Below are 57,671 nucleotides of genomic sequence, written 5' to 3'. Positions count from 1 at the left end.
CGATGGCCACGATGCGGTCGCCCGGCTTGAGCAGGCCATCGGCCACCGAGCCCTTGACCACTTCGGCAATCACCGGCGGCTGCAACATGAACTGCCAGCCGATGCCGGCCAGCGCGGCCACGCGGCGTTCGTCGAAACCGGCCGGCAGCTGCGACAGGCGCAAGGTGTGTTCGCTGCTGCCGGCAGTGTCGGAAGCGGTGAGGACGCGGATGTCGCGCTTGTCCATTGCCGCGGTGGTGAGCTGCATGCTGGCATCGCTCCAGCTGCTCACGCTGCGGCCGTCGATGCGCACGATGCGCTCGCCCGGGGTCAGCCCGGCTTCGGCGGCCAGGCCATCGGCGCGGCCGACAGTGGCCGAATAATCCTGCTTGCCCACCACAAACATGGCCCACAGCATTGCCATGCACAGCAACAGGTTGGCGATGGGGCCGGCAGCGACGATTGCGATGCGCTGCCACACGGTCTTGCGATTGAAGGCCTGATCCTGGTCGGCCGGATGCACGTCGCCTTCGCGTTCGTCGAGCATCTTGACGTAGCCGCCCAGCGGAATCGCGGCCACTACAAATTCGGTGCCGTGGCGGTCGCGACGCATCCACAACGGCTTGCCGAAGCCCACCGAAAAGCGCAACACCTTGACCCCGCAACGGCGTGCGACCCAGAAGTGTCCGAATTCGTGGAAGGTCACCAATACGCCCAGGCTGACGATCATCCACCAGACCGAACCGATGAAATCACCCATGGGTGCAACTCGCGTGCGTGGATCGATCAGGCATGAAGGGCGTGGTGGGCGAGGGCGCGTTCAGTGATTTGCCGGGCTTGCGCGTCAGCAAAAAGCAGGGTGTCGAGGGTGTCGGCATTGTGCCGCGGAAGCGTTGTCAGCGTGTGTTCGACCAACGCAGGGATCGCTAGGAAACCCACCTGGCCCTGAAGAAACGCTGAAACAGCCACTTCGTTCGCCGCGTTCAGGATCGCCGGGGCGGTGCCGCCAGCGCGCAATGCGTCCCAGGCCAGGCGCAGACACGGGAATGCAGCGGTGTCCGGGGCCTCGAAATCCAGCCGGCCCTGGCTGAGCAGATCCAGCCCGCCGACCCCGGATTCGATCCGCTCCGGCCAGGCAAGACCCACTGCCAGGGTGGTGCGCATGTCCGGCAGACCAAGCTGGGCCAGCGTGGAGCCGTCGACGAATTCCACCAGCGAGTGCACCAGGCTTTGCGGGTGCACCAGCACATCGATCTGCTCGCCCGGCAGCCCGAACAGATGATGCGCCTCGATGACTTCCAGGCCCTTGTTCATCAGGGTGGCCGAATCCACCGAAATCTTCGGCCCCATCGACCACTTGGGGTGCGCGACGGCTCGCGCAGGCGTGACGGTGCCCAGCGCGGCGCGGTCCCAGCCACGGAACGGGCCGCCGGAGGCGGTCAGGATCACCCGACGCACGCCACGGCCGGCGTCACACGAGCGCAGGCACTGGAAGATGGCGCTGTGTTCGCTGTCGATCGGGATGATCTCCGCACCCGCCGCTGCAGCGGTGTGGGTCAGCAGCTCGCCGGCCAGCACCAGCGATTCCTTGTTGGCCAGCAACAAACGCTTGCCGGCGCGGGCGGCGGCAAGCGTGGATGGCAAGCCAGCCGCTCCGACAATCGCGGCCACCACGGTATCGCAGGCATCGCTGCCGGCCAGCGCATCCAGTGCCGCCGTGCCGGCATGCGCCTGGGTCGCCAGGCCGGCCGCACGCAGGCCGTCGCGCAGGGCCGGGTACAGCGCCTCGTCGGCAATCACCGCGTGTGCGGGCCGATGGATGGCACACAGCGCCAGCAGGTCATCGACCTTGCTGCCGGCCGACAGCACGCTGGCGCGCAGCCGCTCGGGGTGGCGGGCGATCACGTCCAGTGCCGACGTGCCGATCGAACCGGTCGCGCCGAACACGGCGACCTGACGGAGAGAAGTGCCAGCCATGCCTAGAATCCGAGAATTTCCTTGCCGAGTGCGAACACCGGCAGGGCGGCGAGCACGCCATCGACACGGTCCAGTACGCCGCCGTGGCCCGGAATCAGCGTGCCCGAGTCCTTGGCACCGGCGTGGCGCTTGAGCAGGCTCTCGAACAGGTCGCCGAGTACCGAGGCCAGCACCGTGACCGCCGCGACCAGGACCAGCTGCGGCACGTGCGCCAGGGTCAGCCCGGCCAGCCAGCCGAAGGCGCAGGCCACCGCAATGCCGGCAATCATCCCGCCGAGCAGGCCTTCGATGGTCTTGTTCGGGCTGATGCGCGGCGCCAGCTTGTGCTTGCCGAACGCGCGCCCGGCGAAATACGCGCCAGAGTCGGCCGCCCAGACCATGGTCAGCGCGGTCAACAGCCACAGATTGCCCTTGTCCGGGCTGGCATGCAGCAGCACCAGCGCAGCCCACGCCGGCAGCACCGCCAGGGTGCCGGCCGCCAGCTTGAGCGCACGCGCCTGGCCATTGCCATGGTCGGCGCCGAAGGTGAAAAAACGTAGCCACAGCAGCGCCAGCAGCCACCAGGCAACGCCCACCAGCGCCGCAATCTGGAACAGCACCATGGAGCCGGCCGAGGCCCACACCATCAGCACCATCAGCAGCAGGTTGAGCGTCAACAGCACGGTGCGCGGCAGGCTGTCGTCGATGCCGGAGAGCTTGAGCCACTCCCACAGGCCGGTCAGGAACAGGACCGCCGCCACCGCTGCCAGCCATTGGGTAGGCAGCAGCACGATCGCGCAAATCGCGAGCGGCGCCATGATCAGCGCGGCAATCACGCGGGTCTTGGTCATGCGGAGGACGTCTCCGTCGCCTTGTCGGCGATCTGTGCGCTGGTCAGGCCGAAGCGGCGTTCGCGCCCGGCGTAATCGTCCAGCGCCTGCTGCAGCACGCCGGCATCGAACTCCGGCCACAAGGTTTCGGTGAACCACAGCTCGGTGTAGGCCAGCTGCCACAGCAGGAAATTGCTGATGCGGGTATCGCCACCGGTGCGGATGAACAGATCCGGCGCCGGCAGGTCGGCCAGGGCGACCCGGCTGGACAGCAGCGCTTCGTCGATCTGCTGAGGTTGCAGACGGCCGGCGGCGACATCTTCGGCCAATGCGCGGGCAGCCGCAGCGATGTCCTGGCGGCCGCCGTAGCTGGCCGCAATGCTCAGCACCAACCGTGAATTGGCGGCAGTGCTGCGCTCGGCGCCGGCCATGCGGTCGCGCAACGGTGCGGCGAAGCGGCTGCGATCGCCGATGAAGCGCACCTGCACGCCACGCCGCTGCAGCTCTTCGACCTCGCGGTCGAGCGCATGCAGGAACAGCTTCATGAGCGCGTCGACCTCATCCTGCGGACGGCCCCAGTTTTCACTGGAAAAGGCGAACAGGGTGAGCGCCGACACGCCTTTTTCCAGGCAGAAATCGATGGTGCGATTGACCGCGCGCGCACCGGCGCGGTGGCCGATGACGCGTGGACGACGCCGACGCTGCGCCCAACGCCCGTTGCCATCCATGATGATGGCAATGTGGCGCGGCACGGCAACGGCAGAAGGGACGGGATGCATGGCAGGAAATGCCACGATCAGACCGTCATCAAGTCCTGTTCCTTGGCCTTGACGACCTCATCCACATCCTTGATGGCCTTGTCGGTGAGCTTCTGGATGTCGTCCTCGGCGCTACGGGCTTCGTCTTCGGTGACGGCCTTGTCCTTGAGCAGATCCTTGACCTGCTGATTGGCATCGCGGCGGATGTTGCGGATGGCCACCTTGCTGTCTTCGCCTTCGCCATGCACCGACTTGCTGAGCTCCTTGCGGCGCTCCTCGGTCAGCGGCGGCAGGTTCAGGCGGATCACGGTGCCGACCACGGTCGGTGTCAGGCCCAGGTCCGAGGCGTAAATGGCCTTTTCCACGTCCTTGATCATGCCCTTGTCGAACAGGCTGATGACCAGCGAGCGGCCTTCTGAGACGCTGATGCTGGCAACCTGGTTCAGGGGGGTGTCGGTGCCGTAGGCCTTGACCTTGATGCCGTCCAGCAGCGCCGGCGAGGCGCGGCCGGTGCGAACGGTGGTCAGGGAATGGCGCAGAGCATCGATGCTCTTGGTCATGCGCGTCTGCGCGTCTTGTTTGATCTGGGTGAGCATCGCCGGAATCCGTGTGGAGCTGAATCCGGGGATTATAGCCGGGACTGAGGTTCCCGACTCGCAGGCCGTCAGGAACTGCGTAGCTGGCTCACCTGCAGCGCCGTTTCACTGCGGGCATCGGTCTCGATCAGCCAGCAGCGCAATGCGTTGCACCACGCTGCACCGATTCCCGATTCCCGACCTCAGCTACGGCCCTGCACCAGCGTGCCGATCTGCTCGCCATGCAAGATGCGCAGCAGCACGCCCGGCTCGCTCATGCCGAAGATGCGTAGCGGCAGGTCGCTGTCGCGCGCCAGTGCGAAGGCGGCGGTGTCCATCACTTCCAGGCCCTGCATGATCACCTGATCGTAGGTCAGGCTGTCGTAGCGCACCGCGTCGGTGTGCTTCTTCGGGTCCTTGTCGTAGACGCCGTCGACCTTGGTTGCCTTGAGCAGCAGGTCGGCGCCGATTTCGATCGCACGCAGCGCCGCACCGGAGTCGGTGGTGAAGAACGGATTGCCGGTGCCGGCAGCAAAAATCGCGATGCGGCCCTTTTCCAGATGCCGGATCGCACGGCGGCGGATGAAGTCTTCGCAGACGTCGTTGATCTTGATCGCGCTCATCACGCGCACCTTGGCGCCGAGCTTTTCCAGCGCATCCTGCATCGCCAGCGCATTGATCACCGTGGCCAGCATGCCCATGTGGTCGCCGGTGACACGGTCCATGCCGCTGGCAGCCAGGCCGGCGCCGCGGAAGATGTTGCCGCCGCCGATCACCAGTGCCACCTGCGCACCAGCCTGCTGGGCTTCGATCACTTCATGCGCAAGGCGATTGATGACCTTGGGGTCGATGCCGTAATCCCCGTCTCCCATCAGCGCCTCCCCGGAAAGTTTGAGAAGGATGCGGCGATAGGGAAGTTCGGACATGGGGAGGCCTCGGGGGTGGGGGACGGCAAACGCCGGCAATTCTAGCGGAAGCCCGTCACCTGGCGTGGTAAAAATTCCTTTGTCGTCGATCGAGGTGACGGGTCGCTCAGTGTGCCCGCGGGTTCGGCGGCGTCGGCACATCGGTCGCATCGTAAGCAGTGACACGGTTGCGGCCGCGATGCTTGGAGCGGTACAGCGTGCTGTCTGCGGCCTGCAGCAAATGTTCGATGCTTTCGAACTGGCGTTCGATGCCGCCATGCGTGGCCAGGCCCGCGGAGAACGTGATATGTAGCGGGCCGTCCTGCAATTGCGCCATCGGCGTGCGCGCGGTCTCGGCAAGGATGCGCTCGATCACCATCAACGCCGCATCGGCAGGCGTGTTGGGCAGGATCACCAGAAATTCTTCGCCGCCATAGCGCGCCACCAGATCGCTGGTGCGCACCATGCGTTGCAGCGTTTGCGCGAAGTTGCGCAGCACCTCGTCGCCGGCCAGATGCCCATGCGCATCGTTGACGCGCTTGAAGTCGTCCAGGTCGATGAAAGCGATCGACAGCGGCCAGCCCTGACGCGAGGCCAGTTCGAATTCGTGTGCCAAGGCAGTGCCGAGCTGATGCCGGTTGAACACGCCGGTCAGCGCATCGCGGCTGGCCTGTTCGGCCAGATGCCGCATGCGGTTTTCCGATTCGTCGGCATGCCGGCGTGCTTCGGCCACGTCCTGCAATTCGCGCAGGCTGCGCAGCATCGCCAACTCGCGCGCCTGCTCGAAGATCATCTGGATATGTTCGGGTTGCGGCACGCGGATGTCGAACAGCGCTTCCAGTTCGGGCAGCGATTCGGCGATGCGTTCGATCACTTTTTCGAAGCGTTCGGCGTCCAGCTCCAGCACATCCTGGGCCTGCCGCTGCGCATGTTCGGTCGCCGTCACGGCACTGGCCGAAAGCCAGATATCGGCCAGGCGTCCTGACAGCGCCACGCAGGCCATGAACGGTTCCAGGCCAGCGGGCTCTTCTTCGCTCTGTGCGATCGCATTCTGCAGGTACGGCGGCAGCTGCCACTGATGTGCCAGCCACGCACCGACTTCGGCATGGGTTGCGCCCAGGTGCTCGCGTTCGGCTTCCAGCAGCGAGGCATTGTCGGGCGCCTGTTCCAGCAGTGGCCCGTACAGCTCGGGCGCGCCCTGCAGCAGGGCCAGCTTGCCGATGTCCTGCAGCAGGCCGGCCAGCATCAGTTCTTCGGGTTTGCGAATGCCATAGGCCTGGCCAAGGATGCGGCTGGCCAGCGCGCACAGGCCGGCGCGGCGCCAGATGCGCTCATGCAGCGGGTGGGCGATGAAGGTGCTGCGCACGCCGTGCACCATCGAAAACCCCAGCGCCAGGCTCAAGGTCGCATTGAGGCCGAGCATGGTCAGTGCCTGACCGAGGTTGTCGATGCGGCGGCGGCTGGCGTACAGCGGCGAATTGGCCACCCGCAGCATGCGCGCGCTCAATGCCATGTCCATGCCGATGACGTTGGCGGTGGTGGTCATGTCCACATCCGGGTCCTGCGCAAGCTCGATGATGCGCAGCGCAACGCCCGGCGGCGATGGCAGGTTACGGCAGTAGTGCAGGGCGGCCTGGAGATCTGGTTGCATAGTCATCGCCGACAGTGATCGCAAGCATACAGCTGCGTTCGTTGAGTGGGGCACGCCATGCTCCGCCATCGCCGCGCGGCAACGCGTGCGTGATGGGCGTCAAAGCCTGGTCGGCATCTTGAGGTAGCGGCAACGCCGATCACATCTGTAGAGTTGAGGTCGCTTGAGGGGAGTGCGGATGCGTTCGCTTCAGCTTCGCGCCGCGCCGTGAAGGTGCAACTGTCAGGCAAAAAAAAGCCGCGGCATGCCGCGGCTTTTTAAAGTGGCGAAGATCAGGCCAGACCGGCCTGCTTCATCACTTCGGCAGCGTAGTCTTCCACCACCTTCTCGATGCCTTCGCCAACGGCCAGGCGCTGGAAGCCGACGACGTCTGCGCCGGCAGCCTTGACTGCCTGCTCGACTGTCTGATCGGTGTTCAGCACATACGGCTGGCCGTACAGCGTCACTTCGTTGACGATCTTGCTGATCTTGCCGCTGATGATCTTTTCCAGGATCTCGGCCGGCTTGGACTTGTCCTTCTCGGACATCTTGGCCAGTTCGATTTCCTTTTCCTTGGCAACGAATTCGGCCGGAACGTCGGATGCCTTGACGTGCGGCGGGTTCATGGCAGCGATGTGCATCGCAATGCCGCGCGCCAGCTCGATGTCGCCACCCTTCAGCTCGACCAGCACGCCGATACGGCCGCCGTGCACGTAGGCAGCAACGTTGTTGGCGCTGTCGATACGGACCAGGCGGCGCACCTGCAGGTTCTCGCCGACCTTGGCGATGACCGCAGCGCGACGTTCTTCGATGGTCTCGCCGCTGTCGAGCTTGACGCTCTTGAGCGCTTCGGCATCGGCAACACCGGAGGTCAGTGCGGCGTTGGCGACGACCTCGGTAAATGCCAGGAAGTTCTCGTCCTTGGCAACGAAGTCGGTTTCGGAGTTGACTTCGACCAGTACGGCCTTGCCGCCGGCCTGTGCAGTGGCGATGCGGCCTTCGGCGGCAACGCGGTCGGCCTTCTTGTCGGCCTTGGCCAGGCCCGACTTGCGCAGCCACTCGGCCGCGGCGTCGATGTCGCCCGCGTTTTCGACGAGTGCCTTCTTGCACTCCATCATGCCGGCGCCGGTGCGCTCGCGCAGTTCCTTGACCAGGGAAGCAGTGATTTCCATGGAATTACCTCATATGGACGAATGCGTGCGGCGGAAGTATTTCCGCCAGTAGGAGACGGTGCAGCGTGCCGCCGCCTCCGTAGATGTGTTCAGTGGCCACAACGACGGGCCGCGAGGGCACCGTCGGGGCGACGGCCGCACAGCATGGTGCGGCCGCATTGCATGCCGATTACTCGGCAGCGGGGGCAGCCGGTGCTTCCGCGGCAGCGGCCGGAGCGTCAGCCTTCTTTTCGCCCTTCTTGGCCGGAGCGCGACGGCCCTTGCCTTCGTCGCCGGATTCGGCCGAGAACTCTTCTTCGCGCACCGACGCCGAGTTCGGCGCAGCAGCCTTGCCTTCCAGCACGGCATCGGCAGCGGCACGTGCGTACAGCTGCACGGCGCGGATGGCGTCGTCGTTACCCGGAATGGCGTAGTCGACCAGGGCCGGATCGTAGTTGGTGTCGACCACGGCGATCACCGGGATGCCGAGCTTCTTGGCTTCCTTGATGGCGATGTCTTCATGGCCGATGTCGATCACGAAGATCGCGTCGGGCAGGCGGTTCATTTCCTTGATGCCGCCGAGCGAGGCGTCCAGCTTCTCGCGCTCGCGACGCAGGCCCAGCACTTCGTGCTTGACCAGCTTTTCGAAGGTGCCGTCGGTCTCGGCTGCTTCCAGTTCCTTCAGGCGGGCAACCGACTGCTTCACGGTACGGAAGTTGGTCAGCGTGCCGCCCAGCCAGCGCTGGGTCATGAACGGCATGTTGCAACGCTCGGCTTCTTCCTTGATGGACTCGCGCGCGCTGCGCTTGGTGCCCAGAAACAGCACGGTGCCGCGCTTCTGCGCGATCGAGGAGAGGAAGTTCATCGCATCGTTGAAGAGCGGAACGGTCTTCTCGAGGTTGATGATGTGGATCCTGCCGCGCGCGCCGAAGATGTACGGCGCCATCTTGGGGTTCCAGTAGCGGGTCTGGTGGCCGAAATGGACGCCGGCTTCCAGCATCTGGCGCATGGTGACTTGGGGCATTGAAGTAACTCCGTAAGAGCGGAATCGCCGTGCGCGGCCTTGACTTTTAGAGTCCGCACATGGGTATGCGGACTGTTGCGAGGGACTCGCATCAAACGCACAAGATTCCGGGGTTGGGCTTCCCTGTTGCCTCCGCGACGAACCCCTTGTGAGGGCACCCCGGCGCGGATGGCGGCAGCAGGTGTGAATTCGTCGGTGACGTCCGACGTGAACGACGCAATGCGCGAGAGACGCAAAACAGCCGGCGGAGTATAGCTGGCTGGGTGCTGTGACGCAATTGGTATGGTTCTGAGGCAGCTGACAGTGATCGCTGGGGGATTCGGGATTAGAGATTGGTTTGGAGCGGATCGCGAATGACCGATCGTGTCGCACATACCCAAGGGCGGCGAGGCCAGCAACGCTTTTGCGAATCCCCAATCCCGAAGTCCCAATCCCGGCCCTCAGGGCTCCAGGGCCAACGTACTCTCGATATCGCTATTGACGCGCGCCACAAACCGGCCGCTGCCGGCGGGCAGGCCGGCGGGTAGGGGCCATTGGCGGGTCTGGCCGGGCAGAACGTAGCCGGCCAGGTCGTCGCGGATGCTGCGGCGGATGCCGCCAGCGTCGATATAGGCCAGATCGGCCAGCCGTGCGTGGCTGAGCCCGGGGTTATAGATGCGCAGCGTGCGGTCGCTGCCGTGCCCGGCCAGGCTTGCCTGCAGTGCCGGATGGGCGGCACTGGGTTGGCTGGGGAGCGCAAAGACCGGGGTGGAGTAGCGCAGCAGCTCGGTCTCCTCGCCGATGGCGTGCTGGGTCACGACGAGCCGGTAGCTGTCTTCGGCGTGCGCGGGGCTGGGGCCCAGGCGGATCACCCGCAACAGCTGCCGGCCTTGCGAAGGAATTTCGAAATGCGACGGGCTGACGGTCGCACCGGTGGCCGGCTCCAGCAGTTCGCGCTCGCCGTCCTGACGCCAGCGGTAGAGCTTGGCATCGGCACGCCACGGCTGTGCGGCCTGGTTGTAGAGCCAGATGGTTGTCTGGTCGCTGTCGGCCGGGATATGCGCGGTGGTCGGTGCGATGGCGATCTCGGCAGCGCCAGCGGCGCCGATGCCGGCGCAAGCCAGGCTCATGACCCAGGCCAGCAGACCGCGAACAGGGCAAGGCGCGGCCATGCTCAGAACGCGATGGTGGTGAAGCGCGCGCTGCCGGCGGGCGCAGGCCCCGCAAGTGCGCTGGCGTCCTGGCCGGTGCTGGTGACGGCGGGTTCGGTGCTGCGTGCCGGCTGGGCGATCGCCATCGGCGTGCCCCTGGAGCAACTGGCGCGCGGCGGCGTGGTGCGCAGCTCGCAACCGCTCAGCAGCCGCAGTCCGATGTGCAGGGTGAAGTTCTCCGGGCCGCGGGCGGTGGCCGGGCTGGCCGCGGTCGAGGTCGCGGTGCAGACGAGGGCGGCCAGCGTCAGGCGCTTGAGCGAGGTGACCAGCGTCATGAAGGCAATCGTTTGCATTGGAGACGTAATAAATAGCGACGTCCCCGATGCGAACTTTATTAACTGTCAGTAAGTAATGGAGACGGTCACCGTGTCGTTGTAGGCGCCTGCAATGGGCTGCTGCGGTGCCGGCGCGCGGCCATGGACGGTCACCGTCTGCGCCAGTCCGTTGCCGGTGCCGCTGAGCGTGTCGACGCCGATGCCGGTGCCCCAGCGGTTGCTGCGGCCGGCATCCCGGTAGAGCTCGTAGGCGATGTAATTGGCGCTTGTGGCATGGCGCATGCGCCGGGTGCTGCCGCTGGCATTGATGCCGTCGCCCAGCCCGATGTTCCAGGCGGTGCGGTTGGTACACGACAGGCTGATGGTGGAGGTACGGTCGATGGCGGTATCGATGGTGCCGGCGATGCTGCCGAAATCCAGGTCGGTGGTGACATAGGTATTGCAACGGGCCGGCACGGTGGCCGAGGCGGTGAACGGAAACGCGTTGCTGGCGGTCTTGGCACCGCTGCCGCCGGCCGTGCAGCTGCTCGGCGCCGGCGGGATGCCGATGATGCTCTCGTTGTAGGAGTAGCGCAGCACGGTGTCGGCCCCGCCGAAACTGCTGGTGTGGTTGCCCGCCGACAGGATCTGGCTGGCCGGGATCCGCCCGTAGATGGTGATGGTGGTCGTTTGCGAGCCGCCGGTGATCACCGGCACGCCGTAGGACAGGGTCAGCAGGCGCGGCGAGGGTGCCGCCGACCCGGTGGCCCCCCAGATCTGGGTGCGCGTGGCCTCGCTGTAGATCTGGAAGTCCAGGCTGTCGCTGGTGGGGTTGAGCATGCGGCGTGGTGCATACACGCCGCCGCTGGCACTGCCCGGCCCAAGGTCCAGGCACAGGCTCACCTGCGCATAGCCCAGCACGCTGAGCGCGGCGGTCGCGCAGGAAACGTTGAGCGTTGCCACCGCATCGGTGGTGCCGTTGGCCGCCACACTGCCGAAGGCCAGCGGGGTGCCAAGCGTCACGGTGCAGGTGGTGTCCGCATGCGCGCGCTCATTGGGCGCGAGCCATAACGTGGCGATCGTCAGCGCAAGCGCCAGCCGCCAGAGCGGGGTCATGGTCATGGTCATGGCGTTGTTTGCTCAGCCACGCACGGCAGCGGGCCGACCCGCGGAATGCCGCCCGGGTCGGCCGGGTAGGAGAACTGCGCCACGCAATGGCCATCGGGCAGGTCCACCAGGATGCGGTTGTCGCGTTGCAGGTTGTCCAGATAGGTTTCGCCGTCGTAGCCGACCACCACGCGCTCGGCCCCGCCCTCGCGCTGCACCACACTGCCGACCGGCAGCGGCGCGCCATGCGCATCGTGCAGCACGATGATGGCAGCGCGGACGCGGGTGATGCCGAAACGCACCGCCACCCCGGACTGCTGGCGCGGCGTCACCGCAGTATCGACGCGGTCCACGCGCAGGTCCGCCGGCAGGGTCAGGGTGTCGATGGACAACTGGTTGCGCTGCCACGATTGCAATGGCGTCACCAGCAGGGTGCCGCGCGCGTCGGTGACCCCGATCAAGCGGTTTTCCAGCCGCACCGGAATGCCGGGCTGGCCGTCGGTGGACACCACCGCGAACGCGTCCTGGATGTCGCGCGCGGCAAAGCCGCGGCCGTTCATCCACACCAGGCTGCCGCTGGCGCTGGCATAGCCGAAATTGTCGCCATCCTGGTTGGCGGCGCCGATGTTGTAGCGGCCGACCCGATTCAACCAACCCAGCTCGGCCAGCCCGCCGCTGGCGTCGTCGCCGGCACGTCCCTGCAGGCGCCAGCCGATGCCACCCAGATCGCCATCGCCGGGCAATGGCTGGCTGATGTCGGCCACAAATCCGGTGCGGTTGCCGTTGCGCTGCATCGATGCGCTGGCCTGGCGCAATTCCCCGAAGGTGGTCGACAGCGACAGGTACAGGCTGCGATCGCTGGAGACATCCAGATTCTGGTTGCCCGATAGATTGGCCGCCCAGTTGCGCCCGAAATTGCGCGACCAGAACACGCTGGCATAGCGCGAGGTGTCGCCTTGCGGATAGCTCAGCCGCACGTAGCTGGTGCCGAGCGAACCGATCGGGTCGATGTTGACGCCGAACGCTGCGCGGTCGCTGATGCGCGCGGGCAGCGCGCCTTGCAATGCGCCCAGGTCGCGGTAATCGCCATGGGTGCGCTGGGTGCCCAGGTTGAGGTTGAAGCGCCGGTTGTTCCAGCCGTAGCCCAGCACGTACTGGCCGCCACGTAGCGCGTCCATCCGGCTGTGCGCGTAGGCCGCGTTGAGCACGCCGCCCACCCCAAGCAGCCACACGCCGCCGGCACCGGCATTGATCACGCTGCCGCCGGTTTCGGCATGCGCCTCGATGGTGAAATCGTCGCGCAGGCCTTTGCGAAATGTGGCGCTGGCCACGCGGCGTCGATCGTAGGAAAACGAGCGCACGCCGTAGTCGCGGCGCAAATGGCCGATACCGGCCGACCACTCGGAAATGCCGCGCGCCAACAATTGCGGTGTGCCGTAGAACGCGAAGTCCAGCCGACGCACGCGGCCGAACGCGTCGGTCACCACGATCTGCGCCTGGCCGGTGCCGCTGATGCCCGGTTGCGCGGCCAACTGAAACGGCCCGGCCGGCACCTGGCCGCTGTATTGGCGTAGCCCGTCCACGTACAGCTCCACCGTGGAAGGCAGCGCAGCTTCGCCCAGAAAGCTGGGCGTCGGCGTCAGCACACGGTACGGCTGCAAGGCGTAGTTGCGGCCGATCTGCACGCCGCCCAGACGGATCGAGCGGCTCCAGTCGACAAAGCCGCTGTAGAAGTCGCCCACCGTCAGGCTGGTGGCACTGTCCGGGAAATCCATCTGCCAGGCGCTGTCCAGGCGCACCGCTTCGCTGCGCCAGCGCTGGTCCTGCGGGCGGTCGTAGGCCAGAAACACCGCGGTGGTATCGACCATGCCGCGGCCGATGCCAAAGGCGCGCAATTCGGTGGCCAGCGAGACGTTGCTGGCGCCGGTATTGCGCGTGGCATACAGGTCGTAATTGAGCAGCAGGCCCGGCGATGCGGTGGCGCTGGGCGGAGCCACTTCTTCGGTTTTCAGCACCGTGGTGGATAACGACAGCTGCGCAAGCGGCACCTGTAGCGCGAGCCGCTGCAGTGCGGCGTCGTAGCGCACCTCCACATCGGGCAGGCGGTCCAGATCGACCAGCTCGCCAGGGGCGCGGTCGGCCAGGATGAAGCCGAGTCTGCGCAGGGTTTCCACCGAGCCGCGCAGCTGGCCGTCGACCAGCTCGAACGCTGCCAGGCCACGGTCGGCCTGGTTCAAGGTCACGTCCAGATACAGCGTTTGCGGTTGTGGCGTGGCGCTGGGCGGCGGCTGATCGGGAAGCGACGCCACATCGGCCAGATCGCCGGCTGCGGCGCTGCCCAGGCAGGTGGCGGTCGCAATCAGCGTCATCGCCAGCCGCGCCGCATCACGGCGCCGCCGGTGCAGCCAACAAAGTGCGTTCGTCAGCCTCACCGTTGATCCTTGCGATGATGGTGCCGCGGCTGAACTGCGCCAGTGGCGCACCCAGCGACCAGCGCATGGTCTGGCCGGGCAGCACATAACCGACCAAGCCATTCAACGCCGTCTTGGTTGCGCCATCGACCTGGTGCCGCAGGTCGGCGACCTGGGCATGGCCGTTGCCGGTATTGCTGATCTGGATCTGCGCGGTGCCGTCGCTGCCGGCAACCACTTGCGCGCTCAAGGTCGGCGTAGGTTCGCTCTTGCCGGGTGGCAGCAGGAAGATCGGCACCGAGTAGCGCAGCACGAACTGCATGCCCTTGCGGTCGGTATCGGCGCTGGGCAGTTCGTCGACGATGATGCGGTAACACAACTCCTGCCCGGTCGGCGCAGCTCCGGCGCGGATCACCCGGATCAACTGCCGTTCGCCGGCAGCCAGGGTGCGCATCGGTGGGCTGACCAACAGGTCCTGGGTGGGATCGAGCTGATCCTGCCCATCGCGCTGGGTCCAGCGATAGGCGCGGGTCTGCACCTGTACCGGCACGCTGCCGCTGTTGCTCAGCCACAGGCCGTCGGCGCTTTGCTGCGCGCTCAGGCTCAACGAGGTCGGCGCCAACTGCAGGCTGGCTGCCTGTGCCGGCGATGACACGACGCTGCTGGCCGCTGCCAGCGTCAGCGTCAGCGCCACTGCGGCCGACATCAGCCATGCGGGCAAACGGGGCGGCAAGCGGTGATGCAGGGGCATGCGCGTGCTCAATAGACGATCGTGGCAGTGATCGTGTCCTGGTAACTACCGGTCGCGGGATTGTTGGCCGACGGGTTGGTCACACGACCGTAGACCGGGTAGACCTGGTTGATGCCGGTTGCCGTACGGCTGAGCGTGTTGGTGCCGGTGGTGCTGCCCCACACCGTGCTGCGGCCCAGATCCTGGTACAGCTGGTAGGCAATGAAATTGTTGGTGGTCACCAGCGGGTCTGCATTCTTCATGCGGCGGGTGGTGACGTCGTTGGCGGTGCCGGCATTGCTGCCTGCGCTCAACGCGATGTTGTACGGGGTCAGTGCGGTGCACTGCGCGGTCACACTGCCGTTGGCGTCCGCATTGGCGGTCGAGGTCGAGAGCACCGAGCCGAAGTCGACGTCCGTCGCGGAGGCGGCGGTGATCGTGCAGGCCTTGGTGACGGCGATCTTGACGTTGAAGGTGGTGGTATCTGCTGCAGTGGCAACGCCAATGGTCGAGAGCAGGCCAAGGGACAGCAGGACAGGGCGAACAGTACGCATGGACATTTCCTTGACCGTTCCGGTCGTTGATGACGCGACAACGTGTCGCCCTCCCTGCAATGCATCTGCTGTGCCAAACATACCGCCGAATTCAGGTGCTATCTAGCTGTCTCGGCTGGCGTTTTTTGTGAAATTGTGATGTCTTATGGATGACTCCGTTAACGGAGGTTTTTGACGCCTGCGGTACTGCGTCACACATGAATAGGCGCTGGCGACGGATCTCCGCCGCACCGCTCGCTTGCACCTGGCTGCTGCGCTCCGCAAAAAACGCGGGTGCGGGTCGTTCAGATTCAGCCCGAATCGGCGATAATCGTGGTCATGAGCGTCAATCTAAAAACCAGAGAAGAAATCGAACTGATGCGCGTCGCCGGCCGTCTGGCCGCCGAAGTGCTCGACGTCGTGGCCCCGTACGTCCAGCCGGGCGTCACCACCGCCGAGCTGGACCGCATCTGCCACGACCACATCGTCAACGTGCAGGGCACCATTCCTGCAAACGTGGGCTACCGCGGCTTTCCCAAAAGCGTGTGTACCTCCGTCAACAACGTGATCTGCCACGGCATCCCGAGCGCAGCCAAGGTGTTGAAGGACGGCGACATCGTCAATATCGACGTCACCGTCATCAAGGATGGCTGGCATGGCGATACCAGCCGCATGTATTACGTCGGCACCCCGTCGGTGATGGCCAAGCGCCTGGTCGACACCACGTATGAAGCGATGTGGCGCGGCATCCGTGCGGTCAAGCCGGGCGCCACGCTGGGCGATGTGGGCCACGCCATCCAGAAGTTCGCCGAATCCGAGCGTTTCAGCGTGGTGCGCGATTACTGCGGCCATGGCATCGGCAAGGTCTATCACGACGAGCCGCAGGTGATGCATTACGGCCGTCCGGGCGAAGGGCTGGTGCTCAAGCCGGGCATGACCTTCACCATCGAGCCGATGATCAACGAAGGCACCTATCACCATAAGACGCTGCCCGACGGCTGGACCGTGGTCACCAAGGACCGCAAGTTGTCGGCGCAGTGGGAACACATGGTGGCAGTCACCGAAGACGGCGTGGATGTGTTGACGCTGTCGGCCAATTCGCCCGCGCCGGTATGACCGACACGCCGGCGGATCGACCCGACCCGGGCGTCGCCGGCGACGCGGAATGGGCTGCCCAGGCCCGTCCGCTGCTGGTGCATGCGGACATGCGGCTGTGCAAGCGCTTCGATCAGGGCGAACCGATCGAGCGCCTGGTCGCGCTGCGCGCACGCGCGGTCGACCAATTGATGCGCAACGCCTGGACGCGCTGCATTCCGGCCGATAGCGGCTTGTCGCTGCATGCGGTGGGTGGTTACGGGCGTGGCGAGCTGTTTCCGCGCTCGGATGTGGATGTGCTGGTGCTGGGCGAAAACGTCGCGCAGCAGCAGCACGAGCAGTCATTGGCGCGCCTGTTTGCGCTGCTGTGGGATGTCGGCCTGTCGATCAGCCACGCGGTACGCTCGCCGGCGCAGTGCACGGCTGCGGCCGCCGACCAGACCGTGCTCACCGCCTTGATCGAATCGCGCGCGCTGGTGGCCGATGCCGCGGCGCGCGCGGCACTGGCAGCGGCGATCGCGCCGCAACGGGTGTGGCCGCCGCGCGATTTCTTCCAGGCCAAGCGCGAAGAGTTGCTGGCGCGCCACCAACGCTTTGGCGACACCGCCGACAACCTCGAACCCGACATCAAGGACGGCCCCGGCGGTCTGCGCGATCTGCAGACATTGGGTTGGATGGCCTTGCGCGCATTCGGGGTCAAGGACCTGGAAGCCCTGGTCGGGCTCGGCCATGTCGGCTTCGACGAAGCCGCCGCGTTGCGCCGCGAACGCGAGGAGCTTGCCCGTCTGCGTTTCGGTCTGCACATCGTGGCCAACCGGCCGGAAGAGCGCCTGCGTTTCGATTACCAAAAAACCTTGGCCGAGCGGCTCGGGTTTGCCGACGACCCGGAAAGCCTGGGCGTGGAAAAGATGATGCAGCGCTTCTATCGCAGCGCTGCGTTGATCCGCCGCATCAGCGACCGCTTGTTGCAGCGCTTCGAAGAACAGTTCGATGGCGAAGCGACGCCGGAGCCGCTGGGCGGCGGCTTCAGTCTGCGTCGCGGCTATCTGGCCGCCGATGCCGAAAGCTGGCCGGACGGCGATGTGTTGCAGGTGTTTGCGCTGTTCGCGCAATGGGCAGCGCACCGCGAGGTGCGCGGGCTGCACTCGCTCACTGCGCGCGCGTTGGCCGAGGTGCTGCGTGAGTTGCCGGCTTACGAGGTTGCCGATGCCACCGCTCGCGAGCGCTTCATGGCACTGCTGCGTGGCCCGCGTGCGGTGGAAACGCTCAATCGCATGGCGCGGCTGGGCGTGCTGGGCCAATGGATTCCTGCGTTCGCCAGCGTCTCCGGGCGCATGCAGTTCGACCTGTTCCATGTCTACACGGTGGACCAGCACACCTTGATGGTGTTGCGGAACATCGCGCTGTTTGCGGCCGGCCGCGCCGATGAGCGTTTTTCGATCACCCATGAAGTCTGGCCGCGCCTGCGCAAGCCGGAATTGCTGCTGCTGGCCGGGCTGTTTCACGACATCGCCAAGGGCCGCGGCGGCGATCACTCCGAACTCGGCGCGGTGGATGCGCGCGCCTTCTGCCTGGCGCATCGCCTGAGCGAGGGCGATACCGAGCTGGTGAGCTGGCTGGTGGAGCAGCACTTGCGCATGTCGGTCACCGCGCAGAAGCAGGACATCTCCGACTCGGAGGTGATCCACCGTTTCGCCACGTTGGTGGGCACGCGCGAGCGTCTGGATTATCTGTATCTGCTGACCTGCGCCGACATCGCCGGCACCAGCCCCAAGTTGTGGAATGCGTGGAAAGACCGGCTGCTGGCGGATCTGTATTTCGCTGCGCGTCGCGCCTTGCGCGAAGGGCTGGAACATCCGCCGCCGCGCGAGGAACGCTTGCGCGAAGCGCGCGAATCCGCACGCGCACTGATGCAGGCGCAAGGGCACGACGATGCCACCATCGACCGCCAGTTCGCCGGCATGCCGGACGAAAACTTCCTGCGCTTCCGTCCCGAGCAGCTCGCCTGGCAGGCGGTCTCGTTGATCGAAGTGCAGATCGGCCAGACCCTGGTCAAGGCGCGTCGCGCGGTACCCGACAACGATGCCTTGGAACTGTTCGTGTATTCGCCGGACCGCGATGGGCTGTTTGCGGCGATCGTGGCCACGCTGGATCGCAAGGGCTACGGCATTCACCGCGCGCGTGTGCTGGACGCACCGCACGATGCGATCTTCGACGTGTTCGAAGTGCTGCCGCAGGAAGGCTATGCCGATGGCGATCCGCAGCGTCTTGCCGCAGCGCTGCGGCAGGTGCTGGCCGGCGACCTGCAAAAAGTGCGGCCATCGCGGCGTGCGGTGCCGCGCCAGCTGCGGCATTTCCGCTTCGCGCCGCGGGTGGAATTCAGCGAGAGCGCCGGCGGCCGCCGCACCCGCATCAGCCTGGTCGCACCCGACCGCCCCGGCCTGCTGGCTGACGTCGCGCACGTGTTGCGCATCCAGCACCTGCGCGTGCACGACGCGCGGATCGCCACCTTCGGCGAGCGTGCCGAAGACCAGTTCCAGATCACCGACGAGCACGACCGCCCGTTGTCCGAATCCGCCCGGCAGGCCCTGCGCGATGCGCTGTGCGCCTGTCTTGACCCTGTCTAGCAACTCTCCGGAGACCCCCATGGCTATCAGCAAGAAGACCGCGCGCAAGCCGAGCGCGACCACCACCAACCCAGCGCCCACGCGCGCCGGCGCAACGCGCGGCAAGGCCGCCAAGGCGCCGGTTGCTGCCGCTTCCAAGCCGGTTGCCGGCGTCGGCAAGAACAACGCTGCTGCTGGCGCTGCCGGCAAGAAGGCTGCTGCGCCCAAGGCACCAGGCCAGAAGGCTGCCGCACGCAAGCCAGTCGGCAAGACGGCGAGCGCCGCTGCACCGCGCGTGGCCAAGCAGCCGACCAAGGTGGTCTCTGCACCGGCCGCCAAGAAGGCCGCTGCGGCCAAGAAGCTGCCGATCGCCGAGCAGGCCGTGCACACTGCCGCAGCGCCGGTGGGTCACGACGAACTCAAGGTGGGCATCGAAAGCGCATTCGAACGTCGTGCGACGTTGACCATGGACGAGATCGACGGCTCCACGCGCGCCATTGTCACGCGCGTGATCGACGGCCTGGAGAGCGGCGAGTTCCGCGTCGCCGAGCCGGACGGGCAGGGCGGCTGGACCGTCAACGAGTGGCTGAAGAAGGCCGTGCTGCTGTATTTCCGCGTCAACGAGATGGCGGTGATCGACGCGCAGCCGGCGCCGTTTTGGGACAAGGTGGAATCGCGCTTCGCCGGCTTCGGTGAGGCCGAATTCCGCAAGGCCGGCGTGCGCGTGGTGCCCGGTGCGGTGGCACGTCGCGGCAGTTACTTCGGCAAGGACGTGGTGCTGATGCCGAGCTTCACCAACATCGGCGCGTACGTGGGCGAAGGCAGCATGGTCGACACCTGGGCCACGGTGGGCTCGTGCGCGCAGATCGGCAAGCACTGCCATCTGTCCGGCGGCGCCGGCATCGGCGGCGTGCTCGAGCCGTTGCAGGCCAGCCCCACCATCATCGAAGATCACTGCTTCATCGGCGCACGCTCGGAAGTGGTGGAAGGCGTGGTGGTCGGCCACCACAGCGTGATCGGCATGGGCGTGTTCATCGGCCAGAGCACGCGCATCTACAACCGCGCCACCGGCGAGATTTCCTACGGCTACGTGCCGCCGTACAGCGTGGTGGTGTCCGGCCAGCTGCCATCCAAGGACGGCTCGCACTCGCTGTACTGTGCGGTGATCGTCAAGCAGGTGGATGCCAAGACGCGCAGCAAGACCAGCGTGAATGAATTGCTGCGCGGGCTGGCGGATTGATCCATCGTGCATCGGGAGGAGGTTTGCGAGTTGCTCGGGCGCCGGACGCATGCTTCCCTTCTCCCACCGGGAGAAGGTGGCGCAAAGCGCCGGATGAGGGTCCGGGCGAAGCCTGACGCGCGTTCTGTAGAAGGCTTCACCCGTACCCTTACCCCAACCCCTCTCCCGGTGGGAGAGGGGCGTTATAGGCCGATTTTACGGGATACAGATGACCACGCTCTACGGATTGAAGAACTGCGACACCTGCAAGAAGGCCACCAAGTGGATGGAGCGCTTCGGTGTGGCCTATACGTTTGTGGATTACCGGGACAACAAGCCGTCGCCGGAGACACTGCTGGAGTGGGCCGGCCAGGCGGGTGGATTCGACGCCTTGATCAACAAGTCCTCCACCACCTGGCGGCAGTTGCCCGACAACAAGAAGGCGCCCGGTTCGGATGCCGAGTGGAAGCTGCTGCTGCGCGAGTCCCCGCAGCTGATTCGCCGCCCGCTGGTGGTCACCGACGATGGCGTGCTGAGTCAGGGCTTTTCCGATAACGGCTTCAAGAAGCGGTTCGGCATCGCGTGAGCGAGCGCGGTTTCGCCAGCGATGCCGGAGCTTGCTGCCGCTGGCATCGTTGCTGCGATTGGTTCGTCGATCGCCGGTTCGTTAGTTCGTGTATCAGCCCGGCAAGCCGGTCGACGCAGCGTTGGCAACGACTCCATGACTGTCTGCAAGCTAGCCCGATACAGCGCCTGCAACCGCGATCGAATTAAACAAATCAATGCAGACCCGATCCACTCCCTCAACGCCGCTGATGCGGCTCTACTGCGGTGACGTTTCATGAGCGATGTGCTGGATCTGACCTGTGACCTCATTGCACGTGCCTCGGTAACGCCGGTGGATGCCGGATGTCAGGCGGTGATCGCGCAGCGCCTGAGCGCGGCCGGCTTCGCCTGCGAGCACTTGCGCCTGGGCGAGGTCGACAACCTGTGGGCCACGCACGGCAGCGGTGCGCCGGTGCTGTTGCTGCTCGGGCATACCGATGTGGTGCCGCCGGGGCCGCGCCAGGCATGGAGCAGCGATCCGTTCGATCCGCAGGTTCGCGATGGCGTGCTGTACGGGCGTGGCGCTGCGGACATGAAAGGCAGCGTCGCTGCGTTCGTCATTGCCGCAGAGCAGTTCGTCGCCGCGCACCCAACGCATACCGGCACGCTGGCGGTGCTGCTGACCTCGGACGAAGAGGGCGATGCCATCGATGGCGTGCGCCGGGTTGCCGACGTGTTTCGCGAACGTGGGCAACCAATCGATTGGTGCATTACCGGCGAGCCTTCGTCCACCGAGCGGCTGGGCGATTTGTTGCGCGTGGGCCGTCGCGGCAGCCTGTCCGGCACGCTCACCGTCAAGGGCGTGCAGGGGCATGTGGCGTATCCGCACAAGGCGCGCAACCCGATCCATCTGGCAGCGCCTGCGCTGGCCGAACTGGTGGCGCGGCAATGGGACGAGGGCTTCGAAAGCTTCCCGCCGACCAGCCTGCAACTTTCCAACATCCATGCCGGCACCGGCGCCAACAACGTGATTCCCGGCGAGCTGCAGGTGGCCTTCAATCTGCGCTACACCCCGCACTGGGACGCGCCGCGCCTGGAGGCCGAAATCACCGCGTTGCTCGATCGGCATGCGCTGGACTATGCGTTGCGCTGGCATCGCAGCGGCGAGCCGTTCTACACCCCGGAAGGGCGTTTGCGCAGTGTCGCGCGTGAAGTGCTGGGCGCGTTCGCCGGTGCGCCGCCGGAAGAGAGCACCGGTGGCGGCACCTCCGACGCGCGCTTCATCGCACCGCTGGGCGCGCAATGCATCGAAGTCGGCCCGGTCAATGCCAGCATCCACCAGGTCGACGAGCATGTGCGCGTGGCCGATCTGGAGGCACTGCCGGCGCTGTATCGCACCCTGATCGAGCGTTTGCTGACCTGACGTGTGGAGTGATCCAGTCGGGCGCCGCCCGGTGTATTGCGAAGGCCGGCGCTACCGAGTGCATCGACCAGCGGCGTAGCGATTTTGCTCCGAGACGCATGCAGCGCCGAGTCGCGCCGACGCTTCGCCGATTGCATCGCCGTGTCGTCGGAACCGCGTTGCTACATGGCGCGACCGCACAGGTACCGCCGGCTAATCGAACGTCCAGAAGGGTGGTTCGATTGCCTCGCGCCAATATGCTTCGTCGGCCATGCAAAACGTTTGTGCGGAGGCTTTGGCAAACCAGACTGCCGCCGCATCCACATCGCGCGTCACCCCGCTATTGCCGCGCCCGAGCAACAGGCCGGTGAAATACTGACCATACACATTGCCCTGGTCCGCCGCACGCCGGTACCAACGCAGTGCTTGCGCTCCATCGCTGGCCACACCCAATCCCTTTTCATAGAGCGCGTCAAGATCGACCTGCGCCTCGGCATCGCCACTGTGTGCGCGCCGCTGGATGTCGCGCACCAGTGGATGCGCCTCGCCGATACACGGCGCCACCGCATCGGGAAGACCGGAAGAGCCGGACCAGTATCGCTGGTAGACGGTGTCGCGCAGATCCCAGCGCAATGCAGCGGCGGCGTTTCCGCGGTCACGGTGGAACTTGGCGAGTTCGGCGATGGCATGGGGGTCGGCGTGCATGGCGGCCGCCAGGTACCAGCGCTCGGCTTTGGGCGGCGATGCGCGCAATGCCGCGCGCTGGTCGATATGCGGGCTGTCGGAGTGGGACAGCGTCCCGCTCGCCCAGATCCGTCCCAGCGCCAGTTCGGCGCGGGTGTTGCGGAACGTCCACGGGGTGATCGCGGCGGCGCGCTCGTACCAGTGGATGGCGCGCGGCTCGTTGCGTGCCTCCAGGCGTTCGGCCGCATTTCACGCGCTGTCGAAACTTCCATCAGACGCCTGTTGTTCCAGCTGTTGCAGATAGGCGGGATCGGTGCGCGGTGGGTTGCTGCTGCAGGCCTGCTGCAACAAGGCAAGCAACAGGGCCAGGGGCGGCATGCGTCCGATGCGTGGGGTCATTCCAGTATTGCCGACTGCGGGGCGATCATTATCCTCGCACTGCGCTCGTGCGACCGCGCGGCGTGCTGCGCCGCTGGCTTGGTTGCCATCGCAACAGTTGCGCCACCGGCGAAAGCGGGATACGGTCGGGCCATGACATCGCCCCTGTCCAACGTCAATAACGCCAACCGCAACACGCTGCGCGCGAATAATCGTGCGCGGCCGATGCGGGTCTGCGACTAGGCGAAGTACACCAAACGCCCAGGAATCAGAAAACCCGCATCGGCCGATGCGGGTTTTTTTTATGGGTGTCAATTCATGCAGCACGCTTTCCCACCGGCCGCCAACCCCCGCAGTTTTCAGGAGTGTTTCCATGTGTTCCATCTTCGGTATTTTCGGCCTGCAACCCGGTGACGACCTGCAGGCCTTGCGCCGGCAGGCACTGGAATGTTCGCAGCGGCAGCGGCATCGCGGGCCTGACTGGAGCGGCGTCTACGTCGATACCGGTGCCATCCTGGTGCATGAGCGCCTGGCCATCGTCGACCCGGCCGGCGGCTCGCAGCCGTTGCTGTCCGAAGATGGGCAACTTGCCCTGGCGGTCAATGGCGAAATCTACAACCATCGCGAGCTCAAGCAGGAACTGCTGCAGCCGTACGCGTTCCAGACCGGCTCCGATTGCGAGGTGATCAATGCGCTGTATCGCGAAGATGTGCCGGCCTCGTATCTCAACCGCCTCAACGGCATCTTTGCATTCGCGCTGTGGGACAAGGCGGCCGGGCGGGTGATCATCGCGCGCGACCCGATCGGCGTGGTGCCGCTGTACTGGGGGCACGATCGCGAGGGCCGCCTGCGTGTGGCCTCGGAACTGAAATCGCTGGTGGATGAGTGCGCCGATGCCGCGCAGTTTCCGCCCGGTCACTGGTACGACAGCGCCACCGGTGCACTGAGCCGCTACTACGAACGCGCCTGGCGCGAGTACGGCGAGGTGGAAGGCGTGCAGGTGCCGCTGCAGGAATTGCGCGAAGCCTTCGAGCGTGCGGTGCATCGCCAACTGATGACCGACGTACCGTACGGCGTCCTGTTGTCCGGCGGGCTGGATTCTTCGTTGGTCGCGGCGGTTGCCGCGCGCTACGCTCGCCACCGCATCGAAGAAAACGACACCACCGAAGCCTGGTGGCCGCGCCTGCATTCGTTCGCGATCGGCTTGAAAGGCTCGCCCGATCTGGCCGCGGCGGAAGTTGCCGCTGCTGCACTTGGCACCGTGCACCATGGTTTCGAATACACCTTCGAAGAAGGCCTGGACGCGTTGCCGGAAGTCATTCGCCACATCGAGACCTACGACGTCACCACCATTCGCGCCTCCACGCCGATGTTCCTGCTGGCACGGCGCATCAAGGCGATGGGCGTCAAGATGGTGCTCTCCGGCGAGGGCAGCGACGAGATCTTCGGCGGCTACCTGTATTTCCACAAGGCGCCGAACGCGCGCGAATTCCATGAGGAGCTGGTACGCAAGCTCGACGCGCTCAACAACTACGATTGCCTGCGCGCGAACAAGTCGATGATGGCCTGGGGCGTGGAGCCGCGGGTGCCGTTCCTGGACCGCGAATTCCTGGATGTGGCGATGCGCATGGACGCCAGCTTCAAGATGATCGACAAGACCAGCAGCGGCGCCACGCGCATGGAAAAGGGTGTACTGCGTGAGGCGTTCGCCGGCTATCTGCCCGAGTCGATCCTGTGGCGTCAGAAAGAGCAGTTCAGCGACGGCGTGGGCTATGGCTGGATCGACGGGCTGAAGGCGCATGCCGCAGCGCATGTGAGCGACCGTGAACTCGCCGCTGCCGACCGCCGCTACCCGGTCAACCCGCCGCAGACCAAGGAAGCGTATTTCTATCGCACCTTGTTCGAGCAGTTTTTCCCCAGCCAGGCGGCGGCCGAAACGGTGCCGGGCGGCAAGTCGATTGCCTGTTCGTCGCCAACGGCGATTGCCTGGGACGCCAGTTTTGCCGCAATGGCCGATCCATCCGGCCGTGCGATCGCCGGAGTACACGAACAGGCGCTGGCCTCGTAACACCGTGAAGCTGCAGCGGCCGGCGTGCATTGCTGTACGGCCGGCCGCTGCTCTTATTGCCAGTGTGCGACTGCCGGTGATTACTGCTCGTGGCGCACGCAATACCCGTAGCGCTGCGGGTCGATATCCACACCGGCCATGTCGGCCTGATTGTTGCGCCACAGGTTCGGCTTGAAGTCGGCTGCCGTGCAGTTGGCGGCGCGGTCCACGCCGATGGTGTAGGTAAACGGCGTGTTGGTGAAGCGGTTGTTCTCGAACACGTTGTCCTGGCTCATGCTGTTGTCCCAGCACAGAATTTCCGGGGTGCGATAACGAATCGCGCAGGCCAGAAACACGCCGGCGACCTTGTTGCCATCGAACTGGTTGTTGCTGAAGCGATTGCGCCGCGCATCCGACAGATAGATACCCTGGCTGCCATTGCGCTCGAAGCGGTTGTTGCGGATCTCGCTGTCTTCCAGGTGTTCGGTGGTCAGGCCGGCGGCCACGTTGTCGTGGATGTAGTTGTTGACCATCGTGACCTTGGCGGTGCGGTTGAACGAGACGCCGTCCCAGATTGCGCCGGAAACATCGTTGTTTTCGATGGTGATCTCGCGGGTGTCGTATTCGCTCAACAGGCAGGCGCTGCGGCACTTGTTGACCTGCAGGCCGGCAAGCCGGATGCCCTGCCCGGATCGCACCACCACCGCGCTATTGCTCAGATACGGGCGCTCGGGCATGAACTCCTTGTCGCCGGTGCTTGCAACGATCTGCATGTTCTCGATGCTGACGTTGCGGATCACACCGATGGGCTGCTGGTTTTCGTAATCGCCGACCACCAATGCCGGCTGCTGCACGCCATCGGCCATGCGCACGACGGTGCTTGGGCCCTGGCCGCGCAGGGTGAAGTTGCCGCGGTGGATCGACACCAGTCCCTTGAGGGGGAACTCGCCTTTTTCCAGGCACAACACCGCGGGCTTGTCGCTTTGCGGCAGTGTGTCGATGGCTTTTTGCAGATCCTGGCCAGGGCGTACTTTTGCGGTGCAGGCGGCAACAGGCGCATCCGGCGGGCCGGATTTGACTGGCGGCGCTGCCGAGCAGGCAGTGGCAAACATCAGTGGCAACAGGGCGGAAACGGAGCGGGCAAGCAAAGGCATGCGGATTCCGGTCAGTGGGGGGAACAGGGCGATGCTGCGGAGCAGGCTCCGGATCGCGACGGCCTCTAGTGTGGCCCACCGAACGTTAAGTTCCAGCCCATGCGCAGCAGCGCGATTCGGCGCAGGTTCATTGCATGGCTGCAGTCGAGGCCGTAGCGGCGGTGTACGCGGTCGCCGCAGCTGACCTGCGTCACAGTGCGACTTGAACGTGGTGTTGCCGTATCGCAACGACGTCGCGCTGAGCAGTGCTCATGACCGCTGCGCAGCGTTTGGATGTCGGTTTCTTGTGTTGTTCGTGTGCGATTGGCAACAGCAAGCCACACGCCGCTGATCGCTCAAAACACGAGAGCGACGTTTATGCTAATAAGGTGCGAATCGCATGCGTACTGCGCTGTTCGCGTTGCATCGCAACTGGCCGGCGTGCGTGCCGCACCGCCAGCTGCGCCGACCGTCAGAAACTGTATGCCAGCTGCGCGTAGATGCGGCGCGGCTCACCGGGGAAGTGCCCGGCGCGGGTATTGAAACCGCTCGCCGCATAGACCTTGTCGAACAGGTTCTTGACGTTGATCTGCAGTTTCCACGCGTCCCACTGCGTCTGCCAGCTGATGTCGTAAATGGCATACGGTTTGACGCGCTGCCCGTCCAGGCTGACGCGTTCGCCCACGTAGTCGGCGCCGAAGGCGATTGCCGAGCGCCACGCCGGCAGGTCGTAGCGCGTCCACAGGCCGAAGGTATTGCGCGGTGCATTGGCGAAGCGGTCGCCGGAGGCGTTGGTGATGCCGTTGGTGCCTGCATCGAGCACGCGCGCATCGTTGTAGGCGTAGGTCAGGTTGAGCACCCAGCGCTCGGTGAGGTCGGCCAGCAGGTCCACTTCCAGGCCTTCGCTGCGCACCAGGCCAAGCGCAGAGAGCTGATTGACACCATCGACGATGCTGCCGTTCGCCTGCACGATGTTGCTGCGCTCGATGCGATACAGCGCGGTGTTGAGGGTGAGCCCGCCATCGTTGAGTGCTGTCTTCAGGCCGACCTCCCATTGCGTGCTGCGTTCCGGGTCGAACGGCCCGCCCACGCTGCTGTCCTGATTGGCCGCGTCCTGCGGCAGAAACCCGCTGGCATAGCTTGCGTAGGCGTTGATGCCCTCGCGCAACACAAAGGTGCTGCCCACACGCCAACTGAGGTCGTTACCGGTGACGCGCGAGCCATCCAGCAGGTTGTCGTCCTTGAAGCCGTCCCAACGCAGCCCGGCCATCGCATACCAGCGCGGCGTCAGCGTGAGTTCGTCCTGCACATACGCGCCATAGCGTTGGCTGCGCGTGCTGGTGGCGCGCCATGGCAGGGCGTCCAGGCCGTAGTCGTAGAAGCCGCTGCGCCCGTAAATGGGGTTGAACAGATCGATACCCGGCACCGGGCCGCGCACACGGCCGGTGTCGGCGGTGTTGGCGGTTTGCGCGCGAAAATCGGCGTCCAGGCGGTAGTAGTCCGCGCCCATCAGCAACTTGTGTTCGATCGCCCCGGTGCTGGTGCGGAACACCGCGTTGACGTTGCTGGAGATCGCATCGTTGTCGCGGTACTGGTTGCGCAGCTGGCGGGTCATCCACTCGGCGGTGCCGTCGCCATTACGGTCGATCAAACCCATTGGCTCGTGATAGATCTGATGCTCGTCGTTCTTGAACCAGCGCAGCGCCATGTCCACGTCCCACGCGCTGGACGGCGCAAACCGGTACTGCGCGAACGCCACCTTGGCACGCATGTCCAGAAAATCGGTGGGCTCGTTGTGATTCCAGCGCCGGTCGGTGAGAAAGTTGCCATCGTCATCCACCGGCACGCCGCGCAGGCGGTTGCCGCCCAGGTTCTGGGTGATATCGGTGTACTGCAGGGTCAGCTCGCCGGTGTCGCCGATATCGAAGGCCACCGACGCATCGCCGATCTGGCTCTGGCTGTCGGTGTTCCAGCGGAAGCCGTCCTCGCCATCGGCATAGGCGCCGATGCGGTAGCGGATGCGACCGTCCACGCGCGCCGGGCCGGTGGCTTCGAAAGAGGCTGCGCCGAAAGACTGATTGCCGACCTGCAACTCCACGCGGCGCGCTGCCTGATGCGCGGGTTTGCGCGTCACATAGTTGATGACGCCGCCCGGCTCGCCGCCGCCATACAGCGCACCAGCCGGACCCTTGAGCACTTCCACGCGTTCGATATTGAACAGCTGTGGCACCGAAAAACCAGCATACGGGTCGCCGCGCAGACCGTCGTACAGCACGTTTTCCTGGCGGAAACCGCGCAAGGTCACGCCGGCGTAGCTAAAGAAACTGATGCCGCTGATGCTGCGATACAGATCGGTAATTTGGCGCGCGGCCTGGTCGTCGATCAACTCGCGCGGCAGCACCTGCACCGATTGCGGCACCAGCGCCAGCGGCGTATCGGTGCGCGTGGCAACGGCAGCATCTTCGGATTTGTAGAGCGTCTGCGCACGGCCGACGACCTCCACGCCATCCAGCTCGGTCACGGCCGGCGTGGTGGTGTGTTGCGCAAAAGCAGGCTGGGGATGCAGCGCGAGCGCAGCGGCAAGCGCGGTGACAAGAAGCGTGGGGAGCATTGGTTGCTAATGGGAATGGTTATCAAGTGCATCTTAACATGATGTGTTTGTCCAATTGCAGAGGTCGCTGATAAGGGGGCGAAACGCGTGGTGGTGGGATGTGTGATTTGCGTGCGTGCACGGATGCAGCCATGCGAGATGCGAAGACGGAAAACGGAAACGCAGACGGCATGACGGCATGACGGCATGACGGCATGAGGACATTAAGGTCGAGGGGATAGCCTCCTTCTCCCACCGGGAGAAGGTGCCCGAAGGGCGGATGAGGGTACGTGCGAAGCCACGTGTCATTGCGTTTGCACGAGTACTTTGAGTGACCCACTAACAGCGACGGCGATTGTTCTGCAGCATTGCTCGACGCGCCGTACCCTCACCCCAACCGCTCTCCCGAGGGGAGAGGGGCTTTGCATGGCTGCGATGCTTGATGGTTCTTGTTTTTCTTCCGTGGCCGCTCTGCAGCAGCGTTGCAGTTGGCCTTTACTGCGGACGCAATTGCAGCGTGTAACGCGTGGCGGTGGGCAGAAAAGGTGTGGGTCTTCCATGCACCCAATCGTCGTGTCCTGCACCCCAGAATGGCGATAGCGGGTGTCCGCTCTGGCCGCCCGGCATGTGCACGATGCCGTCCTGTTCGTGGCCGGGCGAGATCACCATGCGCTCGGAGGCGCCGAAGGCCGGACCTTGCACGCGTGGCATGTCGCGGTCGCCCGGCAGTTGGTCGGGTGGCATGCATAGCCAGCGCTTGGCGAAAGCGGGCAGTGCGCGTGCGATGGGGTGGCAGATGGCGAGGGTATTGCGCTGGCCCCAGGTGTGCTGGCCGAGCGGTTCGTTTTGCTCGTCTTGTGCAATCACCGCCGTCTGCGCGCTGCGTGCAGCATCGCTGAGCAGTTGCTCCCAGCTTGCGAACGCTGGCGGCAACAAGTGGGCCGGGCGCTGCTGCAGCAACGGCCAGACGATGCCTTCCAGCTGCGCGCGACGTGGCGGCAGAAAGTCTTCGCCAAGCGCTGCTTCGGCGGGTGCCAGCAGACCTGCTTCCACTGCATCGATGGTCTTGCTGCGGAATTCGCGCACGATGCGATAGCTGGCCGACTGGGTGGATGCATGCCCTTCCCAATCGCGCGTGGCACTGGCGATCTGTTGCAGCGCCGGGTCCTTGCTGTGCTCGACCACGCTGCGCAGCAACTGCCACCAGCGTGTGAGCAGCACGGCGCGGTCGTCGAGCTGGATGGCGAGCAGATCGCGTTCGTTGAAACGCTGCCGTGCGAAGAGCGCGTCGCGAATCTGCTGTGCACGCGCGCCAAGGTCGTAACCGGCATTGCCAAGCGTCGCCAGTTGTTGCGCATCGACAATGCGGCTGTTGGCGGTCCACAGCCGGTGCGAGGGTGGGTCGATCAGCGCTGGCGCCGCGTCGCTGCGCAGCGACCACGGGACGCAACCGCTCGGCATTGACGGCGTTGCAGCCGCATCTGCAGGTACGTTCGCTGTCCCTGTTGCTGTTGCTGTCGACGCCGACTCCGGCGCTGCAAGTTCGGCAATGCCGCTCGGGCCGCACCCGGCATTCCGCGCCGGGCGTGCGCCGATCAGGCGCCAGGCAATGCGCCCGTTGCGATCGGCCAGCAGCAGGTTCTGCGCCGGAATGCCGGAACGGTCGGCCACCGCAAACGCGGCCTGCAGATCGCCCGCCGTGCTCATCTGCGCAAAATCCAACCGGATCGCGCCCGGCAGCTGCGCGGCCCAGCGCAATGCCAGCAGGCTGCCGTCGGCATTGGTGTGCAGCACCGGCCCCCACGCCGCTTCGCGCACCTCGAAACGCACCGGTGCTTGCCCGGCCACGCGGATGGTTTGCACATGCGTGGTCAGCGCTTGCGGGTGGCCCGGCGTGGGCGCTGGAATCCGCGCGAAATCCGCAGTGTCGATATAGCTGTTGGTGAACGCCCAGGCCACATGCCCGTTGCTGCCGACCACCACCGCCGGCAGGCCGGGCAGGGTGAAGCCGGTGACATCCACCTTGCCATCGGGCGCGTTGCTGTCTGCATAGCGCAGGCGTGCGCGGAACCAGATGTTGGGCGCACGCAGGCCCAGGTGCATGTCGTCGGCCACGATGGCGCGGCCGTCGGCGGTGAGGCTGCCATCCACTGCGAAGTTGTTGCTGCCCGGCGTCGGCGTTTCCGCGTGTGGCGTGGCAGGCGGGCGCGGCAGACGGCGCAGGTCCAGCGACGCCGCATCCGGCAACTGGGCGTCGCCCTGCGGCGGGCCGAACAACGGCGCGTCCCAGCTGGAGCCCTGATGGTCGAGCAGCGCCGCCAGTGCAGGCGGCACCACCGCGCGGATGCGCGCGGCGGCAAGCTCGGTCTGGTTGTCGCTGTCCTGCAGGTCTGCGTACATCGCCAGGCCGGTGAGGATGGAGTCGTCCAGCGTCCAGGCGCGCGGCGTCTGGCGCAGCAGCAGGTAGGGCCAGGGCCGGACCCGCAGCGCCGCCAGCCCGGCGTTGACGCCATCGGTATACGCCTGCAAGGCGGCGCGCTGGCTGCCGGCGGCGATATCCAGGCTGGCATGCACGCGCGCACGCAGGCGGTGCACGCGGTTGCGCTTGTCCAGGTCCACGGCCTTGGCGCCGAACAGCTCGGACAACTCGCCGGCCGGTGCGCGCCGCATCAGGTCCATTTCGAAATAGCGTTCCTGCGCATGCACGTAGCCAAGCGCGCGCATCGCATCGAGCTGGTTTGCCGCATCGATGGTGACCACGCCTAAGCCATCGCGCTGCACGCCCACAGGCGCAGCCAGGCCGGTGAGGGTGCCGGCGCCCTCCAGCTGCGGCAGGCTGCCGCGCAGCAACAGGTACAGCGACAGGCTGGCCGCCACGGCCAGCAGCACGATTCCCAGCAGCAGCCGGCCCAGCCATTTGCGCATTGTCGGTTCCTTGAGCTCGGTTGAAGTGTGGCCGGCGGAGATGACCGTGGCGGGTCTGGCCGCAAGCGCAACTGAAAGTGATTCCGATTAGATCATTGCCCGCCCGCATAGGGCACCATGCGCGCATTGCGTCGCTGGAGCACACCATGAAAGGCCATCCCGAAGTCGTCGAATACCTCAAGCAGCTGCTGCGCGGCGAATTGGCGGCACGCGATCAATATTTTCTGCATTCGCGCCGGTACGAGGATCAGGGCCTGATGGCGCTGTACGAGCGCATCAACCACGAAATGCAGGAAGAGACCGAGCACGCCGACGCGCTGCTGCGGCGCATCCTGTTCCTGGAAGGCGACCCGGACATGCGTCCGGCCGAGTTTGCGCCCGGCAAGACCGTGGTGGAGATGCTCGAGCGCGATCTGGTTGTGGAATACGAAGTGCGCGCTGCGCTGGCTGCCGGCATGAAGCTGTGCGAAGAGCACGGCGACTATGTGAGCCGCGACATGCTGCTCAAGCAGCTGCAGGACACCGAAGAAGATCATGCCTGGTGGCTGGAGCAGCAGCTCGGCCTGATCAAGCGTATTGGTCTGGAGCTGTATCAGACCTCGAAGATCGACAAGGGTCACGTCGCCGGCTGAGTGGGCGACCGGTGCTGCGCAGCCGCTTGGCCGGCGCAGCGTCGGCGTGGGCTGGCATGTAGTACGGGGTAGCTTGCCATTGCTGCCTAGGGCTTGAGTTCCTACCAGCTGTCTTGTCGCTACGCGGAGCCTGCTTTATCGGTCTGTGCCGCAGAGCCGGTGCATCGCGTCATGCCGCGCCGTGCTGGCCGGCCCGCGGCGCGCACGCAGCCAGAACGCCGCCTTGAAACAGCTGACAAAAAGACTGCACGGCCGCCAGCCAGCCCAGCCGGTGTTCGGTATTGGCGTGTGCTACGCGTACGTTCCGATTCCTGCGCACCGCCACGCCCACTGGATCACTGTGCGCTACGTATGGCCACCGCTGTTGATGGCCTTGCAGCAATCCCGCGCCGCAGTCAGTCGCGGCGCAAGCGATACACCGCAGTCGATAGCGCAGTGACGCCGTCGGCACGGAAGCGCGGTTCCTGCGCGAGGATGTCGCGGTTTTCCAGCAGCTCTACCTGCCAATCTGCATCAAAAAGTGCATGCACTTCCGTCCCGTCCACAGAGAACGGTGGGCCGGCCTTTTCTGCCTGCGGATAGTCCAGGGTGACCAGCAGGCCGTGGCAGTGCGTCGGCAGATGCGCATACACCGTTTGCAGATAATGCCGGCGCAGGTCGGCGGGTAGCGCAACCAGTGCGGCACGGTCGTACACGGCAGTGCAATCGGCCAACACACCAGCATCCAGCGTGAACGCATCGCCGCAGACGATCTCGATCGGGCCGGCGATGAAATGCTCGCCGGCAGCGCTGCTGTGGCGCTGCGGTTGCAGGCCTGCCTCATCGAAAAACTGCGTCACTGCCAATGGAGAGATCTCCACGCCAAGCACGCGATGGCCTTGCGCCGCCAGCCAGTGCATGTCCAGCGTCTTGCCGCATAACGGAACCAGTACACGGGCTTTTTGCGGCACTTGCAGGGCAGGCCAATGCTTTTGCAGCAGCGGCAAGACCTCTTGCTGATGAAAGCCGGTCTGGCCTTGCTGCCAACGTTGCAACCAGAAGTCTGTGTCCACGATATGTTGTCTCGTTGGGTTGTGTTGACAAGGGGACGCGATAGCGGGAATGGCAGTGACATACAGATCGAAGGCAGGCAAGGACTCTGCAAAAAAGCCACAGCTCGTCCGCTGCGCACCCGACGCATCCGCATCGTTCGATTACCTCTCAAAGCGACGCAGAGCTGGAGCTTCGGCGTCGTTTGGCTGTGTCGTTCGGCTGTTCTACGCCGAACTGATCGGGGGCGCGACGACAGCGTCGAACGTGACGCTGCGCCGCCATAGCCAATCACCGTTACTGCACTTCCAGCCCATCCACTGTCTGCCGCGCCTCAGTCGCCTGTGGCGCACGCAGTTCCAGTCGCGCCGCTGCGCGCCGAATGGGTGAACAACCGTTACTGCACTTCCAACCCATCCACCTTCTGCCACCCACGCGGCAACAACGACCCACGGCTCGCACGCGCACCCACATAGGTGTCCAGATCCTTGAACGACAGGCTCATGGTGCGGGCGCCGCTGCGTACCAGCAGGGTGTTGCCCGGCGCCACTGCCACCACCGCCACCACGCGTTCGGTGCCGAGCTTGGCCTTGGGGATCTCGATGATCTTGTTGCCTTTGCCCTTGTCCAGCTCGGGCACATCGCTGGCCGCCACTGCGAGCAGGTTGCCGGCACTGGTGACGGCAACGATGCGGTCGGTCTGCGGGTTGCTCACCTGCGCCGGGGTGAGCACGTGCGATCCGGTGGTCAGATTGAGCATCGCCTTGCCGGCCTTGTTGCGGCCGGTGAGGTTTTCGAAACGGGTGACGAAGCCATAGCCGTGCGAAGACGCCAGCACGAAGCGGGTGGCGTTGTCGGCACTGGCCATGACCTGGAACGCGGCGCCGGAGGCCGGCGAGAAACGGCCGGTCAATGGTTCGCCGTTGCCACGCGCCGAAGGCAGGGTATGCACGGCGGTGGAATAGGCGCGGCCTTCCGAATCCAGGAAAGCGACCTGATGCGTGCTGCGGCTGCGCACTGCCGCCAGCAGGCTGTCGCCATCGCGGTAGGACATGCCGGCCGGATCGACGTCATGGCCCTTGGCTGCGCGCACCCAGCCCTTTTCCGACATCACCACGGTCATCGGTTCGCTGGCGACCATTTCAGTTTCGTCGATGGCCTGCGCGGCGCCACGCTGCACCAGCGGCGAGCGACGCGCATCGCCGAACTTCTTGGCGTCGGCAGTGAGTTCGTCCTTGATCAGCTTCTTCAGCTTGGTCTTGCTTTCCAGGATCGCCATGATCTGGGCGCGTTCCTTGGCGAGGGCTTCCTGCTCGCCGCGGATCTTCATTTCTTCCAGGCGCGCCAGCTGGCGCAGCTTGGTTTCCAGAATGTATTCGGCCTGTTCTTCGCTCAGCGCGAAGCGGGCGATCAACACCGGCTTGGGTTCGTCTTCGCTGCGGACGATGCGGATCACTTCGTCCAGGTTGAGGAAGGCGATCAACAGGCCTTCCAACAGGTGCAGGCGACGCTCGACCTTCTGCAGGCGATGGTTGAGGCGGCGAGTGACGGTATCGCTGCGGAAGGTCAGCCATTCGCTCAGCAACTGGCGCAGGTTCTTGACCTGCGGGCGGCCATCCAGGCCGATCACGTTGAGGTTGCAGCGGTAGCTGCGCTCAAGATCGGTGGTGACGAACAGGTGGCCCATCAACTGCTCGGCATCCACGCGGTTGGAGCGCGGCACCAGCACCACCCGCACCGGGCTGGTGTGGTCGGATTCGTCGCGGATGTCTTCCAGCCACGGCAGCTTCTTGGCGCGCATCTGCTGGGCGATCTGTTCGATCACCTTGGACGGGGAGACCTGATACGGCAGCGCGTCGATGACGATGTTGGCGTGTTCTTTTTTATAGGTGGCACGCGCACGCACGCTGCCGTGTCCGGTCTCGTAGATGTTCCGCAGGTCGGCGGCCGGGGTGATGATCTCGGCGGTGGTCGGGTAGTCCGGGCCCAGGACGTGTTCGCACAGTTCGGCCACCGTGGCATCGGGGTTGTCGAGCAGGCGCAGCAGCGCGCTGACGATCTCGTTGAGGTTGTGCGGCGGCACGTCGGTGGCCATGCCGACGGCAATGCCGGTGGTGCCGTTGAGCAGCAGGTGCGGCAGGCGTGCCGGCAGCCAGGTGGGTTCCTCCAGGGTGCCGTCGAAGTTGGCTGCCCAGTCGGTGGTGCCCTGGCTGATTTCGCCCAGCAGCACTTCGGCGATCGGGGTCAGCTTGGATTCGGTGTAGCGCATCGCCGCGAACGACTTGGGGTCGTCGGTGGAGCCGAAGTTGCCCTGGCCTTCGATCAGCGGGTAGCGGTACGAGAACGGCTGCGCCATCAGCACCAGCGCCTCATAGCAGGCGCTGTCGCCGTGCGGGTGGTACTTACCGATGACATCGCCCACGGTGCGCGCGGATTTCTTCGGTTTGGCGGCGGCATTCAGGCCCAGCTCGCTCATCGCGAAGATGATGCGCCGCTGCACGGGCTTCAGGCCGTCGCCCAGGAACGGCAGGGCGCGGTCGAGCACCACGTACATCGAATAGTCGAGATAGGCGCGTTCGGCGTACTCGCGCAGCGGCAGTTGCTCGAAGCCATGGAAGGTGGGGCGGGTCAGATCGGTCATGTAAAGCCAGGTCCTGCGTGAAGAGGAGCCCGCACCGTGGCGCGGACTCGAAGAGCGCCGATTATCCCGATGCGGCGGGGGATGCCAAGCCGCGCGCGTGCGGGCCGGCCAGATACCGTGTGGGCGGGGCGCCGAAATGGCGGTGGAACACACTGACAAAGGCGCTGGGACTGCTGTAGCCGAGCTGGTCGGCAACCTGCGCCACGGCGCTGCCCTGGCTGAGCCGGCGCAAGCCTTCGGCCAACCGCGCCTGCTGCCGCCACTGCGCAAAACTCAGGCCGGTTTCGTCGCGGAAGTGCCGGCTCAGGCTGCGCGCCGACAGCCCGCCCCAGTCGGCCCAGGCGTCCAGCGAGCGCGGATCGGCCGGGGTGGCGAGCAGCTGGCGGGCGATCCGCAGGAGCCGGCGGTCGGCCGGCATCGGCAGGTGCAGGTGGTCGATCTGGACCTGGCGCAGCTCGTCCAGCAGCACTGCGGCAAGGCGTTGCTGGGCCGCGTCCAGCGGCCGATGCAACGGCCAGTCGGCGGCCCGCATGATCGCTTCGCGGGCCAGCCCGGTCAGCCGGATCACCCCGCCTTGCGCGGGCAGGGGGGCGCAGGCATCGGGCCGCACCACCACGCCCCAGCCGCGCATCGGCCCGGCCAGCTCCACGGTGTGCTGCCGCCCGGGCGGCATCCAGCCGGCGCAGCCCGGCGGCAGCGACAAGCTGCCCTGTTCGGTATGCACGGTCAGCACGCCGTGTTCCACATACATCAGCTGGCCGCGGACATGCGCGTGCCAGGCGGTTTCCGGTGCCCATACCGCACGCAGATCGGCCAGGAAAGCGATCAGCACCGGCCCGTCGGCCCATTCGAAGCTGGCCCGCACGCCGGGTGGCAGCGCGTCGATCGTTGTTGGCGGGTTTTCGATAGTCATTGGCCAGATTGTATTATCGAGCCAACGCCGGCGCCGCGTAAGGTGGCGATCATTGCGAACGGTTTAATCCCATGTGGGATCATTGCGTTGACAAATATATTTTTCGGAACAAGATGTGCTGCATGAATGTTGACTCCTCTGCTGCGCCGTCGTTCGGCCTGCTGCTGCGCCAGGTGCGCGATGCGCTGATGCGCCAGCTCGACGCCGAGATGAAAGGCGAACTGCCCGATTTCGGCTTCAGCCACTACGTGGGCCTGAAGATCCTGGCGGTGCGTTCGCCGTGCACGGCCAACGAATTGGCGCTTGCACTGGACCAGACCCCGAGCGCCGTGACCCGCCTGCTCGACAAGCTCGAAGCGCTGGGCGCGGTGCGGCGCGAGCCGCATGCGCAGGACCGGCGCGCGTTGCAGATCGTCATGACCGACCAGGGCGTGGCGCTGTGGGAGCGACTGCGCTTGCGCGGCGAACGCGCCATCGAGCACGGCCTGCGCGACCTGTCCGCGCCCGAGCGCGAACTTCTTACCTCACTTCTTATCCGTGTCCGCGATGCACTCAACACATGAACGCTGCTAGTTCCCCGACCCCGATGCTGCGCCCGCGCCCGATGCGCCTGGCGCGGCCGCTCGTGATCACTGCCCTGACGCTGGCGTTGGCCGCCTGCGCCAGCAGCCGTGGCCTGGCCCCGCAAGGCGCCGTGCTGGACCCCGGCACGCTGCACGCCGAGCGCACCCTGGCGCAGCAAACCGCGCTGAGCCCGGCCGCGTGGCCGGCCAGCGACTGGTGGCGCGCGCTCGGCGATGCGCAGCTGGACGCGCTGATCGCCGAAGGCCTGCAGCACAGCCCCAGCCTCGCGGCGGCCGATGCGCGGTTGCGTCAGGCGCAGGCACGCACCGGCAGCGCGCAGGCCGATCGCGGCCCCAGCCTGTCGGTGTCCGGTGGCTACACCGGCGTGCAGTTACCCGAATCGCTGGTCGGCGAAGAATTCGGCGGCAGCTATGGCGGCAGCGCACAGGTGGTGCTGGACTTCCGTTATGGCGTGGATCTGTGGGGCGGCAAGCGCAGTGCCTGGGAAGCGGCAGTGGATCAGGCGCATGCGGCCGAAGTGGATGCGCAGGCCGCGCGCTTGAATCTGTCGGCGGCGATCGCCGAAGGCTACGCACAGCTCGCCTACGCGTGGAGCCTGCATGACGTGGCCAACGACGAATTGGGCCGCGCGCAGAAGACCCTGGAGCTGACCCGGCAACGCCGCAGCGCCGGCATCGACAGCGAATTGCAGGTGCGTCAGGCGCAGGCGCGCGTGCCGGCTGCGCAGCAGCAGGTGCAGGCCGCGCAGCAGCAGATCGACGAAGCCCGCACTGCGCTGGCCGCGTTGGTCGGGCAGGGCCCGGATCGCGGGCTGGACATCGCACGGCCTGCCATCGCCGCATCGATCGCCATGCAGCTGCCGAGCAACCTGCCTGCCGATCTGCTGGGCCGTCGCCCCGACGTGGTGGCGGCGCGTTGGCGCGTGGAGGCGGCCGACAAGGACATCGCGGTCGCCAAGACCCGTTTCTATCCCAGCCTCAACCTCACCGCGCTGGGCGGTGTGATCAACCCGGATGTCGGCAAGTTGCTGGAAAGCGGCTCGGTGCTCGGGTTGGTTGCGCCGGCGCTGAGTCTGCCGATCTTCGACGGCGGCAAGCTGCGCGCCAACCTGGCCGGCAGCGATGCGCAGTACGACCTGGCCGTGGCCGACTACAACCAGAAAGTGATTGCCGCGCTGCGCGAAGTGGCCGACCAGGTCACCGCGGTGCGCTCGCTGCAGCAACGCACGCAGGCACAGGACGAGGCCGTGCAGACCTTCACGGCTGCATTCGATCTGGCCCGGCAGCGCTACCGCGCCGGCATCGGCAGCTATCTGGAAGTGCTCAGCGTGCAGGAGCAATTGCTCCTCGCACGCCAGCGCATGGCCGGGCTGCAGTCGCAACAACTTCTGGCCTCGGTGAGGTTGCAGCGTGCGCTGGGCGGCGGATTCGCGCCGGAGCCCGCACGCGAATCCGCACACGCCGCGCCCACTTCCGCACAACCGAATTCCTGAGACAGCGACGATGAGCCAGACGACTGCAACTTCTTCCCAACCTGCGCCGGCCGCGCCCAGCAAGCGCCGTGCAGCGCTGCGCATCGTGGCCATTGTGGTGATCCTGGCGATCATCGGCCTGGTGGTGTGGTACTTCCTGGTCGGCCGCTGGCACGAAGACACCGACGACGCGTACGTGCAGGGCAATCAGGTGCAGATCACCCCGATGGTGGGCGGCACCGTGGTCAGCATCGGCGCCGAAGACGGCATGCGCGTGGAGCGCGGCCAGTTGCTGGTGCAGCTGGACCCGGCCGACACCGTGGTCGCCTTGCAGCAGGCCGAAGCCAACCTGGCCAAGACCGTGCGTCAGGTGCGCGGTCTGTACCGCAGCGTGGAAGGCGCGCAGGCCGAATTGTCGGCACGCGAAGTCACCCTGCGCAGCGCCCGCGCGGACTTTGCGCGACGCAAGAATCTGGCCGCCAGCGGTGCCATTTCCAACGAGGAACTGGCGCACGCCCGCGAAGAGCTCGCTGCCGCAGAAGCGGCCGTGAGCGGCTCGCGCGAGAGCTTCGCGCGTAACCGTGCGTTGGTGGACGACAGCGCGGTGGCCAATCAGCCGGACGTGCAGGCCGCTGCCGCACAGCTACGTCAGGCCTATCTGAATCATGCGCGCACCGGCGTGCTGGCGCCGGTGTCCGGGTATGTCGCACGGCGTTCGGCGCAGGTTGGCCAGCGCGTGCAGCCGGGCAGCGTGTTGATGGCGGTGGTGCCGCTGGAGCAGGTGTGGGTGGAAGCCAACTTCAAGGAAACCCAGCTCAAGCACATGCGCCTGGGCCAGGAAGTGGAACTGCATTCGGATCTGTACGGCGGCGGCGTGGATTACACCGGTCGCATCGAAAGCCTGGGCCTGGGCACCGGCAGCGCGTTCTCGCTGTTGCCGGCGCAAAACGCCAGCGGCAACTGGATCAAGATCGTGCAGCGGGTACCGGTACGCATTGCGGTGGATTCCAAGCAGCTGGCCAGCAATCCGCTGCGGATCGGGTTGTCGATGAAGGTCGAGGTCAATCTGCACGACCAGCAGGGCAGCGTGCTGCCGACCAAGTACGCCAATGGCGCGGTGTTTTCCACCGACGTATATGCGCAGCAGTTGCAGGCCGCCGACGCGGATATCCAACGCATCATCCAGGACAACCTGCCGTCGCAGGCTGCCAGCAAGGCGGGCTAAGCCACCATGTCTTCGCAAGCTCCCACCGCGCCGGGCGGCCCGGCGGCACCGGCGCCCGCTGCCGGCTTTCGCCCGGCCAGCGTGGCGTTGTGCACCGTGGGCCTGGCCATGGCCTCGTTCATGCAGGTGCTGGACACCACCATCGCCAACGTGTCGCTGCCCACCATCGCCGGCAATCTCGGCGCCAGTTCGCAGCAGGCCACCTGGGTCATCACCTCGTTCGCAGTCAGCACCGCGATTGCATTGCCGCTGACCGGCTGGCTGAGCCGCCGGTTTGGCGAAACCAAATTGTTCGTGTGGTCCACGCTGGCCTTCACCATTGCTTCGCTGCTGTGCGGCCTTGCACAGAGCATGGGCATGCTGGTGGTGGCGCGTGCGCTGCAGGGCTTCGTCGCCGGGCCGATGTATCCCATTACCCAGAGTCTGCTGGTGTCGATCTATCCCCGCGAAAAACGCGGGCAGGCGCTTGCGTTGCTGGCGATGATTACCGTGGTGGCGCCGATCGCCGGGCCGATTCTCGGCGGCTGGATCACCGACAACTACAGCTGGGAATGGATCTTTCTGATCAACGTGCCGCTGGGCATCATCGCCAGCAGTATCGTGGGCTCGCAACTGCGCAATCGCCCCGAGCAACTTGAAAAGCCGCGCATGGATTACATCGGCCTGATCCTGCTGGTGGTCGGCGTGGGCGCGCTGCAGCTGGTGCTGGACCTGGGCAATGACGAAGACTGGTTCTCCTCCGACAAGATCGTGGTGCTGGCCTGCGTCGCTGCTGTGGCGCTGGTGGTGTTCGTGATCTGGGAACTCACCGACAAGGACCCCATCGTCGATCTCAAGCTGTTCCGGCATCGCAACTTCCGCGCCGGTACCTTGGCAATGGTGGTGGCCTATGCGGCATTTTTCAGCGTCAGTCTGCTGATCCCGCAATGGCTGCAACGCGACATGGGTTACACCGCGATCTGGGCCGGCCTGGCCACCGCACCGATCGGTATCCTGCCGGTATTGATGACGCCGTTCGTGGGCAAGTATGCGCTGCGTTTCGACTTGCGCATGCTCGCCACCATCGCCTTCATCTTCATGTCGTTCACCAGTTTCTTTCGCTCCAACTTCAACCTGCAGGTGGACTTCAGCCATGTGGCCACCATCCAGCTGGTGATGGGCGTGGGCGTGGCGTTGTTCTTCATGCCGGTGCTGCAGATCCTGCTCTCGGATCTGGACGGGCGCGAGATCGCGGCAGGCTCGGGCCTGGCCACCTTCCTGCGTACGTTGGGCGGCAGCTTTGCCGCATCGTTGACCACCTATCTGTGGGCACGTCGCACCCAGGTGCACCACGCGCACATCACCGAACACATCTCGGTGTACACGCCGGGCATGCAGGAGCAGGTCACCGCGATGGGGCAGGGCGACCTGCAACGCGGCGCGGCATCGCTGAACAACATGATCAATCACCAGGCCTCGCAGATGGGCTTCAACGACATCTTCTACCTGCTCGGCTGGACCTTCCTGGCGATCATCTTCTTCCTGTGGCTGGCCAAGCCGCCGTTCGGTGCGGGCGCGGGCGGCGCAGCGGCGGCTGGCGGGCATTGAGCGCGGGTGACAAGGCGGCGTAGCTAAAGCTGCTAAGAAACGACTTCGCGCTGGTCTACTGCAGAGCGGATGATCTGCGACTTGGCTGCAGGGCCCTTGCCCGCTCACCATCGCGGGACACGCCGCAAGTACGTCCGTGTAGGCTCTTACGCGGCATCCATGCCGCGTAAGGTCCAGCGACGGTGAGCGGGCAAGGACCAGTCTAGATGGTCGGTGTGCGTAGTTGGTTTGCTTAGATCTTCTCAAAGCAACTGGCAAACCGTGTAGAGCGGTGAGGGCGCTGCGGCCTGGACCGATTCAGCGTCTGACTTGGGCTTCTGACTGTATCCAACAAGAGGCGGTTACAAAAACGATGCGCTCGCCACCAGCCGGACGATCGCTAGTGTTTGTCAGCCGCTCTAACAATCGCGCTGTGCCTGTCAGCACGCTCTAGACTGATGCTCTCCAAGTGGGAGCAGTTCAATGGCAGTGACGCCTTCAACGACCGGTTTACCGCGGTCCTTCCGCCTCATGGATGCGATGCAGCGCCAAGGCCGGCTTACGCTGAATCGAGAGGTCCAGCGTCATCGTGAGTTACCGCATGCAGCGCCGGCCATTGGGCGTCTACTGCAGGCTGTGCTCCTTCTGTCGCTATGGTTGCCGTTGATCGCCTTGGCCGATGACTTGAGCGACAAGCTGACGCAGCAGATGCAGCTCAATCGGCAGCGCTACGGCATCGTGGGGCAGGCTGTGTACGTTGCCCACAATGGCAGGCTGCTGTTTCGTGGCAGCGATGGCCAAGCCGATCTGGACAGCCGGCAGCCGGTGACGCCTGGGCAGATATTTCCTGCATTTTCGGTGAGCAAGCTGTTGGTGAGCACCTTGATCATGCAGTTGGTCGAGGCCAGGCAAATCGATCTGGACCGACCTGCCCGGGTCTACCTGCCAGATCTGCCGCAGCGCTGGCACAAGATCACCGTGCGTCAGCTGCTCAACCACACCTCCGGGTTGCCAGAATATTTCACCGAGGCGCAGATGAGCGGCGCGCCTGAGACAAACGCATCGTTTCCTGCCACTGCGCAGGCCGTCTTTGCTGTGCTTGGCAACCAACCACTGCTGTTTTCGCCGGGTAGCAGCACCCGCTACATCAACACCAACTATCTGGTGCTGTCGCAACTGCTCCACGCGCATTACCGCAAGCCGTATTCGCAGATCGTCTCCGAGCGGATCCTCGAGCCGTTGAAGCTGGCGCATACCTTTCTCGGGCGCTCCCGATTGCCGGTCGATGGTGTCGTCCGTGCCTACGTTGGCAAGGACGGAAAACTGCAGAAAGAGCCGGAGATCGCCTGGCCCGATTACGCCCTCGGGCATGCTGAGTTGTACGCCAGCATCGATGATCTGGCGACCTTCATCGAAGCGATGCGACATGGACAGTTAGTCGGCAAGCCAACACTGCAACAGCTTTGGCAACCGCAGCCGCTCCCCAACGGACAGCGTGGCTGGTTTGCCAGCGGCTGGGAGGTTGGCGCAAGTGGTGCCTATCGGTACGTCGGCCATGATGGCGGTGCGCGGGTAAGGGTGCGGCTGCTGTACGCTGACGCCCTGGATGGCGATAGTTACACCATCGTTTACCTGACCAATGGCAGCGCGCGCGGGGTGTGGTCCCGGGTGTTGGTCGACAGCATCATGGCCAGCATCGCGCCACAGACGTTTCCCGTCGAAGCCGTGTCGGAGAAGCTCATTGCCTTTGCGCTGCAGTCGCCTGCCGGTCACGACACGCAGCTGTTGGCCGATGTGCTGCGTGCCGACAGGAGCATCCCCCTCGATCAACTCGAGGCTGTGGTCAACACGACCGGCTACACCGTTCTGTCCAATCTCGGCGCCGATGCGGCGATTCGCGTGTTCGCACTCAATGTGCTGCTGTTTCCGGCGTCCAGCAATGCGCTGGACAGTCTTGCTGAGGCGTATGAGGCAAACGGGGATCTCACCCGTTCGAGCGCCATCCGGCAGCGCATCAAGAACATGTCCGCGCCCCCTGGGAAACAATGATCCGATTTGTGGGCGTGATAGCAGCTCGACTGCCCGGTTCGGCGGTTCGGCGGTGCGTCGCTGTTGTCGCATTCCTGCTTCGCTGCCGATCGGCACGCTCACCAATGTCGATAGGCTATTGTCCAAGACATCGCCCAAACGCAAAAAACCCCGCCGAAGCGAGGTTTTTTACGATCTACCGTGAGTCGTGGTGCCCAGGAGAGGACTCGAACCTCCACGAAGTTGCCCCCGCTAGCACCTGAAGCTAGTGCGTCTACCAATTCCGCCACCTGGGCGACTCAGGGGGCGAATTGTGCAAGCTGCGCGCGTGGCTGTCAACGCATCCGGCGCATTTTTTCATTGCGAGGTGCGCCGCTCGGCAAACGAACCAACCGGCGGTGGCGCACGCATGCATCGGTGCGTGCGCCCCGTGCGCTTACGGCAGCTGCGCGGCCTGCAACGTGACCTCCGCACTCTGCACCGGTTCGCTCGCCGAGCGCGCCAGTTGCACGCGATAGGTGCCGGCCGCAATCGTCCAGTGACGTGCCTTGGCATCGAAGTCGGCCAGCGTCTTGGGCTCGGCGACCACCTGCACGCTGCGCTTTTCGCCCGGCTTGAGCGTGAGCTTCTGCCAGCCGATCAGGCGCAGCGGGGTGGCATGGCCGTCGGGCAGGGTGACGTAGAGCTGCGGCACCGCGGCGCCTTCGCGCGGGCCGATGTTCTCCACTTCGAAGCTGGCGGTGAGCTGGCTGCCGTTGGCGTCCACACGCAGCCCGCCCATGCGGAACTGGGTGTACGACAGGCCGTGGCCGAACGGATAGCGCGGGGTCAGCTTGCGCGCGGCGAACCACTTGTAGCCGACGTTGGCGCCTTCGATGGCGTAATCGATGCTGTCTTCGCCCGGCTTGGCCGGCTTGAAGCCCAGGCCCGGAATCGAGGGGCGCGGCAGCTGCGATTCGTCCACCGGCCAGGTCACCGGCAGATGGCCGGAGGGATTGACCTTGCCGGTCAGCAGGTTGGCGATCGCCTCGCCGCCACCGATGCCCGGATACCACGCCTGCAACACCGCCGGCACGCGCTCGTCCCACGGCATGCGCACCGGCCCGTTGGTTTCCAGCACCACGGTGGTCTTGGGGTTGGCCTTGGCCACCGCTTCGATCAAGGCGTCCTGGTTGTCGGGCAAGCGCATGTCCGGCAGGTCCACCGATTCGGCGGCCCACTGGGTGGCGAACACGATCGCCACATCGGCAGCCTTGGCCGCGCGTGCGGCCGCATTGCGGTCCTTGCCGTCCACGTAATCGATCTGCACGTTCGGCAACGCGGCGCGCAGCGCCTGCAACGGCGAGGACGGGTGGATGATGACCGGGCCCGGCCAGGTGGTCGGGGTGAGTCCGGGCACTGCATTGCCGCCGTTGATGGTGTAGTCCACGCGCGAGGAACCGCCGCCGGACATCACGCCCTTGTCGGCATAGCCACCGATCACCGCGATGCGGCGCAGGTCCTTGGACAACGGCAAGGTGGCCTGCTCGTTACGCAGCAGCACGCTGCCTTCTTCGGCCACATGCTGCGCAGCCAAGAGACCGGCCTTGCCATCGATCGGCTGGCGCTGGGTCGGGTGATCGAAGGCGCCGTGCGCGAACAGGCTGCGCAACACGCGCTTGACCATGTCGTCGAAACGCGTGCGCGGCACCACGCCGGCCGACACCGCCATGCGCAACGGCGCATCGAAGAACACCGCCGCGTCGAACACTTCGCCAGCCGATTGTTGATCCAACCCGGCCAGCGCGGCCTTGGAGCCGCTATGCACGCCGCCCCAATCGGACATCACGTAACCGGGGTAGTTCCATTCCTGCTTGAGCACCTGGTTGAGCAGGTAATCGTGCTCGCAGCCGTAGATGCCGTTGATCTTGTTGTACGAACACATCACCGAGGCCGGGTCGCCGATCTTCAGCGCGATCCCGAAGGCCAGCAGGTCCGATTCGTGCATCGCCTGCTCGCCGATGTCGGCGCTATGGAAGTTGCGCCGCGTTTCCATGTCGTTGAGCGCGTAGTGCTTCATCGTCGACAGCACATGCTCGCTCTGCACGCCGCGGATCGACTCGCCGACCATGGTGCCGGCCAGCAGCGGGTCTTCGCCGGCATATTCGAAATTGCGGCCGTTACGCGGGTCGCGCTGCAGGTTGACGCTGCCGGCCAGCAGCACGTTGAAGCCCTGCTGCCAGGATTCGCGGCCCATGGTCTTGCCACCGGCGTACGCCAACTGCGGGTTCCAGCTCGATGCCGTGGACGGGCCCGATGGCATCGCGGTGGCGAAGTCGCCCTTGCGGATGCCGCCGGGATTGGTCACGCCCACGCCGGCATCGGCCAACTGCTGCGCGGGGATGCCCAGGCGCGGAACGCCGGGCACGTAACCGGCAGAACCCAGCGCGCCTTCCGGCTTGGGAATCTTGTCGGTACCCAGGCCGAAATAGCTGCGCAGCATCTGGAATTTTTCGTCGTCGGTCATTTGCGCCAGCAGGCGGTCGGCGCGCTGGTCCGCCGTCAATGCGGTGTCCATCCAGGGCTGCGAAGACGGCGCGCCTTGCGCGATTGCCAGTGGTGCGGCCAGGGCGATGCCCAGGCCCATGACGACCGCCAGCACCAGGGGGCGCGGGCGACTCTGACGGTGTGTAAACGTTTTCATATCGAGCTGTGGCACGGTGTGTCCTTGTAGTGCTGGGTCGTAACGAACTTGGGGGCACCGAAGTGCCCGAATCGGGTGGACGCGGCTATACCGCGCTGCCGCCTGCCGGAATCGGCGTGGCGGTTAGAAGCCGGTCTGCGCGGTGCGCAGGACCGGGTAGAGCTGGTAGCGCTCATCCCACGACGAATGACGCCTGGCGAAAAATTCCAGCCGTGCCTGCGGGTCCTTGGCAAAGTCCGGGTCGCTGGCGATGCGCTGTTCGAATTGCGCCTTCAATGTGGCATCGTTGGCGAGCATGTCGCGCGCCACCTCTTCGGCGACATAGGCTTCCATGTATTCCTTGCGCTCGAATGCGGTGTTGAAAAAGCCCCACTGCAGCAGCGAATCCGGCGCCTGCGGTTCCAGCATCGCCATCACCAGGCGCGCCTTGGGTTGGGCGATCGGCACGAACAGCGAGCCGGCCGGCACGGCGCGGGTTTCATCGCGCCACTGCCCACTGACCTGCAGGGTCTGATGGCCTTCGTTGGAACGCGCAGCAGCGCTGGCCTTGTCGGCGCGGAAGGTTTGCACCGGGCGCTCCGCCGCACTGCCGATGGTCTGGAAATCGATGCCGTGCAGGCGCAGTTTTTCGCCTACCAGAGCCGCTTGCGCGGCCGGCACCAGATAGCCGCCGCGCGGCGCATCCACCACCACATCGGGCGTGATCTGGTCGCGCAGCGGCACCTTCCAGACTTGCGGTGTGCGCTCGTCGTAGTGCGTCATCAACGCACCGGAAATCGGCGACGGCGTGCGTGTATAGGCATAGCCACGAAACGCGACCGTGCGCGCCTGCAGGCCGGCCGCAAAGCTCAACGGCTCGGATGTGCCAGCCAGCTGCGTGGCGCGTTGATCGGCAGCCAGTGCATCGGCGCGCCACTGCGCGCCATTGCGTGCGCTTTGCTGCAGCACCGACACGATGGCATTGCGGGTCACCCGCACGCGCGTGGGGTAGTCCTTCCACGAATGCGTTTCCACCAGCATGCCGAAGCGGTTGCGCAGCAGAAAATAGCCGTGCGAGAAGCGTGGCGGCGAGACATCGTCGGCAAAGCCGGAGGCAGGGTCGTCTTCGTGCACGAATGACGGGTAGTAGGGCAGCGGCAGCGAGCCCTGTTTTTTCAGATCCGCAAGCACCGCGTCGCGCCAGCGCGTGCCGTCGCGCTGCAAGGTCGCATCGCCGGCATGCACCGGCTCCACCTGCACCGACACATCGTGCTCGAACTTGGCGCCATCGGTGACGTGCAGGTCCACAACCATCAGCGGATCCCACTGCTGCACCAGGCGCAGCATCGCCTGCATCTCGGGCGCGTCGGCCTTGACGTAATCGCGGTTGAGGTTGAGGTTCTGCGCGGTGGTGCGCCAGCCCATCTGCTCGGGGCCGCGCTGGTTGGGGCGATTCCAGGCGCCGAAGCGCTCATGCCCGTCCACGTTGAACACCGGCACGAACACCCACACCAGCTTGTCGAGCACGCCTTTGCCGGCCTTGCCGTCCAGCAGCTCGCGCAATGCCAGGAAACCCGCGTCCTTGCCATCGATCTCGCCGGCGTGGATGCCGCCCTGGATCAACACCACCGGCAGCTTGCGCTGCGCAGCCGATGGCGCGTCGAGCGCGCCACTGGTGGAGGCGACCAAGGCCTTCATCGGCCGGCCTTCCGGCGTGGTGCCGAACTGGATGCAGCGCACCGCCTGCGGGTAGCGCTGCGCAAACGCATCGCATAGCGCAATGACTTCATCGTAGCGTCCGGTCTGCACGAAACCGCTGCGCTCCGCCTGGGTGGTGAGCGGGGTGGCAGCCAGGGCGGCAGGGGTGGAAGTCAGCAGCAACAGGCTCACGGCCAGGCGGGTGAAGCGGGGCATCCAGCAGTCCAGTGTTCCAGGAAACGTTTGCAATGTAGCCGAGCCAGCGCACAAGGCCAATCTGCACTGCGTCATGGTCTCACTGCGCTGCGTGCCGCACGCGAGGGTCAACTGGACGCGGCAGGATACCCATCGCCGCAATGAGCGGTAAGAAACGGGCGCAGGTCATGCGCGTTGCGCGCAAGCCTGGTGCTATCGACGTCCCAGGCAAGCGTATGGCATCGCCCACCGTGGGTGACGGCTGCCTGCCGCGTCCGCTCACCTTCACGCGCGGCGGCCCGGGCCGGCGATGGCGGCCAGCGGGTACACGCCGGTACGATAGGGCCTGTTTTCAGCACGCCCGGATTGCCTTTGACCACCTCCACCTTGCCGGGCGCTTCTGCCGGCGCGCGGCTGCCGCGCCAGATTCCTTTCATCATCGGCAACGAGGCCTGCGAGCGTTTCAGCTTCTACGGCATGCGCAACATCCTGGTGCAGTTCCTGATCACCTCGCTGTTGCTGCAGGAAATCAGCGGGCCGGGGCGCGAAGCCGAAGCCAAGCACATCCTGCACAGCTTCATGATCGGGGTGTATTTCTTCCCGCTGCTGGGCGGTTGGCTGGCGGACCGTTTTTTCGGCAAGTACAACACCATCCTGTGGTTCAGCCTGGTGTATTGCGCCGGGCACGCGTGTCTTGCGTTGTTTGAAGGCAGCCGCGACGGATTCTTCCTTGGTTTAGGCCTGATCGCGCTTGGCGCAGGCGGCATCAAGCCGCTGGTGGCCTCGTTCATGGGCGACCAGTTCGACCAGTCCAACAAGCACCTGGCCAAGGTGGTGTTCGACGCCTTCTACTGGATCATCAACTTCGGCTCGCTGTTCGCCTCGTTGCTGATTCCGCTGGCGCTGAAGAATCTGGGCCCGGCCTGGGCATTCGGTATTCCCGGCATCCTGATGTTCGTGGCCACGCTGGTGTTCTGGCTGGGGCGCAAGCGCTATGTGCTGGTGCCGCTGCCGCCGAAGGACCCGCATGGGTTCGGTGCGGTGGTGCGCACGGCCTTGCTGGCGCATGCGCCAGGGCAGGGCCGTCCCGGCTTGATGCTGGCGGTGGTCTCGGTGCTGCTGGCGCTGGCGGGTTTTGCGCTGGTCGAGCAACTGGGCATCGTCGTGTGCCTGTGCATTGCGCTGGTGCTGCTGCTGGCCGGTATCGGCGGCGGCACCTGGTGGCAGCTGGAGCGCGCGCGCGGCACGCATCCGGATGCGGCGGTGGAAGGCGTGCGTGCGTTGTTGCGGGTGCTGGTGATCTTCGCGCTGGTGACGCCGTTCTTCTCCTTGTTCGACCAGAAGGCCTCCACCTGGGTGCTGCAGGGGCGCGAGATGACCATGCCGGCCTGGTTCACCGCCTCGCAGATGCAGGCGCTCAATCCGCTGCTGGTGATGCTGCTGATTCCCTTCAACAACCTGGTGCTGTATCCGCTGCTACGCCGTGGCGGCTGGGAGCCCACACCCTTGCGCCGCATGACCAGCGGCATCGCCTTCAGCGGCGTGGCCTGGATTGCGGTGGGTGCGATCCAGATGGTCATGGACGGTGGCGAGCCGATGCACATCGCCTGGCAGATCCTGCCATATGCGCTGCTGACCTTCGGCGAGGTGCTGGTCTCGGCCACCGGCATCGAGTTCGCCTACAGCCAGGCGCCGCCGTCGATGAAGGGGGTGGTGATGAGTTTCTGGTACCTCACCACCACGGTCGGCAATCTATGGGTGCTGTTGTCGAACGTGGCGGTGCGCAACGCGACGGTGACCGCGCATATCGCCGATACTGGGCTCAGCGAAGCGGCATTCCTGATGTTTTTCTTCGCGGCGTTTGCATTCCTGGCGGCCCTGGCCTTCGGCCTGTACGCGCGCGGGTATCGCATGGTCGACAATTACCGTACTGCCTGAGGTCTGCATGATTACCCTGATCCTGATCGCCATCACCGGCATCGTCTCGTGGATGGCGTTCAACAACCGCAAGCTGGCCGACCGGCTGATCCTGTGGCCGCCGGCGCTGGACAAGAACCGGCAGTACGACCGGCTGGTGACCTACGGCTTCATCCATGCCGACCTGGGCCACCTGGTCTTCAACATGATCACGCTGTTCTTTTTCGGCCGGGTGATCGAGAGCGTGATGACACAGCTGACCGGCAGCGTGCTGACCTATCCGCTGTTCTATCTGGCCGCGTTGGTGGTGTCGATCCTGCCCAGCTACCTCAAGAACCAGCACAACCCCAACTATTTGAGCCTGGGTGCGTCCGGTGCGGTGTCTGCGGTGTTGTTCGCCTTCATCCTGCTGCAGCCATGGACGATCATCCTGGTGCTGTTCATTCCGGCACCGGCGATCATCTATGCGGTGTTCTATGTCGGCTACAGCCTGTGGATGGACCGCCGTGGCGGCGACCGCATCAACCACAGCGCGCATCTGGCCGGCGCCGCGTTCGGCGTGATGTTCATGCTGATCATGGAGCCGCGCGTGTGGCAGGTGTTTCTGGAGCAGCTGTCCAACCCGCGCTTCGGCTGAGCGCGGCGGGCATGCGAATGCGCTGGGAAGAGTGGCTCGCAAGGCTGTCAAGCGGCCAGGTGTCAATCGCAGGCTATGCCAGGCTCGGCAAGCGCATCGCAAACGTTCGGTTCCCGCGGTGCCGCCAGGACGCACCTGACGGCTGCTCGCTAACTGCCGGTCAACCGCTGCGCAGCCGATGAGATCTCTACCGCAGCAGTGCGGGCTCAGGCTGCGTTGCGTTTCTGGTCTGCGCCGGATGCGGCGCCATAGGCCTGCTGCAAGCGTTCGTACACCGTATCGTTGAGCTGCGCAAAGTCCGGGTTGTGGGTATCGCCCTTGAGGGCGAACTGGAACAAGCTCTCCAACAGCGAGCTATCGCTGTCTGCGCTGTGTCCTGCCGAATCGTTGTTCATGCGGTGGCTCCCTCGTAGGTAAGGCGAAGACGTCGCGGCTTCCGTAGACCGGTTGCATCGATTGCCTTCGGGTCAGCTATCGGCGTTGCCCGCAGGAACTTGAGTGCGCTTTCCACACGCTGCGCGGCCGATCACAGCCAGGATTCACTTTCACGCAGGCGCGGCATCGCGCTGGTCACACTCGTTCCACTTGCTGCCCGGCGCAGACCACGAGAGAGGCGGCCACAGTGCACGCAGAACACGATCCGGAGCACCAGCGTTTCAACATAGACACCGATGGACAACGCGCAGAGCTGGCCTACCGGGGCGAGGGTGAGATCATGACGATCACGCATACGCATACGCATACGCATACGCAGGTGCCGGACGCGATCGGCGGGCGCGGCGTCGCTGCAGCGCTGGTCGAGGCCGCTTTGGACTACGCACGGCGCAGCGGTCTGAAAGTCGTTCCGGCGTGCAGTTATGCCGATGCGTATATGCGGCGGCATCCGCAGTTTCAGGATTTGCTGGCCTGATCAGCAATCGTTTTTTCGTAACAGGGTATTTCTCAGGGGAGCGGGCGGTAATGGGGCGGTTGCTTGGAAGAAACGCAGTGCAGGGCTTGCTGATGTTGGCCGTGCTGGCAGGGTGTACGCAACGCGCACCGACAACCGCAGAGCCGAACGAGCCCGCAGCCGATGCAGCGGCCACGCCACCGGCTGCGGAGCCCGTCGTCGTGCAGAGCGGACCGCTGGAAGATGTGATCGAGCATGCGCCGGCCTATATGGTGGGCATCAGCTACCCGCGCGGGCTGGATGCATATCCGGAACTCACCGCACTGATTGGCGGCTATGCGCAGGACGCACGTGCCGAGCTGATGCAGGCGGTGTCGGGGCTGGGCAACGACAAGCCGGCCGCACCGTATGAGCTGTCGTTGGCATTCGAGACCGTGTTGCAGACTCCTGATCTGATCGTGATTTCCGCCGACGGCAGCCGTTACACCGGCGGCGCGCATGGCGAGCCCCTGGTGGCGCGATTCGTGTGGCTGGTCAAGGAACGCAAGCAATTGACCGCGCATGCGCTGATTCCGGACCCGGCCGCCTGGGAAAAGATCGGCCGCGAGGTTGCGGCGCAACTGCATGCGGCCGCGACCAAGCGCGTGGAAGCCGACCGTGTCCCGCTCGAGGATCAGGCCGAGCAGGTCGCATCTGCCGATCGCATGATTGCCGAAGGCACCGCGGCGCAGGTGGATAACTTTGCGCAGTTCGTGCCGGTGTTGAATGCGAGTGGGCAAATCATCGCGCTGCGCTTCGTCTTGCCGCCGTATCAGGTCGGCCCGTATTCGGATGGAACGCAAACGGCAGAGGTCACTACCGCCGCAGTATTGCCGTCGGTCGCGCCGGAATATGGACATCTCTTCGCTCGCTGAGATGTCGCACCGCACCTGGTGTGATTGAATGGCCTGGCCATTCAGTAATGTAATCCAACGGGTGATATGAGCAGTTTCGATCCAACCGCAAGTCGCGTGGACCACACCTGCGTGCGTTATCCGGCGTTCCCGCGGGAGCCGGCTGTCCTGGTGAGGCTGATCAAGCATCTCTACAAGCGACTGCATACGCAGGGCTGCGTGCGGCTCAAGCCTTATGGCATCAGCCCGCCGGAATACGAAATTCTGATGATGCTCTATGGCACGCCGGAGCAATCGATCACGCCCACCGAGGTCGCCGAAGCCGCTAGCGAAAAGCCGGCCAATATCACCCGGCTCACCGATCAGCTGTGCGCGAAGGGGCTGATCACGCGTGCCAGCAGCGCGGAAGACCGGCGCAAGATCGTGTTGACGCTGCTGCCTGCCGGGCTGGCCTTGGTCGAAAGCTTGCTGCCTGATGCATGCACGTTGTTGAATGCAGAGACCGCCAGCATGAGCGAGGCCGAGCAGGTGCGTCTGGAAAAACTGTTGAAGAAGCTGCTCGACGGTGTGGACGCAGTCGATTCCTGAGCGGTGCGCAGTGCGCGTGCGATAAATCGCGGTACTCGCCGCCCGTAAAAACGCCGCCGCCGGGATCGCTCCCGGCGGCGTTTTCATGTCAACGGTTTTCAGAGCAAGACGCGCGACGATTAGCGCGAGCCCAGGTCAGCTATCGGCTGTTGATCCGAATCGGCATCTACATGTGGTGCATGCCGATTCTGACTACCGGCCGCGCCCGCCTGGCGGTTGCGCAGTAGTCCTGTTTTTAGCGCCCTCGGCAGAGTTACGGCTTGGACTGCGGTGCTTCCGGGGTGGCGCCATCGCCGCCTTGCGCGCTCAGGCCGCGCTTTTCGAGCAGCGGCTCGATCTGCGGTGCATGGCCGGCAAAGTTCTGGAACAACTCCATTGCATCCACACTGCCGCCACGCGACAGCAGGGTCTGACGGAAGCGGTCGCCATTGGCGCGGCTCAGCCCGCCATGCTGCTTGAACCACTGCTGGGTGTTGGCGTCCAGCACTTCGGACCAGATGTAGGCGTAATAGCCTGCCGCGTAACCGCCCATGATGTGGCTGAAATACGGGGTCTTGTAGCGCGGCGGCACCGGTGCATAGGCAATGCCGTCCTGCTGCAGTGCCTTGGCCTCGAACGCCATTACGCCAGCGGCGTCCGGCACTTGGTTGGCGCTGATCTGGTGCCAGTTCTGGTCGAGCATGGCCGCACCCAGATACTCGGTGGTGGCAAAGCCCTGGTTGAACTTGGACGCGGCAATCACCTTGTCCAGCAGCGCCTGCGGCATCGGCGAGCCGTTCTGATAATGCTTGGCGTAGTTCTTCAGGATCGACGCCTCGTCGGCCCACATCTCGTTGACCTGCGAGGGAAACTCGACGAAGTCGCGCGGCACGCTGGTACCGGAGAAATACGGGTATTTGACGTCGGAGAACATGCCGTGCAGCGCATGCCCGAACTCATGGAACATGGTGGTCACTTCATCCCAGGTCAGCAGCGTCGGCTGGCCGGCCGGCGGCTTGGGGATGTTGAGGTGGTTGGCCACCACCGGCTTGAAACCGGTCAGGTCCGACTGCGACACATACGAGTTCATCCATGCGCCACCGCGCTTGGATTCGCGCGCGTACATGTCGGCGATGAAGATCGCCAGCTGCTTGCCGTCGGCGTCGAACACGTCGTAGACGGTGATGTCGTCGCGGTAGGTGGGCAGGTCGGTGCGCTGCTTGAAGGTCAGGCCATATTCCTGGTTGGCCGCATAGAACACGCCGTTTTCCAGCACGTTCTTCAACTCGAAGTAAGGCTTGAGCTGGGATTCGTCGAAGTTGTACTTGGCCTGGCGTACCTTCTCGCTGTAGTAGGCCCAATCCCAGGCTTCGAGCTTGAAGGTCGGCTTGCGCGCGGCTTTTTGTTCCTTATCGATCATCGCCTGCAGATCAGCGGCCTCGCGCTTGGCGTTGGCCACGGCAGCCGGCGCCAGCTTGCCCAGCATCGCGTTGACCGCTTCCGGCGTCTTGGCGGTCTGGTTCTCCAGTGAGTACGCGGCGTAGGTCGGGAAGCCGAGCAGCTTGGCCTTGTCCGCACGCAGCTTCATGATGCGCGCCACCAGCGCGGTGTTGTCGTACTGGCCGCCGTGGCTGCCGCGCGACACCGAGGCGTCGTAGATCTTCTTGCGCAGCTCGCGATTCTTCAGCTGGCTCAGCGGCGGTTGGCCGGTGGTGTTGAGCAGCGCAATCACGTACTTGCCGTCGAGCTTGCGCGCCTTGGCGGCTTCGGCGGCAGCGGCAATCTGCTCCTGCGACAAGCCATCCAGCTGCTTGACGTCATCCACAACGACAGCAGCGGCATTCACTTCGGCCAGCACGTTCTGGCTGAAGGTGGTGCCCAGGTTCGCCAGCTCGGCATTCATCGCCTTGAGCGTGGTCTTGTCGGCGTCAGACAGCTTGGCGCCGTCGCGCACGAAATCGCTGTAGTACTTCTCGACCAGGCGCACGCCTTGTGCGTCCAGGCCCAGCTTGGCGCGTTGGTCGTACAGGCTCTGGATGCGCGCGAACAGCTTGCCATTGAGCGAAATCGCATCACGGTGCGCGGCGAACTTGGCCGAATAATCGGCCTGCAGTTTCTTGCGTGCGTCGTTGGTGTCGGCACCGACCAGGTTGAAGAACACCGTGGTGGCGCGGTCGAGCGTGGCACCGCTCTTTTCCAGCGCAATGATGGTGTTGTCGAAGCTCGGCTTGGCTTTCTGGTTGGCGATCTTGTCCACTTCCTTCAGTTGCTCGGCCATGCCGGCATCGAAGGCGGGTGCGAAGTCGCTGTCTTTGATCTTGTCGAACTGCGGGTAATGCAGCGGCAGCGTGCTGTCGGCAAAGAACGGGTTGGCTTGGGTGGCGGCCTGCGTGGCGGCGGGGGCGGCGATGCTGTAGGACGGCATGGCAAGTCCCAGGGAAGCGGCCAGGGCAAAAGCGAGACGGGTGGTCAAGAGCGTTGCTCCAAAGTGCGAGCCGCCGAGGCTAACTCAGCCAGGCGGGACAGGCGTGTGACAAAAGGCATGGCTGCAGGGTGAAGGTGCAGTCAATCGGTGAACCTTGCCGATTGGCGGGGCGAGGAACAACTTTCTGCCGCTCCAAGCTCGACCAGAAGGCCAGCCGCAGTGCGTATGGCTGCCGAAGATACGATTGTAGTGCCGCACTGCCGAGGCGGCTGGGCTACGCTGCCGTTTCCCTGAGCATCCGAGTACGCCATGAGCGACATCTCCACGTTTGAATTCACCGACCTGGACGGTCGCACGCAGTCGATGCGCGACTATGCCGGCAAGGTGCTGCTGGTGGTCAATGTCGCCTCGAAATGCGGCTTTACCCCGCAATACGCAGGCCTGCAGGCGCTGTGGCAGCGCTATCGCGAACGTGGCTTGGTGGTGATCGGATTCCCGTGCGATCAGTTCGGCCATCAGGAGCCGGGCGATGCGGCGCAGATCCGCCAGTTCTGCTCGCTCGATTACGCAGTGGATTTTCCGCTGGCTGAGAAGATCGAGGTCAATGGCAGCGGCGCGCATCCGCTGTGGCAGTACCTCAAGCACGAACAGCGCGGCGTCCTGGGCTCGGAAGCGATCAAGTGGAACTTCACCAAGTTCCTGATCGGCCGCGATGGCCGCGTGTTGGAGCGTTATGCGCCGACCACCAAGCCGGAAGCGTTGGCTACAGATATCGAGCGCGCGCTGGGCGCGTGATCTTGCAGGGCGTGTTGCTCAACCCGTAGGAGCGCTCTTGGGCGCGATGAGGCGTTACCGGGAATGCTTCATCGCGCCCAGGGGCGCTCCTACGACGCACGTGCTGGCGATGCGGTCTACGTAAAACGCCGCACAATCGCTGGCGTTTCACGCGCGCCGCATCACTTCTCGACGAACGCGCGCTCGAACACGTAATGCCCCGGCGTACCGATGCGCGGCGAGGTCTGGAAACCGCGGGCGTCCAGCAGGGTGCGCAGGTCGGCCAGCATCTGCGGGCTGCCGCAGATCATGAAGCGGTCGTTGGCCGGATCCAGCGTCGGCAGGCCCAGCGTCTGCTGCATGCGGCCATCGGCCATCAGCTCGGTCAAACGGCCTTGATTGGCAAACGGTTCGCGCGTGACTGCCGGGTAATACAGCAGTTTGTCGCGCAGCAGATCGCCGAGGAACTCGTGCTGCGGCAGCTCGCGTTCGAAGTAGTCGCGGTAGGCCAGGTCCTGCACGAAGCGCACGCCCTGGGTCAGGATCACCTTGTCGAAGCGCTCGTAGGTTTCCGGGTCCTTGATGATCGACAGCCACGGCGCCAGGCCCGTGCCGGTGCCCAGCAGGTACAGGTTGCGGCCAGGATGCAGGTCGCTGATCAGCAGGGTGCCGGTGGGCTTTTTGCCGACCAGCACCTTGTCGCCCGGCTGGATGTGCTGCAAGCGCGAGGTCAGCGGGCCGTCCGGCACCTTGATGCTGAAGAACTCCAGATGTTCTTCCCAATTGGCGCTGGCAATCGAATACGCACGCAGCAGCGGGCGCGTCTCGGTTTCCAGCCCGATCATCACGAACTGCCCGTTCTCGAAACGAAAACCGGCATCGCGGGTGGTGGTGAAGCTGAAGTAGGCATCGGTCCAGTGACGGACCGCAAGCACCGTTTCGGCGCCGAAAGCGGAAGACATACCGGTGAGTGTCGTGGGAGGGGTACCCGGCAATTCTACCTCAAGCCGGCCAAATGAGAGGGGCTCTCATTTGGATGGCCGGGATTCGGGAGTTGGGATTAGGGATTCGCAATAGCAGATCCTTAGAACCTGTTCACGATCTTCGCAGATCAGTGCAGACTATGCGGATGCGCCAAAAGACCTATCCGAGTGACATGAGCCGGGAGCAGTTCGCACACGTGCTGCCGATCCTGGAACAAGCGCGCAAGCGCACCAAGCCACGCCGTGTGGATTTATATGAGGTGTGGTGCGCAGTGTTGTACGT

Annotated in this window: 44 protein-coding genes, 1 tRNA gene and 2 pseudogenes (1 of these 47 running past the window's edge); 19 read left to right on the top strand and 28 right to left on the bottom strand. The window is 65.1% G+C overall.

The features are described 5' to 3' along the window. The 15 genes from rseP to A7D16_RS09005 form a co-directional block, all read right to left on the bottom strand. A protein-coding gene (rseP, locus tag A7D16_RS09075; protein WP_064631862.1) for an RIP metalloprotease RseP crosses the window boundary here: on the bottom strand, positions 1-739 show its 5' portion. The gene continues 608 nt to the left of window position 1, outside the view; the window shows 739 of its 1,347 coding nt (coding positions 1-739); its start codon is at positions 737-739; its stop codon lies off the left edge, out of view. Between the two features lie 26 nt (positions 740-765). Continuing rightward, positions 766-1,956, bottom strand: coding sequence for a 1-deoxy-D-xylulose-5-phosphate reductoisomerase (locus tag A7D16_RS09070; RefSeq protein WP_064631860.1), 1,191 nt, complete (start codon positions 1,954-1,956; stop codon positions 766-768). Positions 1,957-1,958: 2 nt separating this feature from the next. Continuing rightward, positions 1,959-2,786: a phosphatidate cytidylyltransferase gene (locus A7D16_RS09065; RefSeq protein ID WP_064631858.1), complete on the bottom strand. Its 828-nt coding sequence runs from the start codon at positions 2,784-2,786 to the stop codon at positions 1,959-1,961. Next, a complete protein-coding gene (uppS, locus tag A7D16_RS09060; protein ID WP_064631856.1) occupies positions 2,783-3,544 on the bottom strand; it encodes a polyprenyl diphosphate synthase in 762 nt (253 codons plus the stop codon). Before uppS ends, A7D16_RS09065 begins: the two co-directional genes overlap by 4 nt. A 17-nt stretch (positions 3,545-3,561) precedes the next feature. Next, positions 3,562-4,119, bottom strand: a complete 558-nt coding sequence (gene frr / locus A7D16_RS09055; RefSeq protein ID WP_064631854.1) for a ribosome recycling factor — start codon at positions 4,117-4,119, stop codon at positions 3,562-3,564. A 182-nt stretch (positions 4,120-4,301) separates the two neighbouring features. Further along, positions 4,302-5,024, bottom strand: coding sequence for a UMP kinase (gene pyrH, locus A7D16_RS09050; RefSeq protein ID WP_064631852.1), 723 nt, complete (start codon positions 5,022-5,024; stop codon positions 4,302-4,304). A gap of 106 nt (positions 5,025-5,130) precedes the next feature. Next, the gene (locus tag A7D16_RS09045; protein WP_064631850.1) at positions 5,131-6,654 is read right to left on the bottom strand and encodes a sensor domain-containing diguanylate cyclase; all 1,524 of its coding nucleotides are present in this window, start codon (positions 6,652-6,654) and stop codon (positions 5,131-5,133) included. Between the two features lie 272 nt (positions 6,655-6,926). Further along, entirely contained in the window at positions 6,927-7,805 is an 879-nt protein-coding gene (tsf, locus tag A7D16_RS09040; protein ID WP_064631848.1) for a translation elongation factor Ts, read from the bottom strand. A 169-nt stretch (positions 7,806-7,974) separates the two neighbouring features. Further along, positions 7,975-8,808: a 30S ribosomal protein S2 gene (gene rpsB, locus A7D16_RS09035; protein WP_064631846.1), complete on the bottom strand. Its 834-nt coding sequence runs from the start codon at positions 8,806-8,808 to the stop codon at positions 7,975-7,977. Positions 8,809-9,248: 440 nt separating this feature from the next. Beyond that, positions 9,249-9,959: a fimbrial biogenesis chaperone gene (locus A7D16_RS09030; protein ID WP_064631844.1), complete on the bottom strand. Its 711-nt coding sequence runs from the start codon at positions 9,957-9,959 to the stop codon at positions 9,249-9,251. Between the two features lie 2 nt (positions 9,960-9,961). Further along, positions 9,962-10,291, bottom strand: coding sequence for a hypothetical protein (locus A7D16_RS09025; protein WP_064631842.1), 330 nt, complete (start codon positions 10,289-10,291; stop codon positions 9,962-9,964). Positions 10,292-10,339: 48 nt separating this feature from the next. Further along, a complete protein-coding gene (locus A7D16_RS09020) occupies positions 10,340-11,374 on the bottom strand; it encodes a Csu type fimbrial protein (protein ID WP_064631892.1) in 1,035 nt (344 codons plus the stop codon). Between the two features lie 2 nt (positions 11,375-11,376). Then, the gene (locus A7D16_RS09015) at positions 11,377-13,728 is read right to left on the bottom strand and encodes a fimbria/pilus outer membrane usher protein (RefSeq protein ID WP_064631840.1); all 2,352 of its coding nucleotides are present in this window, start codon (positions 13,726-13,728) and stop codon (positions 11,377-11,379) included. Between the two features lie 16 nt (positions 13,729-13,744). Further along, positions 13,745-14,521 carry a fimbrial biogenesis chaperone gene (locus A7D16_RS09010; RefSeq protein WP_064631890.1) on the bottom strand — a complete coding sequence of 259 codons (777 nt, stop codon included), beginning with the start codon at positions 14,519-14,521 and terminating at the stop codon, positions 13,745-13,747. 8 nt (positions 14,522-14,529) lie between these two features. Further along, complete coding sequence (locus A7D16_RS09005; protein WP_064631888.1) at positions 14,530-15,054, bottom strand: Csu type fimbrial protein; 525 nt, start codon at positions 15,052-15,054, stop codon at positions 14,530-14,532. Positions 15,055-15,372: 318 nt separating this feature from the next. On the opposite strand from A7D16_RS09005, the gene map reads away from it, so the two are divergent. From map to dapE, 5 genes are all read left to right on the top strand, one after another. Next, positions 15,373-16,149 (top strand): type I methionyl aminopeptidase, encoded by a 777-nt coding sequence (gene map, locus A7D16_RS09000; RefSeq protein ID WP_064631838.1) that lies wholly within the window; start codon positions 15,373-15,375, stop codon positions 16,147-16,149. Beyond that, a complete protein-coding gene (locus A7D16_RS08995) occupies positions 16,146-18,755 on the top strand; it encodes a [protein-PII] uridylyltransferase (RefSeq protein ID WP_064631836.1) in 2,610 nt (869 codons plus the stop codon). The genes map and A7D16_RS08995 overlap by 4 nt, the downstream gene beginning before the upstream one ends. Before the next feature lie 19 nt (positions 18,756-18,774). Next, entirely contained in the window at positions 18,775-19,974 is a 1,200-nt protein-coding gene (gene dapD, locus A7D16_RS08990; RefSeq protein WP_064631834.1) for a 2,3,4,5-tetrahydropyridine-2,6-dicarboxylate N-succinyltransferase, read from the top strand. 208 nt (positions 19,975-20,182) lie between these two features. Then, complete coding sequence (locus A7D16_RS08985) at positions 20,183-20,539, top strand: arsenate reductase (RefSeq protein WP_064631832.1); 357 nt, start codon at positions 20,183-20,185, stop codon at positions 20,537-20,539. Positions 20,540-20,794: 255 nt separating this feature from the next. Continuing rightward, positions 20,795-21,922, top strand: a complete 1,128-nt coding sequence (gene dapE, locus A7D16_RS08980) for a succinyl-diaminopimelate desuccinylase (protein WP_064631830.1) — start codon at positions 20,795-20,797, stop codon at positions 21,920-21,922. Between the two features lie 192 nt (positions 21,923-22,114). Here the strand turns inward: dapE and A7D16_RS08975 are convergent. After that, positions 22,115-22,984: pseudogene (locus A7D16_RS08975) on the bottom strand (tetratricopeptide repeat protein). Positions 22,985-23,336: 352 nt separating this feature from the next. Between A7D16_RS08975 and asnB the strand changes: the two are divergent. Continuing rightward, positions 23,337-25,031, top strand: a complete 1,695-nt coding sequence (gene asnB, locus A7D16_RS08970) for an asparagine synthase B (protein WP_064631828.1) — start codon at positions 23,337-23,339, stop codon at positions 25,029-25,031. An 80-nt stretch (positions 25,032-25,111) separates the two neighbouring features. Here the strand turns inward: asnB and hpaM are convergent, their stop codons facing one another. The 3 genes from hpaM to A7D16_RS08955 form a co-directional block, all read right to left on the bottom strand. Continuing rightward, positions 25,112-26,164: a type III secretion-associated outer membrane-bound protein HpaM gene (gene hpaM, locus A7D16_RS08965; RefSeq protein ID WP_064631826.1), complete on the bottom strand. Its 1,053-nt coding sequence runs from the start codon at positions 26,162-26,164 to the stop codon at positions 25,112-25,114. Positions 26,165-26,615: 451 nt separating this feature from the next. Continuing rightward, positions 26,616-28,754, bottom strand: a complete 2,139-nt coding sequence (locus A7D16_RS08960; protein ID WP_064631824.1) for a TonB-dependent siderophore receptor — start codon at positions 28,752-28,754, stop codon at positions 26,616-26,618. Positions 28,755-29,228: 474 nt separating this feature from the next. Continuing rightward, on the bottom strand, positions 29,229-31,658 hold the full coding sequence (locus tag A7D16_RS08955) for a penicillin acylase family protein (RefSeq protein WP_064631822.1): 2,430 nt from the start codon (positions 31,656-31,658) through the stop codon (positions 29,229-29,231). A 146-nt stretch (positions 31,659-31,804) separates the two neighbouring features. Between A7D16_RS08955 and bfr the strand changes: the two genes are divergently transcribed. After that, positions 31,805-32,290: a bacterioferritin gene (bfr, locus tag A7D16_RS08950; protein WP_064631820.1), complete on the top strand. Its 486-nt coding sequence runs from the start codon at positions 31,805-31,807 to the stop codon at positions 32,288-32,290. Between the two features lie 395 nt (positions 32,291-32,685). Here bfr and A7D16_RS08945 read toward each other — a convergent pair whose 3' ends face one another. The 3 genes from A7D16_RS08945 to A7D16_RS08935 form a co-directional block, all read right to left on the bottom strand. Next, the gene (locus A7D16_RS08945; protein WP_064631818.1) at positions 32,686-33,342 is read right to left on the bottom strand and encodes a thiopurine S-methyltransferase; all 657 of its coding nucleotides are present in this window, start codon (positions 33,340-33,342) and stop codon (positions 32,686-32,688) included. 374 nt (positions 33,343-33,716) lie between these two features. Beyond that, entirely contained in the window at positions 33,717-35,960 is a 2,244-nt protein-coding gene (parC, locus tag A7D16_RS08940) for a DNA topoisomerase IV subunit A (RefSeq protein WP_064631816.1), read from the bottom strand. A gap of 61 nt (positions 35,961-36,021) precedes the next feature. Further along, complete coding sequence (locus A7D16_RS08935; RefSeq protein ID WP_064631814.1) at positions 36,022-36,873, bottom strand: AraC family transcriptional regulator; 852 nt, start codon at positions 36,871-36,873, stop codon at positions 36,022-36,024. Between the two features lie 122 nt (positions 36,874-36,995). Between A7D16_RS08935 and A7D16_RS08930 the strand changes: the two genes are divergently transcribed. The 5 genes from A7D16_RS08930 to A7D16_RS08910 all read left to right on the top strand — a co-directional run bounded on the left by A7D16_RS08930 (position 36,996) and on the right by A7D16_RS08910 (position 43,769). After that, complete coding sequence (locus A7D16_RS08930; protein WP_064631812.1) at positions 36,996-37,436, top strand: MarR family winged helix-turn-helix transcriptional regulator; 441 nt, start codon at positions 36,996-36,998, stop codon at positions 37,434-37,436. A gap of 23 nt (positions 37,437-37,459) precedes the next feature. Further along, the gene (locus A7D16_RS08925; protein WP_064631810.1) at positions 37,460-38,950 is read left to right on the top strand and encodes an AdeC/AdeK/OprM family multidrug efflux complex outer membrane factor; all 1,491 of its coding nucleotides are present in this window, start codon (positions 37,460-37,462) and stop codon (positions 38,948-38,950) included. Positions 38,951-38,960: 10 nt separating this feature from the next. Next, positions 38,961-40,154, top strand: a complete 1,194-nt coding sequence (locus A7D16_RS08920) for an HlyD family secretion protein (protein WP_064631808.1) — start codon at positions 38,961-38,963, stop codon at positions 40,152-40,154. Between the two features lie 6 nt (positions 40,155-40,160). Continuing rightward, entirely contained in the window at positions 40,161-41,741 is a 1,581-nt protein-coding gene (locus A7D16_RS08915; RefSeq protein ID WP_064631806.1) for a DHA2 family efflux MFS transporter permease subunit, read from the top strand. Between the two features lie 462 nt (positions 41,742-42,203). Continuing rightward, positions 42,204-43,769 carry a serine hydrolase domain-containing protein gene (locus A7D16_RS08910; protein WP_239686971.1) on the top strand — a complete coding sequence of 522 codons (1,566 nt, stop codon included), beginning with the start codon at positions 42,204-42,206 and terminating at the stop codon, positions 43,767-43,769. Between the two features lie 188 nt (positions 43,770-43,957). On the opposite strand, the gene A7D16_RS08905 is transcribed toward A7D16_RS08910, so the two are convergent. The 3 genes from A7D16_RS08905 to A7D16_RS08895 all read right to left on the bottom strand — a co-directional run bounded on the left by A7D16_RS08905 (position 43,958) and on the right by A7D16_RS08895 (position 48,324). Next, a tRNA-Leu gene (locus A7D16_RS08905) sits at positions 43,958-44,044 on the bottom strand. A gap of 140 nt (positions 44,045-44,184) precedes the next feature. Then, positions 44,185-46,374 carry a beta-glucosidase family protein gene (locus A7D16_RS08900; RefSeq protein ID WP_064631804.1) on the bottom strand — a complete coding sequence of 730 codons (2,190 nt, stop codon included), beginning with the start codon at positions 46,372-46,374 and terminating at the stop codon, positions 44,185-44,187. A gap of 180 nt (positions 46,375-46,554) precedes the next feature. Next, positions 46,555-48,324 carry a M14 family metallopeptidase gene (locus tag A7D16_RS08895; protein WP_064631803.1) on the bottom strand — a complete coding sequence of 590 codons (1,770 nt, stop codon included), beginning with the start codon at positions 48,322-48,324 and terminating at the stop codon, positions 46,555-46,557. Positions 48,325-48,675: 351 nt separating this feature from the next. Between A7D16_RS08895 and A7D16_RS08890 the strand changes: the two genes are divergently transcribed. After that, positions 48,676-50,241, top strand: a complete 1,566-nt coding sequence (locus tag A7D16_RS08890; protein WP_064631802.1) for a POT-type proton-dependent oligopeptide transporter — start codon at positions 48,676-48,678, stop codon at positions 50,239-50,241. A 7-nt stretch (positions 50,242-50,248) separates the two neighbouring features. Next, a complete protein-coding gene (locus A7D16_RS08885) occupies positions 50,249-50,857 on the top strand; it encodes a rhomboid family intramembrane serine protease (RefSeq protein WP_064631801.1) in 609 nt (202 codons plus the stop codon). A gap of 206 nt (positions 50,858-51,063) precedes the next feature. On the opposite strand, the gene A7D16_RS08880 is transcribed toward A7D16_RS08885, so the two are convergent. Next, positions 51,064-51,252, bottom strand: a complete 189-nt coding sequence (locus A7D16_RS08880) for a hypothetical protein (protein WP_064631799.1) — start codon at positions 51,250-51,252, stop codon at positions 51,064-51,066. Between the two features lie 227 nt (positions 51,253-51,479). Between A7D16_RS08880 and A7D16_RS08875 the strand changes: the two genes are divergently transcribed. From A7D16_RS08875 to A7D16_RS08865, 3 genes are all read left to right on the top strand, one after another. After that, positions 51,480-51,767 (top strand): GNAT family N-acetyltransferase, encoded by a 288-nt coding sequence (locus tag A7D16_RS08875; protein WP_064631797.1) that lies wholly within the window; start codon positions 51,480-51,482, stop codon positions 51,765-51,767. A gap of 50 nt (positions 51,768-51,817) precedes the next feature. After that, complete coding sequence (locus tag A7D16_RS08870; protein WP_064631795.1) at positions 51,818-52,660, top strand: DUF3298 and DUF4163 domain-containing protein; 843 nt, start codon at positions 51,818-51,820, stop codon at positions 52,658-52,660. Between the two features lie 66 nt (positions 52,661-52,726). Next, on the top strand, positions 52,727-53,227 hold the full coding sequence (locus A7D16_RS08865; protein WP_064631793.1) for a MarR family winged helix-turn-helix transcriptional regulator: 501 nt from the start codon (positions 52,727-52,729) through the stop codon (positions 53,225-53,227). A 253-nt stretch (positions 53,228-53,480) separates the two neighbouring features. Here the strand turns inward: A7D16_RS08865 and A7D16_RS08860 are convergent, their stop codons facing one another. Further along, positions 53,481-55,679 carry a M3 family metallopeptidase gene (locus A7D16_RS08860; protein ID WP_181920625.1) on the bottom strand — a complete coding sequence of 733 codons (2,199 nt, stop codon included), beginning with the start codon at positions 55,677-55,679 and terminating at the stop codon, positions 53,481-53,483. Between the two features lie 261 nt (positions 55,680-55,940). Here A7D16_RS08860 and A7D16_RS08855 point away from each other — a divergent pair, with 261 nt between their 5' ends. Further along, complete coding sequence (locus A7D16_RS08855; protein WP_064631789.1) at positions 55,941-56,426, top strand: glutathione peroxidase; 486 nt, start codon at positions 55,941-55,943, stop codon at positions 56,424-56,426. Positions 56,427-56,587: 161 nt separating this feature from the next. On the opposite strand, the gene A7D16_RS08850 is transcribed toward A7D16_RS08855, so the two are convergent. Further along, a complete protein-coding gene (locus A7D16_RS08850; protein ID WP_064631787.1) occupies positions 56,588-57,367 on the bottom strand; it encodes a ferredoxin--NADP reductase in 780 nt (259 codons plus the stop codon). 167 nt (positions 57,368-57,534) lie between these two features. Here A7D16_RS08850 and A7D16_RS22450 point away from each other — a divergent pair. Next, positions 57,535-57,671 (top strand): annotated as a pseudogene (locus tag A7D16_RS22450) (IS5/IS1182 family transposase); the annotation flags it as partial.

Origin of the sequence: Xanthomonas nasturtii (genome assembly GCF_001660815.1) — a bacterium.
GTDB classification, from domain to species: domain Bacteria; phylum Pseudomonadota; class Gammaproteobacteria; order Xanthomonadales; family Xanthomonadaceae; genus Xanthomonas; species Xanthomonas nasturtii.
This window is presented reverse-complemented; position numbering and strand designations above follow the sequence as displayed.

Bases quoted from the DNA above. Each gene is read 5' to 3' on its own strand.
- A7D16_RS09070 (WP_064631860.1), bottom strand. From the start codon at position 1,956: ATGGCTGGCACTTCTCTCCGTCAGGTCGCCGTGTTCGGCGCGACCGGT.
- A7D16_RS09065 (WP_064631858.1), bottom strand. From the start codon at position 2,786: ATGACCAAGACCCGCGTGATTGCCGCGCTGATCATGGCGCCGCTCGCG.
- uppS (WP_064631856.1), bottom strand. From the start codon at position 3,544: ATGCATCCCGTCCCTTCTGCCGTTGCCGTGCCGCGCCACATTGCCATC.
- frr (WP_064631854.1), bottom strand. From the start codon at position 4,119: ATGCTCACCCAGATCAAACAAGACGCGCAGACGCGCATGACCAAGAGC.
- pyrH (WP_064631852.1), bottom strand. From the start codon at position 5,024: ATGTCCGAACTTCCCTATCGCCGCATCCTTCTCAAACTTTCCGGGGAG.
- A7D16_RS09045 (WP_064631850.1), bottom strand. From the start codon at position 6,654: ATGCAACCAGATCTCCAGGCCGCCCTGCACTACTGCCGTAACCTGCCA.
- tsf (WP_064631848.1), bottom strand. From the start codon at position 7,805: ATGGAAATCACTGCTTCCCTGGTCAAGGAACTGCGCGAGCGCACCGGC.
- rpsB (WP_064631846.1), bottom strand. From the start codon at position 8,808: ATGCCCCAAGTCACCATGCGCCAGATGCTGGAAGCCGGCGTCCATTTC.
- A7D16_RS09030 (WP_064631844.1), bottom strand. From the start codon at position 9,959: ATGGCCGCGCCTTGCCCTGTTCGCGGTCTGCTGGCCTGGGTCATGAGC.
- A7D16_RS09025 (WP_064631842.1), bottom strand. From the start codon at position 10,291: ATGCAAACGATTGCCTTCATGACGCTGGTCACCTCGCTCAAGCGCCTG.
- A7D16_RS09020 (WP_064631892.1), bottom strand. From the start codon at position 11,374: ATGACCATGACCCCGCTCTGGCGGCTGGCGCTTGCGCTGACGATCGCC.
- A7D16_RS09015 (WP_064631840.1), bottom strand. From the start codon at position 13,728: ATGACGCTGATTGCGACCGCCACCTGCCTGGGCAGCGCCGCAGCCGGC.
- A7D16_RS09010 (WP_064631890.1), bottom strand. From the start codon at position 14,521: ATGCCCCTGCATCACCGCTTGCCGCCCCGTTTGCCCGCATGGCTGATG.
- A7D16_RS09005 (WP_064631888.1), bottom strand. From the start codon at position 15,054: ATGCGTACTGTTCGCCCTGTCCTGCTGTCCCTTGGCCTGCTCTCGACC.
- map (WP_064631838.1), top strand. From the start codon at position 15,373: ATGAGCGTCAATCTAAAAACCAGAGAAGAAATCGAACTGATGCGCGTC.
- A7D16_RS08995 (WP_064631836.1), top strand. From the start codon at position 16,146: ATGACCGACACGCCGGCGGATCGACCCGACCCGGGCGTCGCCGGCGAC.
- dapD (WP_064631834.1), top strand. From the start codon at position 18,775: ATGGCTATCAGCAAGAAGACCGCGCGCAAGCCGAGCGCGACCACCACC.
- A7D16_RS08985 (WP_064631832.1), top strand. From the start codon at position 20,183: ATGACCACGCTCTACGGATTGAAGAACTGCGACACCTGCAAGAAGGCC.
- dapE (WP_064631830.1), top strand. From the start codon at position 20,795: ATGAGCGATGTGCTGGATCTGACCTGTGACCTCATTGCACGTGCCTCG.
- asnB (WP_064631828.1), top strand. From the start codon at position 23,337: ATGTGTTCCATCTTCGGTATTTTCGGCCTGCAACCCGGTGACGACCTG.
- hpaM (WP_064631826.1), bottom strand. From the start codon at position 26,164: ATGCCTTTGCTTGCCCGCTCCGTTTCCGCCCTGTTGCCACTGATGTTT.
- A7D16_RS08960 (WP_064631824.1), bottom strand. From the start codon at position 28,754: ATGCTCCCCACGCTTCTTGTCACCGCGCTTGCCGCTGCGCTCGCGCTG.
- A7D16_RS08955 (WP_064631822.1), bottom strand. From the start codon at position 31,658: ATGCGCAAATGGCTGGGCCGGCTGCTGCTGGGAATCGTGCTGCTGGCC.
- bfr (WP_064631820.1), top strand. From the start codon at position 31,805: ATGAAAGGCCATCCCGAAGTCGTCGAATACCTCAAGCAGCTGCTGCGC.
- parC (WP_064631816.1), bottom strand. From the start codon at position 35,960: ATGACCGATCTGACCCGCCCCACCTTCCATGGCTTCGAGCAACTGCCG.
- A7D16_RS08935 (WP_064631814.1), bottom strand. From the start codon at position 36,873: ATGACTATCGAAAACCCGCCAACAACGATCGACGCGCTGCCACCCGGC.
- A7D16_RS08930 (WP_064631812.1), top strand. From the start codon at position 36,996: ATGAATGTTGACTCCTCTGCTGCGCCGTCGTTCGGCCTGCTGCTGCGC.
- A7D16_RS08925 (WP_064631810.1), top strand. From the start codon at position 37,460: ATGCTGCGCCCGCGCCCGATGCGCCTGGCGCGGCCGCTCGTGATCACT.
- A7D16_RS08920 (WP_064631808.1), top strand. From the start codon at position 38,961: ATGAGCCAGACGACTGCAACTTCTTCCCAACCTGCGCCGGCCGCGCCC.
- A7D16_RS08915 (WP_064631806.1), top strand. From the start codon at position 40,161: ATGTCTTCGCAAGCTCCCACCGCGCCGGGCGGCCCGGCGGCACCGGCG.
- A7D16_RS08910 (WP_239686971.1), top strand. From the start codon at position 42,204: ATGGCAGTGACGCCTTCAACGACCGGTTTACCGCGGTCCTTCCGCCTC.
- A7D16_RS08900 (WP_064631804.1), bottom strand. From the start codon at position 46,374: ATGGGCCTGGGCATCGCCCTGGCCGCACCACTGGCAATCGCGCAAGGC.
- A7D16_RS08895 (WP_064631803.1), bottom strand. From the start codon at position 48,324: ATGCCCCGCTTCACCCGCCTGGCCGTGAGCCTGTTGCTGCTGACTTCC.
- A7D16_RS08885 (WP_064631801.1), top strand. From the start codon at position 50,249: ATGATTACCCTGATCCTGATCGCCATCACCGGCATCGTCTCGTGGATG.
- A7D16_RS08880 (WP_064631799.1), bottom strand. From the start codon at position 51,252: ATGAACAACGATTCGGCAGGACACAGCGCAGACAGCGATAGCTCGCTG.
- A7D16_RS08870 (WP_064631795.1), top strand. From the start codon at position 51,818: ATGGGGCGGTTGCTTGGAAGAAACGCAGTGCAGGGCTTGCTGATGTTG.
- A7D16_RS08865 (WP_064631793.1), top strand. From the start codon at position 52,727: ATGAGCAGTTTCGATCCAACCGCAAGTCGCGTGGACCACACCTGCGTG.
- A7D16_RS08855 (WP_064631789.1), top strand. From the start codon at position 55,941: ATGAGCGACATCTCCACGTTTGAATTCACCGACCTGGACGGTCGCACG.
- A7D16_RS08850 (WP_064631787.1), bottom strand. From the start codon at position 57,367: ATGTCTTCCGCTTTCGGCGCCGAAACGGTGCTTGCGGTCCGTCACTGG.